Source organism: Aeromonas rivipollensis, from assembly GCF_037811135.1.
Classification (GTDB): domain Bacteria; phylum Pseudomonadota; class Gammaproteobacteria; order Enterobacterales; family Aeromonadaceae; genus Aeromonas; species Aeromonas rivipollensis.
In genome coordinates, this window is sequence record NZ_CP149130.1 from 859,487 (window position 1) to 916,733 (window position 57,247).

The 57,247-nt window shown below is 63.0% G+C and carries 49 protein-coding genes and 1 riboswitch (2 of these 50 cut by a window edge); of the genes, 29 read left to right on the top strand and 20 right to left on the bottom strand.

What is annotated here, in order from left to right; translation table 11 throughout:
• From WIR04_RS04095 to WIR04_RS04140, 10 genes are all read left to right on the top strand, one after another.
• Positions 1–867: the 3' portion of an NAD(P)H-hydrate dehydratase gene (locus WIR04_RS04095; RefSeq protein WP_338890677.1), read on the top strand. The gene continues 636 nt to the left of window position 1, outside the view; 867 of the gene's 1,503 nt are visible here — the last part of the coding sequence; the start codon falls outside the window, past its left edge; the stop codon is at positions 865–867.
• 17 nt (positions 868–884) lie between these two features.
• Entirely contained in the window at positions 885–1,358 is a 474-nt protein-coding gene (gene tsaE, locus WIR04_RS04100) for a tRNA (adenosine(37)-N6)-threonylcarbamoyltransferase complex ATPase subunit type 1 TsaE (protein ID WP_041206351.1), read from the top strand.
• Complete coding sequence (locus tag WIR04_RS04105; protein WP_338890678.1) at positions 1,349–2,884, top strand: N-acetylmuramoyl-L-alanine amidase; 1,536 nt, start codon at positions 1,349–1,351, stop codon at positions 2,882–2,884. Before tsaE ends, WIR04_RS04105 begins: the two co-directional genes overlap by 10 nt.
• A 121-nt stretch (positions 2,885–3,005) precedes the next feature.
• The gene (gene mutL / locus WIR04_RS04110) at positions 3,006–4,880 is read left to right on the top strand and encodes a DNA mismatch repair endonuclease MutL (RefSeq protein ID WP_338890681.1); all 1,875 of its coding nucleotides are present in this window, start codon (positions 3,006–3,008) and stop codon (positions 4,878–4,880) included.
• Positions 4,881–4,961: 81 nt separating this feature from the next.
• Complete coding sequence (miaA, locus tag WIR04_RS04115) at positions 4,962–5,894, top strand: tRNA (adenosine(37)-N6)-dimethylallyltransferase MiaA (protein WP_202047099.1); 933 nt, start codon at positions 4,962–4,964, stop codon at positions 5,892–5,894.
• 72 nt (positions 5,895–5,966) lie between these two features.
• Positions 5,967–6,230, top strand: a complete 264-nt coding sequence (gene hfq / locus WIR04_RS04120) for an RNA chaperone Hfq (protein WP_011704864.1) — start codon at positions 5,967–5,969, stop codon at positions 6,228–6,230.
• A 63-nt stretch (positions 6,231–6,293) separates the two neighbouring features.
• The gene (hflX, locus tag WIR04_RS04125; RefSeq protein WP_106885926.1) at positions 6,294–7,580 is read left to right on the top strand and encodes a ribosome rescue GTPase HflX; all 1,287 of its coding nucleotides are present in this window, start codon (positions 6,294–6,296) and stop codon (positions 7,578–7,580) included.
• 82 nt (positions 7,581–7,662) lie between these two features.
• On the top strand, positions 7,663–8,811 hold the full coding sequence (hflK, locus tag WIR04_RS04130; RefSeq protein WP_025328125.1) for an FtsH protease activity modulator HflK: 1,149 nt from the start codon (positions 7,663–7,665) through the stop codon (positions 8,809–8,811).
• 3 nt (positions 8,812–8,814) lie between these two features.
• Positions 8,815–9,699: a protease modulator HflC gene (hflC, locus tag WIR04_RS04135; RefSeq protein WP_025328124.1), complete on the top strand. Its 885-nt coding sequence runs from the start codon at positions 8,815–8,817 to the stop codon at positions 9,697–9,699.
• 85 nt (positions 9,700–9,784) lie between these two features.
• Positions 9,785–9,973: a DUF2065 domain-containing protein gene (locus WIR04_RS04140; RefSeq protein WP_025328123.1), complete on the top strand. Its 189-nt coding sequence runs from the start codon at positions 9,785–9,787 to the stop codon at positions 9,971–9,973.
• Positions 9,974–10,058: 85 nt separating this feature from the next.
• Here the strand turns inward: WIR04_RS04140 and ispB are convergent, their stop codons facing one another.
• Positions 10,059–11,030, bottom strand: coding sequence for an octaprenyl diphosphate synthase (ispB, locus tag WIR04_RS04145; RefSeq protein ID WP_338890688.1), 972 nt, complete (start codon positions 11,028–11,030; stop codon positions 10,059–10,061).
• A 242-nt stretch (positions 11,031–11,272) separates the two neighbouring features.
• Between ispB and rplU the strand changes: the two genes are divergently transcribed.
• The 4 genes from rplU (at position 11,273) to WIR04_RS04165 (ending at position 14,992) form a co-directional block, all read left to right on the top strand.
• Positions 11,273–11,584, top strand: a complete 312-nt coding sequence (gene rplU / locus WIR04_RS04150; RefSeq protein WP_005304210.1) for a 50S ribosomal protein L21 — start codon at positions 11,273–11,275, stop codon at positions 11,582–11,584.
• Between the two features lie 17 nt (positions 11,585–11,601).
• The gene (gene rpmA, locus WIR04_RS04155; RefSeq protein ID WP_005311678.1) at positions 11,602–11,859 is read left to right on the top strand and encodes a 50S ribosomal protein L27; all 258 of its coding nucleotides are present in this window, start codon (positions 11,602–11,604) and stop codon (positions 11,857–11,859) included.
• A gap of 188 nt (positions 11,860–12,047) precedes the next feature.
• Complete coding sequence (gene cgtA / locus WIR04_RS04160; protein ID WP_025328121.1) at positions 12,048–13,253, top strand: Obg family GTPase CgtA; 1,206 nt, start codon at positions 12,048–12,050, stop codon at positions 13,251–13,253.
• Positions 13,254–13,621: 368 nt separating this feature from the next.
• Entirely contained in the window at positions 13,622–14,992 is a 1,371-nt protein-coding gene (locus WIR04_RS04165; RefSeq protein WP_338890691.1) for a YjiH family protein, read from the top strand.
• A 71-nt stretch (positions 14,993–15,063) separates the two neighbouring features.
• Here WIR04_RS04165 and WIR04_RS04170 read toward each other — a convergent pair whose 3' ends face one another.
• Positions 15,064–17,949, bottom strand: a complete 2,886-nt coding sequence (locus WIR04_RS04170) for an HD domain-containing phosphohydrolase (RefSeq protein WP_338890693.1) — start codon at positions 17,947–17,949, stop codon at positions 15,064–15,066.
• 238 nt (positions 17,950–18,187) lie between these two features.
• On the opposite strand from WIR04_RS04170, the gene WIR04_RS04175 reads away from it, so the two are divergent.
• Together WIR04_RS04175 and WIR04_RS04180 are read left to right on the top strand one after the other, a co-directional pair.
• The gene (locus WIR04_RS04175; RefSeq protein ID WP_289983464.1) at positions 18,188–19,177 is read left to right on the top strand and encodes a luciferase-like monooxygenase; all 990 of its coding nucleotides are present in this window, start codon (positions 18,188–18,190) and stop codon (positions 19,175–19,177) included.
• Positions 19,178–19,348: 171 nt separating this feature from the next.
• On the top strand, positions 19,349–19,834 hold the full coding sequence (locus WIR04_RS04180; RefSeq protein WP_338890697.1) for a 2TM domain-containing protein: 486 nt from the start codon (positions 19,349–19,351) through the stop codon (positions 19,832–19,834).
• 102 nt (positions 19,835–19,936) lie between these two features.
• On the opposite strand, the gene WIR04_RS04185 is transcribed toward WIR04_RS04180, so the two are convergent.
• The 6 genes from WIR04_RS04185 to lptD are packed head-to-tail and all read right to left on the bottom strand — an operon-like array spanning position 19,937 to position 26,714.
• The gene (locus WIR04_RS04185; RefSeq protein ID WP_025328115.1) at positions 19,937–20,758 is read right to left on the bottom strand and encodes a symmetrical bis(5'-nucleosyl)-tetraphosphatase; all 822 of its coding nucleotides are present in this window, start codon (positions 20,756–20,758) and stop codon (positions 19,937–19,939) included.
• A gap of 6 nt (positions 20,759–20,764) precedes the next feature.
• The gene (apaG, locus tag WIR04_RS04190; RefSeq protein ID WP_025328114.1) at positions 20,765–21,127 is read right to left on the bottom strand and encodes a Co2+/Mg2+ efflux protein ApaG; all 363 of its coding nucleotides are present in this window, start codon (positions 21,125–21,127) and stop codon (positions 20,765–20,767) included.
• Between the two features lie 4 nt (positions 21,128–21,131).
• Positions 21,132–21,959 carry a 16S rRNA (adenine(1518)-N(6)/adenine(1519)-N(6))-dimethyltransferase RsmA gene (gene rsmA, locus WIR04_RS04195; protein WP_041204338.1) on the bottom strand — a complete coding sequence of 276 codons (828 nt, stop codon included), beginning with the start codon at positions 21,957–21,959 and terminating at the stop codon, positions 21,132–21,134.
• On the bottom strand, positions 21,949–22,944 hold the full coding sequence (gene pdxA / locus WIR04_RS04200) for a 4-hydroxythreonine-4-phosphate dehydrogenase PdxA (protein ID WP_139435017.1): 996 nt from the start codon (positions 22,942–22,944) through the stop codon (positions 21,949–21,951). The genes rsmA and pdxA overlap by 11 nt, the downstream gene beginning before the upstream one ends.
• A gap of 14 nt (positions 22,945–22,958) precedes the next feature.
• Positions 22,959–24,251: a peptidylprolyl isomerase SurA gene (gene surA, locus WIR04_RS04205; protein WP_025328111.1), complete on the bottom strand. Its 1,293-nt coding sequence runs from the start codon at positions 24,249–24,251 to the stop codon at positions 22,959–22,961.
• A 30-nt stretch (positions 24,252–24,281) separates the two neighbouring features.
• On the bottom strand, positions 24,282–26,714 hold the full coding sequence (lptD, locus tag WIR04_RS04210) for an LPS assembly protein LptD (RefSeq protein WP_338890703.1): 2,433 nt from the start codon (positions 26,712–26,714) through the stop codon (positions 24,282–24,284).
• A 174-nt stretch (positions 26,715–26,888) separates the two neighbouring features.
• Between lptD and WIR04_RS04215 the strand changes: the two genes are divergently transcribed.
• From WIR04_RS04215 to djlA, 3 genes are read left to right on the top strand one after another with little or no spacing between them, the layout of a single operon-like run.
• Positions 26,889–27,917 (top strand): aminoglycoside phosphotransferase family protein, encoded by a 1,029-nt coding sequence (locus WIR04_RS04215; RefSeq protein WP_338890705.1) that lies wholly within the window; start codon positions 26,889–26,891, stop codon positions 27,915–27,917.
• The gene (murU, locus tag WIR04_RS04220) at positions 27,914–28,582 is read left to right on the top strand and encodes an N-acetylmuramate alpha-1-phosphate uridylyltransferase MurU (RefSeq protein ID WP_338890707.1); all 669 of its coding nucleotides are present in this window, start codon (positions 27,914–27,916) and stop codon (positions 28,580–28,582) included. Before WIR04_RS04215 ends, murU begins: the two co-directional genes overlap by 4 nt.
• Positions 28,583–28,601: 19 nt before the next feature.
• Complete coding sequence (gene djlA, locus WIR04_RS04225; RefSeq protein WP_338890709.1) at positions 28,602–29,414, top strand: co-chaperone DjlA; 813 nt, start codon at positions 28,602–28,604, stop codon at positions 29,412–29,414.
• A gap of 68 nt (positions 29,415–29,482) precedes the next feature.
• Here the strand turns inward: djlA and WIR04_RS04230 are convergent, their stop codons facing one another.
• The 4 genes from WIR04_RS04230 to WIR04_RS04245 all read right to left on the bottom strand — a co-directional run bounded on the left by WIR04_RS04230 (position 29,483) and on the right by WIR04_RS04245 (position 34,402).
• A complete protein-coding gene (locus WIR04_RS04230) occupies positions 29,483–30,826 on the bottom strand; it encodes an NCS2 family permease (protein ID WP_289977739.1) in 1,344 nt (447 codons plus the stop codon).
• Positions 30,827–31,088: 262 nt separating this feature from the next.
• Positions 31,089–31,424 (bottom strand): hypothetical protein, encoded by a 336-nt coding sequence (locus tag WIR04_RS04235; protein WP_338890714.1) that lies wholly within the window; start codon positions 31,422–31,424, stop codon positions 31,089–31,091.
• Between the two features lie 162 nt (positions 31,425–31,586).
• Positions 31,587–33,254: an energy-dependent translational throttle protein EttA gene (ettA, locus tag WIR04_RS04240; RefSeq protein ID WP_106885939.1), complete on the bottom strand. Its 1,668-nt coding sequence runs from the start codon at positions 33,252–33,254 to the stop codon at positions 31,587–31,589.
• Between the two features lie 305 nt (positions 33,255–33,559).
• Entirely contained in the window at positions 33,560–34,402 is an 843-nt protein-coding gene (locus tag WIR04_RS04245) for a lytic transglycosylase domain-containing protein (RefSeq protein WP_338890717.1), read from the bottom strand.
• A gap of 357 nt (positions 34,403–34,759) precedes the next feature.
• Here WIR04_RS04245 and WIR04_RS04250 point away from each other — a divergent pair, with 357 nt between their 5' ends.
• From WIR04_RS04250 to WIR04_RS04260, 3 genes are all read left to right on the top strand, one after another.
• Entirely contained in the window at positions 34,760–35,500 is a 741-nt protein-coding gene (locus tag WIR04_RS04250; protein WP_307765887.1) for a glycosyltransferase family 2 protein, read from the top strand.
• A gap of 37 nt (positions 35,501–35,537) precedes the next feature.
• Positions 35,538–35,903 carry a lipid-A-disaccharide synthase N-terminal domain-containing protein gene (locus tag WIR04_RS04255; protein WP_025328101.1) on the top strand — a complete coding sequence of 122 codons (366 nt, stop codon included), beginning with the start codon at positions 35,538–35,540 and terminating at the stop codon, positions 35,901–35,903.
• Positions 35,904–35,989: 86 nt separating this feature from the next.
• Positions 35,990–37,678: a glycosyltransferase family 39 protein gene (locus tag WIR04_RS04260; RefSeq protein WP_338890720.1), complete on the top strand. Its 1,689-nt coding sequence runs from the start codon at positions 35,990–35,992 to the stop codon at positions 37,676–37,678.
• A gap of 60 nt (positions 37,679–37,738) precedes the next feature.
• Here the strand turns inward: WIR04_RS04260 and WIR04_RS04265 are convergent, their stop codons facing one another.
• Both WIR04_RS04265 and WIR04_RS04270 read right to left on the bottom strand, forming a co-directional pair.
• Positions 37,739–38,737, bottom strand: a complete 999-nt coding sequence (locus WIR04_RS04265) for an NAD-dependent epimerase (protein WP_338890722.1) — start codon at positions 38,735–38,737, stop codon at positions 37,739–37,741.
• Positions 38,734–40,095, bottom strand: a complete 1,362-nt coding sequence (locus WIR04_RS04270; protein WP_338890724.1) for a UDP-glucose/GDP-mannose dehydrogenase family protein — start codon at positions 40,093–40,095, stop codon at positions 38,734–38,736. The genes WIR04_RS04265 and WIR04_RS04270 overlap by 4 nt, the downstream gene beginning before the upstream one ends.
• A gap of 313 nt (positions 40,096–40,408) precedes the next feature.
• Here WIR04_RS04270 and WIR04_RS04275 point away from each other — a divergent pair, with 313 nt between their 5' ends.
• Positions 40,409–41,017: a YitT family protein gene (locus WIR04_RS04275; RefSeq protein ID WP_338890726.1), complete on the top strand. Its 609-nt coding sequence runs from the start codon at positions 40,409–40,411 to the stop codon at positions 41,015–41,017.
• A 69-nt stretch (positions 41,018–41,086) separates the two neighbouring features.
• Here the strand turns inward: WIR04_RS04275 and WIR04_RS04280 are convergent, their stop codons facing one another.
• Genes WIR04_RS04280 through WIR04_RS04290 form a run of 3 tightly spaced genes read right to left on the bottom strand, consistent with a single transcriptional unit; the run spans position 41,087 to position 43,776 of the window.
• Entirely contained in the window at positions 41,087–41,893 is an 807-nt protein-coding gene (locus WIR04_RS04280) for a heme ABC transporter ATP-binding protein (protein WP_338890728.1), read from the bottom strand.
• Positions 41,894–41,908: 15 nt separating this feature from the next.
• Positions 41,909–42,940 carry an iron ABC transporter permease gene (locus WIR04_RS04285; RefSeq protein ID WP_338890730.1) on the bottom strand — a complete coding sequence of 344 codons (1,032 nt, stop codon included), beginning with the start codon at positions 42,938–42,940 and terminating at the stop codon, positions 41,909–41,911.
• Positions 42,937–43,776, bottom strand: coding sequence for a heme/hemin ABC transporter substrate-binding protein (locus tag WIR04_RS04290; protein WP_025328094.1), 840 nt, complete (start codon positions 43,774–43,776; stop codon positions 42,937–42,939). The genes WIR04_RS04285 and WIR04_RS04290 overlap by 4 nt, the downstream gene beginning before the upstream one ends.
• Positions 43,777–43,944: 168 nt before the next feature.
• Between WIR04_RS04290 and hutX the strand changes: the two genes are divergently transcribed.
• Both hutX and hutZ read left to right on the top strand, forming a co-directional pair.
• A complete protein-coding gene (hutX, locus tag WIR04_RS04295) occupies positions 43,945–44,457 on the top strand; it encodes a heme utilization cystosolic carrier protein HutX (protein WP_005329147.1) in 513 nt (170 codons plus the stop codon).
• On the top strand, positions 44,454–45,011 hold the full coding sequence (gene hutZ / locus WIR04_RS04300; RefSeq protein WP_303807523.1) for a heme utilization protein HutZ: 558 nt from the start codon (positions 44,454–44,456) through the stop codon (positions 45,009–45,011). The genes hutX and hutZ overlap by 4 nt, the downstream gene beginning before the upstream one ends.
• 70 nt (positions 45,012–45,081) lie before the next feature.
• Here hutZ and WIR04_RS04305 read toward each other — a convergent pair whose 3' ends face one another.
• From WIR04_RS04305 to WIR04_RS04315, 3 genes are read right to left on the bottom strand one after another with little or no spacing between them, the layout of a single operon-like run.
• A complete protein-coding gene (locus WIR04_RS04305; RefSeq protein WP_025328092.1) occupies positions 45,082–45,486 on the bottom strand; it encodes a hypothetical protein in 405 nt (134 codons plus the stop codon).
• Positions 45,487–45,525: 39 nt separating this feature from the next.
• On the bottom strand, positions 45,526–46,080 hold the full coding sequence (locus WIR04_RS04310) for a cysteine hydrolase family protein (RefSeq protein WP_338890737.1): 555 nt from the start codon (positions 46,078–46,080) through the stop codon (positions 45,526–45,528).
• Between the two features lie 25 nt (positions 46,081–46,105).
• Positions 46,106–47,080, bottom strand: coding sequence for a ChaN family lipoprotein (locus WIR04_RS04315; RefSeq protein ID WP_338890739.1), 975 nt, complete (start codon positions 47,078–47,080; stop codon positions 46,106–46,108).
• Positions 47,081–47,281: 201 nt separating this feature from the next.
• Between WIR04_RS04315 and WIR04_RS04320 the strand changes: the two genes are divergently transcribed.
• The 4 genes from WIR04_RS04320 to WIR04_RS04335 all read left to right on the top strand — a co-directional run.
• Entirely contained in the window at positions 47,282–49,375 is a 2,094-nt protein-coding gene (locus WIR04_RS04320; protein ID WP_338890741.1) for a TonB-dependent hemoglobin/transferrin/lactoferrin family receptor, read from the top strand.
• A gap of 265 nt (positions 49,376–49,640) precedes the next feature.
• Positions 49,641–50,783, top strand: coding sequence for a 3-phenylpropionate MFS transporter (locus WIR04_RS04325; protein ID WP_338890743.1), 1,143 nt, complete (start codon positions 49,641–49,643; stop codon positions 50,781–50,783).
• A gap of 82 nt (positions 50,784–50,865) precedes the next feature.
• Positions 50,866–54,339: a PAS domain-containing hybrid sensor histidine kinase/response regulator gene (locus WIR04_RS04330; RefSeq protein WP_338890745.1), complete on the top strand. Its 3,474-nt coding sequence runs from the start codon at positions 50,866–50,868 to the stop codon at positions 54,337–54,339.
• 200 nt (positions 54,340–54,539) lie between these two features.
• Positions 54,540–54,626, top strand: a riboswitch (cyclic di-GMP riboswitch).
• A 111-nt stretch (positions 54,627–54,737) separates the two neighbouring features.
• On the top strand, positions 54,738–57,247 hold the 5' portion of the coding sequence (locus WIR04_RS04335) for a glycosyl hydrolase family 18 protein (protein WP_338890747.1). 88 nt of this gene lie beyond the right edge of the window; 2,510 of the gene's 2,598 nt are visible here — the first part of the coding sequence; its start codon is at positions 54,738–54,740; its stop codon lies off the right edge, out of view.

Genomic DNA, 57,247 nt, shown 5'->3' on the forward strand with positions numbered 1-57,247 from the left:
GTGGACGGCGTCGGCCAGCTCGACTGGGATCCCCTCGGGGTGGTGCCCGAGGCCGGCCTGGTGCCCGCCGCCGAGCGCCTGGATTATCCCCGTATAAAGAACCTGCTCACTCCCCGTCCCCGCTCGGCCCACAAGGGCAAGCACGGCAAGGTGCTGCTGGTGGGGGGCAACCTGGGGATGCAGGGGGCCATACTACTGGCGGGGCAGGCCTGCCTGCGGGCAGGGGCGGGTCTGGTGCGACTGTGCCAGCACCCGGACTCTCCCCCCGCCAGCCTGGTGCAGCCCGAGCTGATGGGATGCCCGGCCGGGGCTGACGAGGGGTGGGCCACGGTGCGGGTTCTGGGGCCCGGGCTCGGTCAGGATGAGTGGGGAAGGGCCCAGTTCGAACACTACCTCAGTGCCAGTCTGCCCCTGGTATTGGACGCCGATGGATTGAATTGGCTGGCGCAGGCACCCCGTCATCAGGATAATTGGGTGCTCACGCCCCACCCCGGGGAGGCGGCCCGCCTGCTGGGGTGCGCCGTCGCCGAGGTCGAGGCGGATCGTTTCGCCGCCGTTTCCCGGCTGCAGCAGCGATACGGCGGCGTCGTGCTGCTCAAGGGGGCGGGCTCGCTCATCTGCGATGGCCAGTGCATCAGCCTCTGCGATGAAGGCAATCCCGGCATGGCCAGTGGCGGCATGGGGGATCTGTTATCTGGTATAATCGCCGCCCTCCTGGCCCAGGGCTGGTCTGCCAGCATGGCCGCGCGACTGGGGGCCGTGATCCACGCAGAGGCCGCCGACCTGGCCGCCGCCGAGGGTGAGCGGGGTATGTTGGCATCGGATCTGCTGCCCTGGATCCGCCGTCTGGTCAATCCGACACCGTAACAAGTAACAAGAAGAACATGGCAAAAACCTTGATGATGACACTGCCGGACGAGGCAGCAACTGTGGCACTGGGTGGCCGTCTGGCGCAGGCGTGCCAGCAGGCTACTACCGTATTTCTGCACGGCGCCCTCGGGGCCGGCAAGACCACCCTGACCCGCGGCTGGGTGCAAGGGCTTGGCCATCAAGGCAAGGTCAAGAGTCCGACCTATACCCTGGTGGAGCCCTATGAACTGGCCGACTGGCAGGTCTATCACTTCGATCTCTATCGACTGGCGGATCCGGAAGAGCTGGAATTCATGGGCATTCGGGACTATTTCGGCGCCGACACCCTCTGCCTGGTGGAGTGGCCGGAGAAAGGGGAGGGCTGGCTGCCGTCCCCCGATCTGGAGATTACCCTGACGTATGTGAACGAGCAGCGCGAGGCCCTGATTGCGGCCCGCACTGCTATTGGCGAAGCCATTCTGGAACGGTTGTCATCTCAGTGCGCTTGATCCTTGTTATTGCCCTCTCCCTGATGGCCTTACCCTCCTGGGCGAATCAGCTCAAGAGTGTGCGGGTCTGGCCATCGCCGGATAACACCCGGGTGGTGCTCGACATGAGCAGCGCCCCCAATTTCAATTACTTCACCCTGAGCGGCCCGAGTCGCCTGGTGATCGATCTCAAGGGGGCGAGCAACGCCGCCAACCTGGCTCGCATCGAGAACAAGAGCGAGCTGGTGCGCAAGATCCGCGAGAGCACGCCCCTTGAAAAGGGCAGCATGCGTCTGGTGCTGGATCTCAGCTCCGCCATCAAGCCGGTGGTGTTCCCGCTGGCACCGGCCGGCCCCTATGGCCATCGCCTGGTGATCGATCTGCCCTATGAAGAGAAAGGGGGCGCCACGGCGCAGCCCGCTCCCGTCGGCGGTCAGGGCAAGGCCATCGTCATCGCCATCGATCCTGGTCACGGCGGGGAAGATCCCGGCTCCATAGGCCCGCGCCGCACCTACGAGAAGCGGGTGACTCTGTCGGTGTCCCAGAAGCTGGCGGCGCTGATCGACCGTGAGCCGGGCATGCGTGCCGTGATGACCCGTCGTGGTGACTACTTCGTCGACCTCAACAAGCGCTCCGAAATCGCCCGCAAGGCCAAGGCGGATCTGCTGGTGTCCGTGCATGCGGACAGCTTCCACAACTCCACGCCGCGCGGCGCCTCGGTCTGGGTGCTGTCGACCAATCGCGCCAACCGCGAGATGGGCAGCTGGCTGGAGAAGCAGGAGAAGCAGGGGGAGCTGCTGGGCGGTGTTGGCAAGGTATTGGCCGAATCCGACCCCAATCCCTATCTGGCGCAGACCTTCCTCGATCTCTCCATGGACAAGTCCAGGGCCGAGGGCTATGAGGTGAGCCGCCAGATCCTGCGCTCCATGGGACGGGTTGCCCGACTGCACAAGAAGGCACCGGAGCACGCCAGCCTGGCGGTGCTCAAGGCGCCGGACATTCCCTCGGTGCTGGTGGAAACCGGCTTCATCTCCAACCATGCGGAAGAGAAGCTGCTGGCCACTGCCAGCTACCAGGATCAGCTGGCCCGGGCCATCTTCGAGGGGATCCGCAGCTACTATCGCAGCCACCCGACCAAGGGGCCCATGATGACGGGCAAGGGGCAGCGAGTGGCCAGCGCCAGCCAGCCAGCGGCGAAAAAGGCGGCGGTCGCCCCCGCCCCCCGGCAGCAGGTGACCAACCGGATGCCGGCGACAGTGCCGAGCCGCAGCAGTGATGGCGGTGCCCCGGTCAGCAGTGTCGGCAGCGCCTCCGGTGCCGGGGTGATAAAACCCTACAAGGTGGCAGCCAAGGAGCCGAGCGTGCCGGTCGCAAGCGTGCAGAGCGACGACAAGTCCAGGATGATCCGCCACGTGGTCACCCGCGGCCAGAGCCTCTCCCGCCTCGCCGAGAAGCACGGGGTGAGCCAGGCACGGCTGGTGGAGATCAACAAGCTCAAGTCACGGGATATCCAGATAGGGCAGGTGCTCTACATTCCCCAAAACTAATGCGCGGGAGCTGGCGATGCCGCTCCGTATTTTGCCTCCTATTCTGGCCAACCAGATTCCTGTTGGCGGAGAGGTGGTGGAGCGGCTCTCTATCTGCAAGATTGAAATTCAGGAGTAAGTGATGCCGATCCGTATATTGCCTCCTATTCTGGCCAACCAGATTGCTGCCGGCGAGGTGGTGGAGCGGCCCTCATCAGTTGTGAAGGAGCTGGTGGAAAACAGCCTGGATGCGGGGGCCGACCGGGTCGAGATCGACATCGACAAGGGAGGCGCCAAGCTGATCCGCATCCGTGACAACGGCAGCGGTGTCGCAAAGGACGAGCTGGTGCTGGCACTGTCACGGCACGCGACCTCCAAGGTGGCGACCCTGGATGACCTGGAAGGGATCAACAGCCTCGGCTTTCGCGGCGAGGCGCTCGCCTCCATCAGCTCAGTCTCCCGTCTCACCTTCACCTCCCGCACCGCAGAGCAGTCCGAAGCCTGGCAGGCCGAGGCGCAGGGACGCGAGATGAGCGTCACCGTCAAGCCAGCGGCCCATCCGGTGGGCACCACCGTGGAGGTGGTGGATCTCTTCTTCAATACCCCGGCGCGGCGCAAGTTCATGCGCAGCGAGAAGACAGAGTTTGCCCACATTGACGAGCTGGTGCGCCGCATCGCGCTCTCCCGCTTCGACATCACCCTGATCCTGCGCCATAACGGCAAGGTGGTGCGCCAGTACAAGGCCGCCAATACGGTGCCTGAGCAGGAGCGCCGCCTCGCCGCCGTCTGCGGCACCCCCTTCATGCACCACGCGCTGGCGGTGGAGAGCGAGCACAGCGACGTGCGCCTGTGGGGCTGGCTGGCGCTGCCCGCAGGGGCCAGACCGCAAAACGATCTGCAATATACCTATGTGAACGGCCGCATGATGCGCGACAAGCTCATCAACCACGCCATCCGCCAGGCCTATGACGAGTTGCTGCCCGCCGGCAGCTTCGCCGCCTATGTACTCTACATAGAGCTGGATCCCCGTCAGGTGGATGTGAACGTCCATCCCGCCAAGCACGAGGTGCGTTTCCATCAGGCGCGGCTCATTCACGACTTTATCTTCCAGGCGCTCTTTACCGCCCTGCGTCGGGAAGGGGCGGGGGCCAGCGAGCAGGATGCGCCGCTGGCCGAGAGCCTGGTCGAGTTGCCGACCAGCCCGCAGATAGAGTATCCCGGCCAGGCGCCGCGCCCCGAGTGGTATGGCGCCGAGCACAGCTACAGAGCCCCCGCCCAGACGCGGGATGGCGGCGCCGTGCGCGAAGGTGCAGGCCGCGCGGGCAACTACCAGCCCCCCGAGCCCCCCAGCCGGGAGGCGATGCGCGGCATGGGCGCCCTGCTCACCACATTGCCGGTGGTGGGGGAGGCGTCTCAGGCTGCTCCGACAGTCGCCCCGGCTGGTCCGTTGTCCCAGGGGATTCGCGCCCTGACCCTGGTGGAGCAGGCCTATCTGCTGATCGAGCGAGAGGGACAACTGGCGCTGCTCTCCCTGGTGCGGGCCGAGCGGGTGCTGCTGCGCCACTGGCTGCTGGAGACGTGGGGCCAGGGGCTGGCGGCGCAACCCCTGCTGTTGCCGGTCTCCTTCAAGCTGCCAAAGAACCTGATTGCGCTGGCGGAGGAGCAGGAACGTTTGCTCAAACGCATGGGGCTGGAGTTGAAAAGTGGGGGGCGCGACACCATGATCCTGACTCGGGTGCCCGCCTTGCTGCGCCAGACCGATCTGGTGCGTCTCTTACCCGAATTGCTGCAATTGATCGAGAGCGGATCTGACAGTGATGTCGACCAGCAGGCTGAAGTACTATGCCAGTGGCTGGTGGAGCAGGGGATAAGCACCGAGAAAATATATGATTTTTCAACGGCCAGCCGGCTGCTGACGGAACTTGTGACCGATTACGGTGACCAACTGGCAGACATTCGCATGGTGCGCCCTCTGTCGTTGGCGGCCGTGCTGGAGGGGTTTTCACGGGGCGATTGAGTCGCCGGGGCTGACCTCTTCAATCCATTGATAGCTATTTGCATGGGGCGCCTCCCGACGGGGCGACCGTGCCAGAGGAACATGAAAGTGGCTGACTTGCCGACTGCAATTTTTCTGATGGGGCCGACGGCCTCCGGCAAGACGGATCTCGCCATCGCTCTGTGTCAGGCCCTGCCCTGCGACATCATCAGCGTGGACTCCGCGCTCATCTATCGCGGCATGGACATTGGCACCGCCAAGCCGACTGCCGCCGAGCTGGCCCAGGCCCCTCATCGCCTGATCGACATATTGGACCCGGCCATGAGTTATTCCGCGGCGGATTTCTGCCGCGATGCCCTGCGCGAGATGAAAGAGATCGCCGACCGCGGCCGCATCCCGCTGCTGGTGGGGGGCACCATGCTCTACTTCAAGGCGCTGCTGGAGGGGCTCTCTCCGCTGCCCTCCGCCGATCCGGCCATTCGCGCCGAGATTGAGGCAGAGGCCGCTCGCCTCGGCTGGCAAGCCCTGCACGATGAACTGGTGCGCATCGATCCTGTGGCCGGCGCCCGCATCCACCCCAACGACCCTCAGCGGCTCAGCCGGGCGCTCGAGGTCTATCGCATCAGCGGCAAGACCCTCACCGAGCTGACCCAGGTGCAGGGGGAAGGCTTGCCCTACCGGGTGCACCAGTTTGCCATCGCCCCCTCCGATCGCGCCGTGCTGCATCAGCGTATCGAGCTGCGTTTCGACAAGATGCTGCAGGGGGAGTTCGAACAGGAGGTCAGGGCGCTCTATGAGCGGGGTGATCTTCACCCGGATCTGCCAGCTATTCGCTGCGTTGGCTACCGCCAAATGTGGGACTACCTGGCAGGGGAAGTGGGATATGATGAGATGCGTTATCGTGGCATCGTGGCCACCCGTCAGCTGGCCAAGCGCCAGATGACCTGGTTGCGTGGCTGGCCCGACCTGACCTGGTTGGAATCTGGTGAGTCTGGCAATGTGGCCAGGGTGGTCGCCCGAGCTGGTGCGGCTTGACACTCCCTGTATAATCAGGTTGTTATATTGATATCCGGTGTTTAAAAACAACAAACTATAAGGAAAAGAAAGATGGCTAAGGGGCAATCTCTCCAAGACCCGTTTTTGAATGCGCTGCGCCGTGAGCGGATTCCTGTTTCTATCTATTTGGTGAACGGCATCAAACTGCAGGGTCAGATCGAATCGTTTGACCAGTTTGTCATTTTGCTGAAGAACACCGTGAGCCAGATGGTCTACAAGCACGCCATTTCCACCGTGGTGCCGGCCCGTGCCGTCAACCATCACCAGCACGCCCCGGGCGCCGCCGGTGAAGAGCAGGGTGAAGCCGAGGCGTGATATCCCGCGGCGAGCCCACTCGCCAACTCAGAATCATCATGATACCTGTCAAGGAGCAAGCGCTTGTTTGACCGTTACGAAGCTGGTGAACAGGCCGTTCTGGTACATGTCAACTTCAGCGATGAGGGTGAGCGGGAGGATCTGGACGAGCTCAAGATGCTGGTGAGCTCGGCCGGGGTCAATGCGCTGGGGGTGATCACCACCAGTCGCAGCGCGCCCAGTGCCAAATATTTTGTCGGCAGCGGCAAGGCGGAAGAGATCGCGTCCCAGGTTCAGATGCTGGGCGCGGACGTGGTCATCTTCAACCATGCCCTGACTCCTGCCCAGGAACGCAACCTGGAGCGCCTTTTCCAGTGCCGTGTGGTGGACAGGACAGGCCTCATCCTCGATATCTTCGCCCAGCGCGCCCGTACCCACGAAGGCAAGTTGCAGGTCGAACTGGCCCAATTGCGCCATCTTTCTACTCGCCTGGTGCGAGGCTGGACCCACCTTGAGCGTCAGAAGGGCGGCATCGGTCTGCGCGGCCCGGGTGAAACCCAGCTTGAAACCGACCGACGCCTGCTGCGAGAGCGCATCAAGGCGATTTTGCGCCGGCTCGACAAGGTGGCGAAGCAGCGGGAGCAGGGCCGTCGCGCCCGTAACCGCAACGAGGTGCCGACAGTGTCGCTGGTGGGCTACACCAACGCCGGAAAGTCCACTTTGTTCAACCAACTTACAGATGCCAGCGTGTATGCTGCCGACCAATTGTTCGCAACCCTGGATCCCACCCTGCGTAAATTGGTGATCCAGGATGTGGGTGATGTGATCCTGGCGGATACAGTTGGATTTATTCGGCACTTGCCCCATGATCTGGTCGCGGCCTTCAAGGCGACGCTGCAGGAGACCCGCGAAGCGGACCTGCTGCTGCACGTCGTGGACTGTGCCGATGAGCAGATGCAGGAGAATGTCGATTCGGTGCAGACCGTTTTGGCCGAGATCGAGGCGGACGACCGCCCCCAGCTGATGATCTGCAACAAGATCGACAAGCTGGCGGATCGTCCGGCCGGTCTGGAGCGGGACGACGAAGGGCGCCCGCAGCGGGTCTGGCTGTCGGCCCAGACAGGTGAAGGCAGTGAATACCTGTTCCAGGCCCTGACCGAACTGCTGGCCGGATCCATGGTCCATCACACCCTGCAGTTGCCGCCCTCGGCCGCGAGATTGCGCAGTGCGCTCTATCGGCTGAAAGGCATCGAGCAGGAAGGTTTCAGCGAGGAGGGGGATTTTGTCCTGGAGGTACGCTTGCAGCTTGCCGACTGGAACCGCCTCATGAAACAAGAAGGTGAGAGTTTACAACGCTTTATCAGGCATTGAACCGGCGATGAAGACAGGCTTCGTCAAGGGTTGATGGTCCGATAGAGATGATATCCATCCGCATGTATTAATGGAGACGCTGATGGCTTGGAATGAGCCTGGTAACAACGGCAAAGACCGTGACCCTTGGGGGAACAACGGCAAGAATCAGGGACCCCCTGATCTGGATGAGATGCTGCGCAAGGTGAGCCGTCGTTTCGGTGGCCTGTTCGGTGGTGGCAAATCGGGTGGGGATGTGGGCAAGTTTGGCCTCTCCATCGCCCTGGTGGTGGCCGTGGTGGTGTGGGTCGTCAGCGGCTTCTACACCATTCGCGAAGCCGAGCGGGGCGTGGTGCTGCGTTTTGGGGAGTACTCCCATAACGTGGATCCGGGTCTGCGCTGGAAGCCGACCTTCATCGATCGGGTGATCCCGGTGGATGTGGAATCGGTGCGCTCCCTGCCTGCCTCCGGCTTCATGCTGACCCAGGACGAGAACGTGGTCCGGGTCGAGATGGACGTGCAGTACCGCGTGGTCGATCCCGAGCAGTATCTGTTCAGCGTCACCAATGCCGACGAGAGTCTGAGCCAGGCCACCGACAGCGCCCTGCGCTACGTGGTGGGTCACACCAAGATGGATGATGTCCTGACCACGGGTCGGGAAAAAGTCCGTCAGGAGACCTGGCAGGTGATCGATGGCATCATCGAGCCCTACCAGATGGGTCTGCAGATCGTCGACGTCAACTTCCTGCCGGCGCGTCCGCCGGAAGAGGTGAAAGACGCCTTCGATGACGCCATCTCCGCCCAGGAAGATGAACAGCGCTTCATCCGTGAAGCGGAAGCCTATGCCCGTGAAGTCGAGCCCAAGGCCCGTGGTCAGGTCAAGCGTCTGGAACAGGAAGCAGAAGGCTACAAGTCCCAGATCGTGCTGAAGGCCAAGGGTGAAGTCGCGCGCTTCAACGAGCTGCTGCCCCAGTACCAGTCCGCCCCCGAGTTGACTCGTGAGCGTATTTACCTGGAAACCATGGAAGAGCTCTATCAGCAAGCCAACAAGGTGCTGGTCGACATGCCTGCTGGCAACAACAGCATGATCTACCTGCCGCTCGACAAGCTCTCCGGCAAGGCGAATGCCGTGCAACCGGCGCGTCCGGCAGGCACACCTGCGGTGGAGCCGGCCCAGCCGTCCAACGAAGGGGCCAATTCCACTCCGACCCCGCTGCGTGGCGGTGATCGTTTCAGCACAGGGAGAAACTAATAGATGAAGAAAATAGCTATTGGTGTCATCGCTGTGGCCGCCATGGTCTGCTTCTCTTCCGTCTTCATCGTCGATGAAGGTCAGAAGGGCATAGTGGTGCAGTTTGGCAAGGTGAAGCGGGTTGACTCCGGCGAGCCGCGCCTCTACGAGCCGGGCCTGCACTTCAAGGTGCCGCTCATCGATCAGGTGCGCAAGATGGATGCCCGCATCCAGACCCTGGAAGGCCAGGCGGATCGCTTCGTCACCTCCGAGAAGAAAGATCTCATCATCGACTCCTACGTGAAGTGGAAGATCGAGGACTTCTCCAAGTACTACCTGGCAACAGGTGGTGGCAACAAGATCCAGGCCGAAGACCTGCTCAAGCGCAAGATCAACAACGGTCTGCGTTCCGAGATCGGTAACCGCACCATCAAGGACATCGTCTCCGGTGAGCGCAGTACCGTGATGGAAGATGCCCTGATGAAGATGGCGCGCTCCTCCGAGCTCGGCATCAAGGTGGTGGATGTGCGCATCAAGCAGATCAACCTGCCGGTGGAAGTCTCCAGCTCCATCTATCAGCGGATGCGTGCCGAGCGGACTGCCGTGGCTCGTGAGCACCGTTCCCAGGGCCGCGAGCAGGCCGAGATCCTGCGTGCCGACATCGACCGCAAGGTCACCGTCATGATCGCAGACGCCGAGAGTAATGCGCGTCAGCTGCGTGGTGAAGGGGATGCCGAAGCCGCCAGGATCTATGCCGACAGCTACAAGAAGGACCCCGAGTTCTTCAGCTTCGTGCGTAGCATGGAGGCCTATCGCAAGAGCTTCGCCGGCGGCAACGACCTCATGGTCCTGAAGCCTGACAGCGAGTTCTTCCGCTACCTCAAGTCTCCTCACGGTGACAAGCAGTAAGCAGGCATAGCGCCGTAACCCAAAGGGCCTGATGATTCAGGCCCTTTTGCTTGATGAGACAAGGGCCCAGAGGGCAGGAGGAGTCATGCTGACAGCCATCTTGATGGGAGTGGGGCTGTTGCTGCTGTTCGAGGGGCTTGGCCCCTTGCTGGCGCCGAGGGCCTGGCAACAGATGCTGAGACTGATGAGCGATCAGCCGCCGGAGCAGTTGCGTCGCATCGGCGGCTGTCTGGTGGTGGCGGGTGCCGTCATCCTCTGGGCGCTGGCCCACTGAGCAGTCAAGGCTGCGCCTGAGCACAAAGTGCAGACTATAAAAAAGAGGCCATAGGCCTCTTTTTCTTGGATGCTGACACAGTGGTTCAGGCGCTGCGCTGTACCGCCATCTGTGCCAGGGTCTCCAGCGCCTGCCTGTGCTGGGATTCCGGCAGGATGGCGAGGGCGGCAATGGCCTTGTCGGCCTCTTCCCGGGCTCGCTCGCGGGAGTACTCCAGGGCCCCTGTGCGATCCAGGATGGCCAGGATGCGCTCGAGATGCTCCATGCCGTTGCGGTGCTCGATGGCGTCGCGGATGAGCTGACGCTCTTCCGGGGTGCCCACGGCCATGGCGCGCAGCAGCGGCAGGGTGGGCTTGCCTTCGGCCAGATCGTCACCGACGTTCTTGCCCATCTCATCGCTCTGGGAGCAGTAATCCATGACGTCATCGATGATCTGGAAGGCGGTGCCCAGGTACTTGCCGTAGTCGGTCATGGCCTGTTCGACGGGCTCGGGCTGATGGGTCAGCACGGCGGCGAGGCGGGTGGCGGCTTCAAACAGCTTGGCGGTCTTGCAGTAGATGACCGTCATGTAGCTCTCTTCCGTGGTGTCCGGATCGTTGCAGTTCATCAACTGCAGCACTTCCCCCTCGGCGATGGTGTTGGTGGCATCCGACAGTATCTCCATCACCCGCAAGTTGGAGAGTTCGCTCATCATCTGGAAGGAACGGCTGTAGAGGTAGTCGCCGACCAGGACGCTGGCGGCATTGCCGAACAGCGCATTGGCGGTCTCCCGGCCGCGGCGCAGGTCGGATTCATCGACCACGTCGTCATGCAGCAGGGTGGAGGTATGAATGAATTCGATGATGGCGGCGAGCTTGAGATGGTCCTGACCTTGGTACCCCAGTGCGCGGGCGGCCATTACCGTCAGCATGGGGCGCATCCGTTTTCCGCCTGCACTGACAATGTAGAAACCCAGCTGGTTGATCAGGCTGACATCGGACTGGAGTCTGGCCAGGATCAGTTCATTGACCGCCGTCATGTCGGCGGCACAGAGCGCACGGATAGTCTGTTGGTCCATAAGTCTCGTAACGTGACGGCAGCAATTACTGCGTTTTTAGCAATGGCGGGGATTCTACACGATTTCACAATGGGTTACAGTTAAGCGTTTATTCACGGCGGCAGATATGCGCACAAAATAAACTTTTTGCTAAATTGGCCTTGCCTAGGCAAATCGTTCTGCGTAGAATGCCCGCCCATTGTTATAGGTTTTTGCGCGTGTCTGGCCTTGAGCAAAAGACACGCCTTTACGGAGTTAATCAAATGTACGCGGTATTCCAAAGCGGCGGAAAACAACACCGTGTGGCCGAAGGTCAAATCGTTCGTCTGGAAAAGCTGAACGTTGAGACTGGCGCTACCATCGACTTCAACGAAGTTCTGATGGTTGCTGCAGGCGACACTTTTAAAGTAGGTGCTCCTTTCGTTGAAGGTGGCAAGGTTGTAGCTGAAGTTGTGGCTCACGGCCGTGGCGAGAAAGTGACTATCGTCAAGTTCCGTCGTCGTAAGCACCATCGTAAGCAAGCGGGCCACCGTCAGTGGTTCACTGAAGTCAAAATCACTGGCATCAGCGCTTAATTAGAGGAGTCCGATAAATGGCACATAAAAAAGCTGGCGGTTCATCCCGCAACGGTCGCGATTCTGAAGCTAAACGCCTTGGCGTTAAGCGTTTCGGCGGCGAAACAGTTCTGGCAGGCAGCATCATCGTTCGTCAACGTGGTACCAAGTTCCACGCTGGCACCAACGTTGGTCTGGGCACCGATCACACCCTGTACGCGAAAGCGACTGGCAAGATCCTGTTCGAAGTTAAAGGTCCGCTGAATCGTAAGTACGTCAGCATCGTTGCTGAGTAATTACGGACCGCAAGGATCCGAAGCCCCGCCAACAGGCGGGGCTTTTGTTTTTCTGATGAGTTTGACGAAAAAACGGCACGCGGATGAGCCGGCGCAGACGGGCCTCATCGGCCAGTTGCGTCTCGCCCCAAGGGGCCTGTACCACTATAATTGCGTATCGGTTTTTCGAATTAAGGTGACGGTTACCTATGAAGTTTGTTGATGAAGTCCAGATTCGAGTCGATGCCGGTGACGGTGGTAACGGTTGTGTGAGCTTTCGCCGTGAAAAGTACATCCCGAACGGTGGTCCGGACGGCGGTGACGGTGGTGACGGCGGCGATGTCTATCTGATCGCCGACGAGAACCTGAACACCCTGATCGACTACCGTTTCGAGCGTTTCCATGCCGCCGAGCGTGGCGAGAACGGCCAGAGCGCCAACTGTACCGGTCGTCGCGGCAAGGATCGCACCCTGCGCGTCCCGGTCGGTACCCGCGCCAGCGATGAAGATACCGGTGAACTGCTGGGAGATCTGACCACCCACGGCCAGAAGCTGCTGGTCGCCAAGGGCGGTTTCCATGGCCTTGGCAACACCCGTTTCAAGAGCTCGGTCAACCGCGCACCCTATCAGAAGAGCAACGGCACTCCGGGTGAAGTACGCACCCTGAAGCTGGAACTGCTGCTGCTGGCGGATGTCGGCATGCTGGGTCTGCCCAACGCGGGCAAGTCCACCTTCATTCGCGCCGTCTCTGCCGCCCGCCCGAAAGTGGCCGACTATCCCTTCACTACCCTGGTGCCGAACCTGGGTGTGGTGCGTGGGGAGAACTCCCGCTCCTTCGTCATCGCCGATATCCCGGGTCTGATCGAGGGTGCCGCCGAAGGCGCTGGCCTCGGTATCCGCTTCCTCAAGCACCTGGAACGTTGCCGCGTGCTGATCCACCTGGTGGATATCTGCCCGGTTGACGGTTCAGATCCCGCCGAGAATGCCGTGACCATTGTCCGGGAGCTGGAGAAGTACAGCCCCGAGCTGGCAGGCAAACCGCGCTGGCTGGTGTTCAACAAGATGGATCTGATCCTGGAAGAAGAAGCCCAGGAAGTGATGGACAGAGTCAAGGCAGCCCTGAACCACGAAGGTCCTGTCTATGCCATCACTGCCATCAGCAAGGAAGGCACCAAGAAGGTCTGCTACGACATCCTGGATCTGCTGGACACCATGCCCCGTCAGCTGGAAGCCGATGCCAAGGCCGCCATCGAGAAGGTCGAGTTCAAGTGGGACGACTACCACAAGAACCAGCTGGCCCAGGCCGAGGCGGAAGCCCTGGCGGCCTCCAAGGCCTTCGATGAGGCACTGGACGATGACGACGACTGGGATGACGAAGATGACGACGGCGTCGAAGTGATCTACGTACGCGACTGAGACACTCTCTCGTGACAATACCGGAGCCCCGACAGGCTCCGGTTTTTTTATGGGAGGATCGACGGGATCACCATATAGATATATTTCTCATGCCACTTATTGCCTGCCAACCGCAACTGATTATACTTCGCCCCTGAACGTAACCAATTTGAAACATTATGCTAACCTGTCAAACTGAATTGATATGCATGACTGTTTTGGTTTGTTCTTATGGATGGTTTGCCTGATAAAATATTTATGCTTGAAATAATCCATTAAAAGCTTGTTTGTGCAGTTTTTTGGGTTATTCTTGCGCCCGTTTGCCGGGCGAGGGCATGAATATGCAGGCTGCCTGGCTGAAGGAAAAGTCATATTTAAGGCTGTCTATCATGTTGGAAAAGACCCTGGAAGCACCGGCGACCCATACTCGCCGCAACGTGCTGATGTTTTTGATCCCGTCGCTCATCGGGATCCTGCTGTTCATGACCCCCGTCATCTATGACGGCAATGTCACCATCCCCGTCGCCGTGCTGGCGAAGCTGGTACAGACGGTGTTCGCCGATTATCTGGTGGCCATGGTCAGCGCCATCATTACTACCACCATGCTGATGACGTTGATCGCCTGGTTGTTCAAGCCGGCGATCCTGGTGAGACGCCCCTTCCTCAACAGCCTGTTCAACGTCTCCCCCTTCTGGGCCTGCGTGCGGGTGCTGGGGGGCCTCTTCGTGCTGCTGACCTTCTTCGAGGCCGGTCCCGAGGTGCTGCGTTCCGGGGCAACCGGTGGCCTGGTGCTGCACGATCTGCTGCCGGTGCTGTTCTCCGTCTTCATCTTCGCCGGCTTGCTGCTGCCGCTGCTGCTGGACTTCGGTCTGCTGGAGTTTGTCGGCACCATGATGACCCGCATCATGCGCCCTGTGTTCCGCCTGCCGGGTCGCTCCGCCGTGGATTGCTTCGCCTCCTGGCTGGGGGATGGCAGTGTCGGCATCCTGCTCACCAGCAAGCAGTACGAGGGCAAGTTCTACACCCAGCGTGAAGCCGCCGTTATCGGTACCACCTTTTCGGCCGTCTCCATCACCTTCTGTCTGGTGGTGATCTCCCAGGTGAAGCTGGAGCACATGTTTGTCCCCTTCTACCTGACCGTCTGCCTGGCCGGCGTGGTGGCCGCCATAGTGGTGCCGCGCCTGCCCCCGCTCTCCTGGAAGAAGGATGTCTACAGCGACGGTACCCCCCTGTGCCGCAAGCAGGAGGCCATTCCCCATCAGCACAGCGTGCTGAGCTATGGCTATCAGCGGGCCCTGGCCAAGGCCGACAGCATGACGGATCTCGGCGCCGTGGCGCGGGAAGGGGTGAAGAACGCCCTGGACATGGTGTTTGGCGTGTTGCCGGTGGTCATGGCGATCGGGACCTGTGCCCTGATGCTGGCTGAGCACACCCCCATCTTCAACTGGCTGGGTGCCCCCTTCGTGCCCTTGCTGGAGCTGCTGCAACTGCCGGAGGCCGAGGCGGCGTCCAAGACCATCATGGTGGGCTTCGCCGACATGTTCATCCCGGCTGTGCTGGCCTCGACCATAGAGAGCGACATCACCCGCTTCGTGATCGCCGCCATGTCGGTGACCCAGCTCATCTATATGTCGGAAGTGGGCGCCCTGCTGCTGGGCAGCAAGATCCCGGTCAAGCTGTGGGAGCTTTTCGTCATCTTCCTGCTGCGCACCCTGGTCACCCTGCCGGTCATCGCCGGCGTGGCGCACCTGCTGTTCTAAGGGGCTGCCTGGAGATGAAAAACGGTCAACCTGGGTTGACCGTTTTTTTATGGGCGCTCGGGGGATAGCGGCTAGCGCGGCTCCGCCAGCAGGGCCTGGCAGGCAGCCTCGTCCAGCTGCTCTGGGGCGAGGAAGCGCAGGGCATAGTCCCGCCAGACACCGCTGTCGACGAAGAGATCGAAGAGCGCCCCGTCTATGTGCCGCTCCTGCACCATGCGCAGCATGATGGTCAGCGACTGGGAGACCGTCTTGCCCGACTTGTAGGGACGGTCGCTCGCGGTCAGGGCCTCGAAGATGTCGGCGATGGCCATGATGCGGGCGGGGATGCTCATCTGTTCACCCAGCAGCTGGCGCGGGTAGCCGGTGCCGTCCATCCGCTCGTGATGGCCTCCTGCGATCTCCGGCACCTTGCGCAGGTGACGGGGAAAGGGGAGCCGCTCCAGCATGCGGATGGTCTGGATGATGTGATCGTTGATCTTGTAGCGCTCCTCCTCGGTGAGGGTGCCACGGCCGATGGCGAGGTTGTAATGCTCCCCCCGGTTGTAGAGATGGGTGGGGACCCTGACCTTGAAGCCCCAGGGATTGTGTCTGGCCAGGTTGTCGTGGGCGGGGCGGGGAATGAGGTGGACCGGCTTGTCCGCCAACAGCGGCTCGCGGCAGGGCAGCGGAGCCGCCTCGCCGGAATGGCGCTTGCGCTCCTCCGGGCTGACGCCGAGGCGATCATCCAGGGTGCGCAGCCAGGTGCGTCTGGCGATGGCATCGAGCCGTGCCAGTTTCTCCGGTGCCATCCACTCGCCCCCCAGGTTGCACTCGGCGACGAAGGCGAACTCCTGATCCAGTATCTGCCAGAGCGGGGCCACGGCCTCGAGGGCCGCCTGTTGTTCGGGGGCGGGCAGCCGGGCCGCGAGCGCCTCTATATGGGCGTCGCGCTTGAGCACCTCGAAGCGGGTGCGGATCTCGTGGATCCTGTCGTAGATGGTCTCCAGCTTGGTGGCCTTGTCCACCACGAACTCCGGCGTGGTGACCTTTCCGCAGTCGTGCAGCCAGCTCGCGATATGGATGGCCTCCCACTCCTCGTCGCTGAGGGTGAAGTCGCCAAAGGGGCCCTGCTGCTGGGCGCAGGCCGCCTCCGTCAGCATGCGGGTCAATTCGGGTACGCGTTGGCAGTGGCCTCCGGTGTAGGGACTCTTGGCGTCGATGGCGCCGGCGATGAGCTCGATGAAAGCTTCCAGCAACTGCTTTTGTTCTTCCAGAAGGCGTTGATTCTCGATGGCGGAGGCGGACATGCCCGCCAGCGCCTCTATGAGGCTGATGCGCGACGCCAGCTCCCGCGGCGCGCAGTCCGGCAGGATCAGCAACAGGCAGCCGATCAACTCCTGGCGGTGGTTGTAGAGGGGTTCGGCCAGCAGTTGGCGGGGACCGGGGAAGGGGCCCCAGTCGGCGAGGTAGTGCGACCACTGCTCGGCGTTGAGCGTCAGGCTGAGCCGCTCGGTATGATAGAGGCCGCCGAGCAGGGACTCCTGCCAGTGTACCCGCTCACAATCCAGGGGCTGCCGCTGCCAGATGGCCTGAACCGCCGTCATCTGCTTGTCCTGGGCCAGATAGAGGCAGCCGCCCTCCGCCTGGGCCGCCGCCACCGTTTCGTTCAGTATGCGGCTGAGCAGGGAATCGAAGCGGTGCTCGGCCGCCAGCGCCAGACCCATGCTCATGAAGTTGCCGAGGGTCAGTCGCATGCTGGACATGGCGCGGGCGAGATCGTCTATCTCGCGGATCGCCGAGTCTGGCCGCTCGCTCTCGCCGAAATCGAAGTGCTGGATCCGCTCGGCCTCCTGTGTCAGTGCCAGCAAGGGGGCGGCGGTGCGCCTCGCCACCAGCCAGATGACGGGCAGCAGCAGCAGCAGGCCGGCCAGGGCCCAGGCCAGGTTGCGCAGAGCGTCTTGGCGGGCCGGTGCTGTGAGCTCGTCCGCCGGTACCAGCAGGGCCAGATAGAAGGGGGAGTCCTCGTCGAGGGAGGAGAGGTTGACCAGCCAGTCTCGCCCATCCTCGGCGGCCAGTGTCAGCTCGGTCGGTTCGTGCAGCAGGGCAGGCCTGGAGGCCATCTCCTGTTGCAGCTTGGCCAGTATGGGATGCTTGAGCGCCGACAGCATGGGCAGGCGACTCAGTTGTTCGAAGCTGGGTAGTCGCTCGGGATCCGTTGCCAGCAGGGTACCGAACTCGTCGAACAGCACCAGCTGGCAGTGGCTGGGCAGGGGCAGCTCGCCGATGAGGGAGGAGAGCCCCTCCACACCGGCATCCAGCCCGATCACCGCCCGGCGATCATCGCTCTCCACCGCCAGCGTCATGCCCGGCTCCTTGGTGGTGAAGAAGAGATAGGGGTGGGTCACTATGATGCCCGTGCCCCAGCGGGCCTCCTTGTACCAGCCGCGGTCGCGGGGATCGAACTGGTAGTCCGGCATGGGCCGCCGCTCCAGCAGCCGCAGGCGCTGGTTGAAATAGAGAAACTCTCCCCGGCCCTCAGTCAGGCTCTGCACCAGCAGGTGGCTTCCGGGAGGGGGACTGTCCAGCAACCCCCTGGCCCGCTCGGTCAGCTTGCGCACCAGAAAGAAGTCGCCGTTCTCGTAACCGGCGTAGATGGCGCCATAGCTGGCGCTGTTGGCCAGCACCTCGGCCAGCTGGGGCAGGTAGCCTAGGCGGGACTCCAGGCTGGTCATGGCGGCCAGCTGGCCACTGCGCAGCAGGCTCAGGGACATGCGGGCCGGGCGCTGGTTCAGCTTGATGGCGAGCGCCAGCTGTTCCCTGTACTGCTGGAAGTTTTGCCGTTCGTGCTCCAGCCCCTGCTGCATGCCCTGCTGGAACTGCAGCATGATGAGGGCCCCCCCCAGCACGGAGAACAGCAGTATGAAAAGGGTGGCAATGTGCACGTAAAAGGGCTTGCTGCCGAGGCTTGCTTTTGTCATGGACCTGTCCTTGTCCTACGGGCGCTCCCCGCGATGATCTGCTAACAGTGTGCTCGCAAGATGACAAAAAGCATAGGAGCTGGCTGACAAGAGGAACCGCTATCTTCCGGCGCTCCCTGGTCGCCCTTTGCATGGTACGGGGGGCTGTTACCCCGGCAGCCTGGTCAGGTGATTCATTCAGATATCTCGTGCTACATTGCTCCACTGGTGAATCGCCTGTGAATCAATGGAGTGTCCCATGTCTGCCATCCCCTATTCAGTCCTGGATCTGGTGCCCGTCCCCGAAGGAAGCCAGCCAGCCGAGTCGTTCCGTCATTCGCAGGATCTGGCCCGGCATGCCGAGCGTTGGGGTTATCACCGCTATTGGCTGGCGGAGCACCACAACATGCCGGGGATCGCCAGTGCCGCCACCTCTGTGCTCATCGGGCATCTGGCCGGAGCCACCAGCACACTGCGGCTGGGGGCCGGCGGCATCATGCTGCCGAACCACTCCCCTCTGGTTATCGCCGAGCAGTTCGGCACCCTCGCCTCTCTCTACCCGGATCGCATCGATCTCGGCCTTGGCCGTGCGCCCGGCACGGATCAGCGCACCATGCAGGCGCTGCGCCGCCAGCGCAGCGGCGAGGTGGATGACTTCCCTGCGGACGTGCGCGAGCTGATGGGCTACTTCGGCGACGAGGTGGGCGCCGTGCAGGCGGTGCCCGGTCAGGGGCTGCACGTGCCGATCTGGCTGTTGGGTTCCAGTCTCTACAGCGCTCAGCTGGCGGCCGCCATGGGGTTGCCATTCGGCTTTGCCTCTCACTTTGCTCCCGGCCTGCTGTTGCAGGCACTCGAGATCTACCGTACCCAGTTCCGCCCTTCCGCGCGCTGGCCCAAGCCTTATGCGGTGGTCTGCATCAATGTGATCGCCGCCGACACAACCCGGGAGGCCCGCTTCCTTTTCACCACGCTCCAGCAGCAGTTCCTTCGCCTCTATCGGGGCGATGCTGGCAAGCTGCCGCTGCCGGTGCAGAGCCTGGGAGAGGAGTGGTCGCCCCGGGAGCTGATGGCGATGGAGCAGACCCTGGCTCGCTCCCTGGTGGGGGATCCGGATCAGGTGCGTCACGGCCTCAAGGCCCTGCTGGCCGAAACCGGGGCTGACGAGCTGATGTTCAACGGTCCCATCGTCGATCATCAGGCCAGGTTGCGCTCCTTCGAGATCGCCGCCGAGCTGATGCGGAGCCTGTGAAGGTCTGCCCGGGCGCGCTGGTCTGTGCGCCCGGGCATAGGTACCAATCCAACAGCTAGTTACAACTGATTGATTTTAAAGAATAGTCAGGTAGATGTCGGCCCTCTGTCGTATCACCACTGGCCTCACCGGCCCTATGCTGGCCCTGTCAGTCACCACAAGGAGTTCGAGATGATCGTCAGGAAGTTGAGATTGCAACGGGGTTGGTCCCAGGATCAGTTGGCGACCCTGACTGGCCTGAGTGTCCGCACCATACAGCGGATCGAGCAGGGCCAACAACCTGGACTGGAATCCCTCAAGGCCCTGGCCTCCGTCTTTGAGCTCGATGTGACTCAACTGCAGGAGAGCGAGATGAAAGGGAACGAGATAGATAGTCAGGGGACAGTGCATGTGGCCAGGGATGAGCGAGAGGCGATGAAGTTCGTCGAAGGGCTCAAAGGCTTCTACGGCCACCTGATCAGCTATGTGCTGGTGATAGGGGGGCTGTTTGTCATCAACTACCTGAGCAACCCGGATTACATCTGGGCCTGGTGGCCCATGCTGGGCTGGGGGCTGGGCCTGATGTCTCACGCCATCAACCTGTTCCAGCCATTCAAGCTGTTCGGGCCCGACTGGGAGCGGCGCCAGGTCGAGAAACGGCTGGGGCGCAAGCTGTAGGCCAGAGGTTCACCCATGAGAAACGGGCCCGACATTGCCGGGCCCGTTTTATTGTCCGTTTATCGCCTAACTCGGTGCTGGCTGGGCGGCTGCACCGACGGCTTATTTGGCGTAAGCGGGGCAGGGGGTCGCTATCAGGGCATCGTCTTCATAGCGCCAGAGGGTGAGGCTGTTGCCCCAGACGCAGCCGGTGTCCAGCCCCTTGATGTCGTCCTTGCCGGTGGCCCCCATCAGGGCCGCCCAGTGGCCGAACACCAGTATGGGGTCATCCACGTGGTGCTCCCGCTGCTCGAACCAGGGGCGCAGGCCAGGGGTGGACTCGGTGGGCCCCTTCTTGCACTTGAAGTCGAGTCGGCCATCGAAGTAGCAGAAGCGCATCCGGGTGAAGGTGTTGATGATGTAGCGGTAGCGCTCTATCCCCAGCAGATTTTCGTCCCAGCTATCGGGCTGATCGCCATACATGTTGTGCAGCAGCCAGCTGTACTGATCGCCGCGCAGCAGCGTCTCCACCTCGCGGGCGCAGTTGCGTGCCGTGTGGGCATCCCAGGCCGGAGAGAGACCGGCATGGATCATCATGATGGGCAGATCCGGGTGCTCCGCCAGCAGGGGACGGTGGCGCAGCCACTCCAGCAGCTCGTCCCGATCCGGGGCCTCCATCAGGGCCTGCAGCTTGTCTTTCTTCTTGAGGGGGGCGACTCCATGAGCCACCGCCAGTAGGTGCAGGTCGTGGTTGCCGAGCACGGTCACGGCGCGGCTTCCCAGTGACTTGACGAAACGCAGGGTGTTGAGAGAGTCCGGTCCGCGGGCGACCAGGTCGCCGCACAGCCAGAGGGTGTCGTTGTCGGGGTCGAATTCGGCAAGATCCAGCAGACGGCGCAGATCGTCGTAGCAGCCCTGGATATCACCGACGAAACAATTCGCCATGAAACCTCAGTTGATAATGTTGGGAACGGCCAGTGTGAAAGGGGCTATGGGGGCCTCAAACTGCTGCCCCGATTCGTCTTGCAGGGTGTAACTGCCTTCCATCACGCCGAAGGGGGTGGGGAGGGGAACGCCACTCTGATAGGTGAAGGTCTCGCCGGGGGCGATGAAGGGCTGCTCGCCCACGACCCCCGGACCTTCCACTTCCAGCATCTTGCCATCGGCATCCGTGATGAGCCAGCGCCGATGCAGCAGCTGCACCTTGCCCGGCCCCAGATTCTCTATCTCGATGAGATAGAGAAAATGGTAAGGATCCTCGGTGCCCGCCACATAGCTGGGGTGCGGGCGAACCACTATCCGGGGGGATGCCATGGGATCAGGCCTGCTGCTGATCGGCCAGCCAGTTGGCGATCATGACGAACTGCTCGAGGGAGAGGTTCTCCGGGCGCAGGTTGCCATCTATGCCAAGCTCGGTCAGCTGAGCGTCTGTGATGAAGTTGGAGAAGCTGTTGCGGATGGTCTTGCGACGTTGGCCGAAGCCCTCGGTGCAGACCCGGCTCAGGCAGCGGATGTCTTTCGCGACTATGGTCGGGTTCTTGTGCGGGATGAGGCGCACCACGGCCGAGTCGACCTTGGGGGCCGGCTTGAAGGCGCCCGGGCCCACTTCCAGCACAGGTACCACCTGGCAGTAATACTGGGTCATCACGCTCAGGCGGCCATAGGCCTTGCTGCCGGGACCGGCGGCCAGACGCAGTACCACTTCCTTTTGCAGCATGAAGTGCATGTCCTCCACCCGGTCGGCGAACTCGCACAGGTGGAAGATGAGCGGGGTGGAGATGTTGTAGGGCAGGTTGCCGAAGATGCGCAGGGGCGGTTTGCCTTCCCCCATCAGGGTGCCGAAGTCGAAGCGCATGGCGTCGGCCTCGATCACCGTCAGCTTGTCCTTGAGGGTCGGGTGCTCGCGCAGGCGAGCCGCCAGATCCCGGTCAAGCTCGACCACCGTCATCTTGTCCATCTGGGAGGCGACCGGTTCGGTCAGTGCCGCCAGACCCGGGCCTATCTCCACCAGGTTCTGACCCGGCTGCGGGTTGATGGCGGCGACTATCTGGTCGATCACATAGCGGTCGTGCAAGAAGTTCTGACCGAAACGCTTACGGGCCGTGTGGCCCATGTGCACCTTGTTGCTCTGCACCTTACTGCTCATATCTTTTTTTCTCTACCATCTGGATGGCGTGGTTAATCGCGGTAACCAGGCTGCCCGAGTCTGCCAGGCCCTTGCCTGCCAGATCCAGTGCTGTGCCGTGATCCACCGAAGTACGGATGAAAGGAAGTCCGAGAGTGATGTTGACCGAGTTGCCAAAGCCCTTGTATTTGAGCACTGGCAGCCCCTGGTCGTGGTACATGGCGAGTACCGCATCCGCATCCTTGAGGTATTTCTCCTGGAACAGGGTGTCGGCCGGCAAGGGGCCGACCAGATCGATCCCTTCCTGGCGCAGGCTGGCCAGGGCGGGCTCGATCACGTCGATCTCTTCACGGCCGAGATGGCCCCCTTCCCCGGCATGGGGGTTGAGGCCGCAGACGTAAATTCTGGGGTGTGCTATGCCGAACTTGCCCTTGAGATCCGCATCCAGGATGCGGATCACCTTGGCAAGGCGCTCCTGCGTGATGGCCATGGCCACGTAGGCGAGGGGAATGTGGGTGGTCGCCAGCGCCACCCGCAGCCCTTCGGTGGCCAGCAGCATCACCACGTCGGCGGTGTCTGACTGCTGGGCGAAGAATTCGGTGTGGCCGCTGAACGAGACGCCCGCCTGGTTGATGATCCCCTTGTGCACCGGCCCTGTCACCACGGCGGCGAATTCGCCGCTCAGGTTGCCGTCGCAGGCGCGCTGCAGGGTGGCCAGCACATAGGCGCCATTGCCCTCGTCGAGCTCGCCCGGCACCACGGGGGCGCCGAGGGGAACGGGACAGACCGTCAGGGTTCCCGCCCGCTGACCCCTCACGGGGGCTGCGGCATCATAGGGCTCCAGTTCGATGGGCAGCCCCAGCAGGGCGGCGCGCTCGCGCAGCAGCGCCGGGTCGGCGATCACCACCAGCTGGTGCGGCCAGTCCCGCTGGGCTATCTGCAGCACCAGATCCGGACCTATGCCGGCGGGCTCACCCGGAGTGATGGCAAGACGATGGCTGTTCATCTGCTCATCGCCCATTAATTAGGCTCGATCTGGATGTAGGCTTCGTCGCGCAGCTCATCCAGCCAGGCCTGGGACTCTTCGGTGAAGCGGCGGTTGAAGATGAGCTGATAGGCGCGCTGCTCCTGGGCCTTGCCGGTGGCATCCTGGCTGCGGCGATCTTCCAGCTGCACTATGTGCCAGCCGTGGCTGGTGCGGAAGGGTTCGCTGATCTGGCCCGGTTGCAGGCGGTTGACCATGTCGCGGAACTCCGGCACATAGACGTTGGGATCGGACCAGCCCAGCTCGCCACCCTGCACCGCAGAGCCCGGGTCTTCGGAGTACTTCTCCGCCATGCTGGCGAAGCTCGCCTTGCCGCTCTTGATGTCGTGCAAGATGCCGTCCAGAGTCCCCTTGGCCTTCTCCTCGCTCAGTATGATGGAGGGCTTGATCAGGATGTGGCGGGCCTTCACCTCGGTCTGCATCACCTGCTGCTGACCCTTGGTGTCGAAGATCTTGATGATGTGCAGACCGGCGCCCGAGCGCAGCGGTCCGACGATGTCACCCTTGCCGGCGCCCTGTACCGCCTCGGACATGAGGGTGGGCATCTCCTGCGGGCTCATCCAGCCCCAATCACCCCCTTCCAGGGCCTTGGGACCGTTACTCTCGGCGATGGCCAGCTTGCGGAAGTCTGCCCCTTCCTTCAGGGCGGCAAGGATGCGCTCTATCTTGGCCTTGGCAGCGTTGAGCTGCTCGGCGCTCGGGTTGTCAGGCAGGGCGACCTGGATGTGGCCGACGTGGTACTCGGTCTGTTGCTGACCCTGCTTGCTCAGGGCTTCGACCACCTGCTTCACCTCCTGCTCGGAGATGTTGATGCGGCGGCGTACCTGGCTGCGGCGTACCTCGTTCATCAGGATCTCGCGGCGGACCTCTTCCCGGTACTGGGCATAGGTCAGCCCTTCCCGTTCGAGCTGGGCACGGAGCTGCTCCAGGTTCATCTTGTTGTCGGCGGCGATGCTCTGGATGGCCTGCTCCAGCTGGGTATCGCTGATCTTGAGCCCCTGACGATCCGCCAGTTGCAGCTGCAGGCTCTCCTGGATCAGACGATCCAGCGCCTGCTTGCGCAGGGTGACGTCATCGGGCAGGGATTGGCCGCTCTCCTGGGCGGAGGCCTTCACCTTCTGCACCAGGGCTTCCTGCTGACTGGCCAGCACCACGTCTTTGTTGACCACGGCAAGCACCTTGTCCACCAGCTCGGGGGCGGCGAAGGCACCCTGGCTCATGACTCCAAACAGGCCTGCGGTCAGCAGGGAAATCAACGTCTTCTTCATATCCATCTCTCAAGGCGTTTGCCAGACCCGTTATTGGTCTCGCAGGTTAAACGGACGAATGTAAGGCAGTGCTTCGGTGTCCAGGGAGGTGCCCTTGGAGCCGGTACCCACGCTACCCAATCCTTTCATTTCAAATTGAATGCCGAGGCTGCGCTCGGACGTCGGGGCCAGGTTTACGTTGTCCGGCGTGTTGACCCACTCCAGGTTGAAGTTGATGCTCCAGCAGCAGGAGTCATATTTCAGCCCCACCTTGCGGTCAACTTTGACGTTCTGGTTGAGCTCCTGATAGTAGCCACCATAGAGGTGCCACTGGTCGTTGAGCGGCGTGGTCAACAGCAGGCCGATCTGGTTGAGGTCCGTCACCTGACCCTTGTGGTCCAGGTCGTAGTTGGCGTCCCGCACGAAGCGGTGGTTCACCTGGCTGATCAGCTTCTCGTGGCGGTACTCCAGAGCGCTGTTGGCCGAGCTTATCTGGCGCTGCTCCAGGTCATACTGCGCCCCGGCATGGGCATACCACTGTTCGTTGATCTTGGCATCCCCCTCGAACGAGAGCGGGGAGCGGGTATTGGTGCTCAGCGCGTCGCTGGAGTAGAGCTTGACCCTGGGCGCCACGAAGTCGAAGGCTTGGGCAACGGCCAGCCGAATTCGTTCATCGCCGGCCGGATCATAGATGCGGGTAGTGACACCGACCGAGAGTCGGTTGGAGTCGCTGATACGGTCCAGGCCGGCGAAACGGCGATCGCTGAACAGGCTGTAGTAGTCCTGGCGCATGGTGGTGGAGTCGTAGACGCCTATGTTGTCCTGATCCTTGTAGGGCACATAGAGGTACTGGAACTCCGGCTCCAGGGTCTGGCTGGCCCCTTCACCGAACCACTGCTGATCGCGCTCGAAGGTCATGCCGCCCTTGAGGCGGAACGAGGGCAGCACCCGGGTGATGATGCCTTCGTCCAGGGTGACGTCCCCCCCGCCCTGCGGAGTGAATCTGTTGGTGAAGGTGCTGCTCATGTCATCCGGCACCGTCTGATCGTAACGGGTGTACATCAGCTTGTACTGGCTGTCGAGGAAGTAACCGGCTTCGTCCACCAGGGGGATGGTCAGGGTCGGGGCCGTGTAGAAGCGGGTGCCGGTGTAGGCGGTGCCCTTGTTCTGTTCGACGGCCTGATCGTTGTTGTAGCCGAAGTTGGTCAGCTCGGTATTCCAGGCCAGATCGTACCAGTTGCCCTGCTGGTAATAGTTGTGGTTGATGCGCGGCATCAGCTCGTGGGGCTGCTGGGCACTGGCCAGCAGGATCTGGTAGGTACGCACCTCGGCGTTGAGGTTCCAGTTCTGCTGGAAGTAGCCGGCCTTCAGGGACTGCTGCAACTGGTTGTCGACCTGGGTCCCCACCTTGGGGGAGAAGTCGTTGAAGTAGTTGTAATCCTGATCCCGCACCTTGGTGTAGTCCACCGACACCTGCAGGGCGTTGTCCATGAACCTGGAGGTGTGGCGGGCGTTCAGCAGGTAGCGATGCCCATCGGACAGGTAGTCGTTGAGGCTGTCCGTCTCGTCGTACTGCTTGTCATTCGCCAGGTTCTCGAAGTAGAGGCTGCCGGTGTGGGCCGGATCCGGCATGTAGCGGAACTCAACCTGCTCCATCAGGCCCCGTCTGTCCATGAAGCGGGAGGTGATGGTGGCATCGTAGTTCGGCGCTATGTTCCAGTAGAACGGCTGGGTAATGTCCATGCCGTTCTTGGAGCTTTGGGTATAGCCGGGGTAGAGCAGGCCGGTCTTGCGCTCGTCCTTGATGGGGAAGTTGATATAGGGGAAATAGAAGACCGGGTAGTCATAGAGCCAGAGGCTGGCGTTCCAGGCTTCCCCGAACACCTCCGACTGGTCGATGTCGATGCTGCCGGCCTTCAGGGTCCAGGCCTCCTGACCCGGGGGGCAGGTGGTGTACTGGGCCCCCTCCAGGGTGATGTTCTGGTTGTTGTTGGTCATGGTGACTTTCTCGGCAAAGCCGCGCACCGGTGAGCCATGAACCTGATACTTGCCCCCTTCCAGCTCGGAGTTCTTGGTGTCCAGGTTGGATTTCAGGGTCTTGTCGCTGGTGACAGTAATCTGGCCATCGTTGTAATAGATGTTGCCGATGGCGATGACATCCCGGCTCTTTTGATCCAGCTGGGCATAGTCGGAGTCAAATTTGCGCACGCCCTGACGAACCTTGACGTCCCCCTCATAGACGGCTGTGCCGCCCTGCTTGGCTTCCAGTCGATCGGCATCCACCTCGACAGGTTGGGCATTGGCGTCCTGATCCGCGCTGGGCTTCTCGACCTTGGGGACATAGTCATAGCAGAGGCTGTCGAGGATCCCGGTGGCCGGTGGCGCGTTGAGGGGCACCGCCTGTACCGTGAGCGGACTCAGGGCAGGAACAAGGCTGATGGTCAGGGCGATGGGATAAGAACACCCCAGTGTCCATTTTGTCATGTGAAGGGCTCGCGCAATCCGTAGTAAAAACGGTTGATTCAGGGCATGCATTTTATGTCAGGATCCATCGAGTTGACATTGCATGTCATTGCTTTATGTTAGCCGGCAATGATAAAGCATTATTGCGGCCAGGGCTAACAGCCAAGTGCTGCTTTCCAATTTGGTTCCCGACTCATGCACGATCGCGCTTCCCTGCTTTTGCAATGGGCTCGCCGGATTACCGGTGATGCCAACCTCCAGTTGACCCTGATCTCCGGTGACGCCAGTTTCCGCCGCTACTTCCGTGGTGGTGACCTGGTGTGGGTGGATGCTAATCCGAAAACCGAAAAAAATCATGAATTCGTTCGCAATGCGGCCGCCCTGCACGCCGTGGGGCTGCTGGCTCCCGAGGTCAGGGCGGTGGACTACGAGCAGGGCCTGCTGGCGGTGACGGATCTCGGGGACACCCAGCTTATCGGCTGCCTGAACGAGGGCAACGTGCTGGCCTGGTATGGCAAGGCCATAGGGCTGCTGCCACGGCTGGGAGCGGTCGGGTTGGCGCTCGAGCCCTTCGACGAGGCCTTCATGGCGCGCGAGAATGCCATCTTCCCCGAGTGGCTGCTGGGTCATCACCTGAATCTGAGTCTCGACGAGACCGAACAGCAACTGCTGGACGAGATGTTCGCCTGCCTCACCGAGAACAACCTGGCCCAGCCCCAGGGGGTGATGCATCGGGACTTCCACAGCCGCAACCTGATGGTGTGTGGTGGTGACAGGCCCGAGACCAGTACCCTGGCCATCATCGACTTCCAGGACATGGTCATGGGTCCCTTGAGCTACGACCTGGTCTCCCTGCTGAAAGACTGCTACGTGCGTTGGCCCGATGAGGTGATCGAACAGGGCATGGGCCAGGGCTTCGATACTCTGAGTCGGGCGGGCCTGCTCGGCGGGCTCGATTATGCCAGCTTCCGTCGCCACGCCGACCTGACCGGCATGCAGCGCCACCTGAAGGCGGCCGGCATCTTCACCCGCCTTTACCATCGCGACGGCAAGTCCGGCTACCTCAAGGACATTCCCCGTACCCTGGGCTATGTGGTGGATGTCTGTCACCAGCATGGTGCCGAGCATCCGGTGCTGGCCCGCTTCGGCGACTGGTTGCAGCGGATCGTGATGCCAGACTTGGCCCGGGTAGCAGAGGCTCGGCGTGCCGGGGAGCCGACATGAAGGCGATGATCCTGGCCGCGGGCCGTGGCGAGCGAATGCGCCCGCTCACCGACCTGCTGCCCAAGCCGCTGCTGGCGGTGGGGGGCAAGCCCCTCATCGTCCACCACATCGAGAAGCTCAAGGCGGCCGGGGTGACCCAGCTTGTGATCAACCACGCCTGGCTCGGCCACAAGCTGGTGGAGGCGCTCGGCGATGGCCGCCAGTTCGGGGTCGAGATCCTGTGGTCGGCGGAGGATAACGCCCTCGAGACCGCGGGCGGCATAGTGCAGGCATTGCCACTGCTGGGCGCGGAGCCCTTTCTGGTGATCAATGGCGATACCTGGATTGACGGGGATTATGGCACTCTGGTGAATCAGCCGTTGGCGGATGACCTGGCCCATCTCTGGCTGGTGCCCAATCCGCCCCAGCATCCTCAGGGGGATTTCTCCCTGCAAGCTGGCCGGGTGCTGGATGCGCCGGCCCTGACCTTCAGCGGCGTCGGCCTCTATCACCCGGCGGCCTTTGCCTCCCTGCCTTGCGGTGCTCGCAAGCTGGCCCCCCTGCTGCGCGACTGGATGGCGCAAGGCCGGATCGGTGGCAGCCTGCTGGCCGGCGAGTGGCGGGACATAGGCACCGTCGATCGGCTGCGCGAGCTGGATGACCAGCTGCTTGCCGACACTCATTAACATCACGAGGTCTTGAACCATGCGTATTTGGGGTAAGGTGCTTGGCGCCTTCTTCGGTTTTCTGCTCGGCAACATCTTCGGCGCCCTGCTCGGCCTCTGGATCGGCCATCGCTTCGATCGGGGCATGGGGATGAGTTTCCGCCGTGCCCCCAGCCAGCAGCAGCAGGCGGTCTTCTTCCACGCCACCTTCGCCGTCATGGGCCACATCGCCAAGGCGAGCGGTCAGGTCACCGAGCACGAGATCAGGGTCGCCTCCAGCCTGATGGACAGGATGCATCTCTCCGGCGAGCAGCGGGTGCGAGCCCAGGAGTCGTTCCGCCAGGGCAAGGAGAGCGATTTCCCGCTGCGCGAAACCCTGGCGGAGTTCCGCCAGGCCAGCCTGGGGCAGCGCGACATCTTGCGTTTCTTCCTGGAGGTGCAGCTGCAGGCCGCCTTTGCCGATGGCAAGGTGGAGGCCAACGAGCGTGCCATCCTGCAGACCATAGCGGACGAGCTCGGCTTCAGCCGTATCGAGCTGGCGCGGATCCTGGCGATGGCGGAGGCGCAGATGAACTTCTTCCACCGTCAGCAGCAGGGAGGACAAGGGCAGCAATACCGGCAGGAGGCCCCTTCCCAGGATCGCCTCAAGGATGCCTACCAGCTGCTGGGGGTGAGCGAGAGCGACAGCGATCAGGAGATCAAGCGCGCCTATCGCAAGGAGATGAGCAAGCATCACCCGGACAAGCTGGCCGCCAAAGGGCTGCCGCCGGAGATGATGGAGATGGCCAAGGAGAAGACCCAGGAGATCCAGCAGGCCTGGGAGTGGATCCGCGAGGCCCGCGGCATCCGTTGAACCTGGCCCTTTGCCAGCCATAAAAAATGCCCGTCGATGACGGGCATTTTTGTATGCGAAAGACGGGGTTAGTGGCTGTCGACCCAGACGAACTTGAGCACGAACAGCAGGGCTACCACCAGCACGCAGGGGTTGATCTCGCGCCAGCGGCCGGTGCCTGCCTTCATCACGCAGTAGGAGATGAAGCCCACTGCTATCCCCTCGGTGATGGAGAAGCTGAACGGCATCATCACCGCTGTCATGAAGGCCGGAACCGCTTCGGTCAGGTCTTCCCACTTGACCCGGGTCAGCTCGGAGCACATCAGCACGCCCACGTAGATAAGGGCGCCCGCAGCGGCGTACGCCGGCACCATGGCGGCGACCGGGGAGAAGAAGATCGCCAGCAGGAACAGAACGCCGACCACTATGGCGGTCAGGCCGGTACGGCCGCCGACGGCCACCCCCGAGCTGCTCTCGATATACGCCGTGACCGAGGAGGTGCCCATGAAGGCGCCGCCCACCGAGCTCACGCTGTCCACCAGCAGCGCCTGCTTCATGCGCGGGAAGTGGCCCTTGTCATCCGCCAGCTTGGCGCGGTTGGTGACGCCGATCAGGGTGCCGGAAGAGTCGAACAGGTTGACCAGCATAAAGGAGAAGATGATCCCCGCGAGACTGATGTCCAGCGACCCCATCAGGTCCAGCTGACCGAAGACGGGGGTGATGCTCGGCGGCACAGAGACGAAGCCCTTGAAGGTCACGTCGCCGAACAGCCAGCCCAGGGTGGTGGTGACCACTATGGCGATCAGCACGGCGGAGTGCACGCCGCGGGCGGAGAAGATGCAGATCAGGAAGAAGCCGAGCAGCCCCAGCAGGCAGGGCAGGGAGGTGAGGTCGCCCACTGTTACCATGGTGGCGGGGCTCGCTACCACTATGCCGGCGTTGTGCAGGCCGAGCAGGGCGATGAGCAGACCTATGCCGGCTGTGATGCCGACCCGCAGGGTGAGCGGGATGTTGGCAATCAGCCAGTAGCGCACCCGCAGCAGGGTGAGGATCAGCAATCCTAAGGCACCCCAGAAGATGGTGCCCATGCCGACCTGCCAGGAGTAGCCCATGCCAGCCACCACCACGAAGGCGAAGAAGGCATTCAGCCCCATGGCGGGGGCCAGGGCGATGGGCAGGTTCGCCAGCAGCCCCATCAGTATGCTGCCGATGCCGGCGATGAGGCAGGTGGTGACGAACACGGCCTGGGTGTCCATGCCCGCCGCAGAGAGGATCTGCGGGTTGACGAACACTATGTAGACCATGGTCAGGAAGGTGGTGATGCCGGCGATGACCTCGGTGCGGGCCGTGGTGCCATGGCCTTTCAGGGCAAACAGGCGCTCGAGCAATCCTTGCCCGGCGGCCTGGCTGGCAGCTTGGTGTTGTTGATTCATGTTGGATTCCAATGGGTGACGTGAAATAAGCAGCAGGCGAACGGCCAATCCCATCCATGCGGGGTAAATGGCCCTGTTTCTGGCGACTGAGTGACCAGACTCGTCCTGATACCGTGACAGCGCGCACATTTTTACACAGGCCGCGACGTTTACAAACCCCGGATCTGCGAGGGGGATCAATGAATAGAGTAAAAATTCAAACGTTTGCCCATCGAGAGGTAAAAACAAGGTTCGATAGAGGCTTGTGCCGCGATGGCGACCCTCAGAGGCTCTTGAGGTAGCGCTCCACCAGCTGGGCCAGCACGGCGTCGCTGTGCTCCTGCAAGGTGGCGAGCGTCAGCCCCATGCGCTGCAGCAGCAGGCTGGCCTGCGCCTCGCTCAGGGTGCGCCCGTCGATGAAGTAGGCCTGTTCGGGCAACTGCTTGTCATGACGGGGGAGCAGCACCCAGCTCACCCGATCGGGTTCGATGGCGGCAAAGATACGGCCGGCCGCAGCGCAGAAGGTATCGATGTGGCGCTTGCCATCCGGGCCCAGGCAGCCGGGTTCGATCCGGATCTGGATGGTGAGTCTCTTCGGGGGGGCGCTGGTCTGGGTCATCGGTGAGTGCCGGTAGGGGGAAGCGGGAAGATTGTAAGCGAAAAGGCAAGAGAAAGGGGAGCACGGGCTCCCCTTGAGACGTTGCAATCACCCCGATGGGGCGATGCGCTTGTCTATCTGGAGCGGTGCGGTTGGTCCGCCTCACTCCATCGCCAGACGCAATTATTTGGTAATGCGTTTGTACTTGGCGCGGTGTGGCTGAACCGCATCGGCGCCGTAGGTCTTCTTCTTCCACTCTTCGTATTCGGTGAAGTTGCCCTCGAAGAAGGCAATCTTGCCCTCGTCCTGGTAGTCCAGGATGTGGGTGGCGATACGGTCGAGGAACCAGCGATCGTGGGAGATGACCATGGCACAGCCCGGGAACTCCAGCAGGGCGTTCTCGAGGGCGCGCAGGGTTTCGATGTCCAGATCGTTGGTCGGTTCATCCAGCAGCAGCACGTTGCCGCCGGTCTGCAGCAGCTTGGCCAGGTGAAGACGGCCGCGCTCACCACCGGAGAGCTCGCCGACCCGCTTCTGCTGATCGGCGCCCTTGAAGTTGAAGCGACCTATGTAGGCACGGCTCGGGAACTCGTAGTTGCCGATGCGCAGTATGTCCTGACCGTCGGCGACCTCTTCGAACACCGTCTTCTTGTCGTTCATGCTGTCGCGGAACTGATCCACAGACGCCAGCACCACTGTGTCGCCCAGGGTGATGGTGCCGGAGTCCGGCTGCTCCTGGCCCGACATCATGCGGAACAGGGTGGATTTACCAGCGCCGTTCGGACCTATGATGCCGACGATGGCCCCCTTCGGAATGGCGAAGGAGAGATCGTCGATCAGCTGCCTGTCACCATAGGACTTGCAGAGGTTCGCCACCTCGACCACCTTGTCGCCGAGACGGGGTCCGGGCGGAATGAACAGCTCGTTGGTCTCGTTGCGTTTCTGGTAGTCGTTGGTGTTGAGCTCCTCGAAGCGAGCCATACGAGCCTTTGACTTGGCCTGACGGCCTTTCGGGTTCTGACGCACCCACTCCAGCTCCTTCTCGATGGACTTGCGACGGGCAGCTTCCGAGCTGGCTTCCTGAGCCAGACGGGCGTCCTTCTGCTCCAGCCAAGAGGAGTAGTTGCCTTCCCAGGGGATACCCTCGCCGCGGTCCAGCTCCAGGATCCAGCCCGCCACGTTGTCGAGGAAGTAACGGTCGTGGGTGATGGCGACGACTGTGCCCTCGTAGTCGTGCAGGAAGCGCTCCAGCCAGGCCACGGATTCCGCATCCAGGTGGTTGGTCGGTTCGTCCAGCAGCAGCATGTCCGGCTTTTCCAGCAGCAGGCGGCACAGGGCTACCCGGCGGCGCTCACCACCTGAGAGGTGTTTGATCTGGGCATCCCAGGCCGGCAGGCGCAGGGCGTCAGCCGCGCGCTCCAGCTGGTTCTCCATGTTGTGACCACCCTGGGCGGCTATGATGGCTTCCAGCTCACCCTGTTCGCGGGCCAGCTTGTCAAAATCCGCATCCGGGTCGGCATAGGCCGCATAGACCTCATCCAGGCGAGCCATGGCGCGTTTCACCTCGCCGACCGCCTCTTCCACCGCCTCGCGGACTGTCTGCTCCGGATCCAGCTTGGGCTCCTGGGGCAGGTAGCCGATCTTGATGCCGGGTTGCGGACGGGCTTCCCCTTCGATCTCGGTGTCGATCCCCGCCATGATGCGCAGCAGGGTGGATTTACCGGCACCGTTCAGACCCAGCACGCCTATCTTGGCGCCCGGGAAGAAGGAGAGGGAGATGTTCTTGAGGATATGACGCTTGGGCGGCACTACCTTGCCGACCCTGTTCATGGTGTAAATAAATTGAGCCATTGGCTAATTCTCTTCCTTTTCAGTAGTTTAATGTCTTTGCATTAACAAACTGACGTCGTGGTGGGGCCTGGTCGGCAGTGGCCGACCCGGTTCCAAAAAACCCGTCGATTGTAAACCAATGGGAAGAGGGCGGCAAAGTGGACAACCGGGGGGCATGTGGTGCAGGGAGCCCCTCCGGCAGAGGGATGAATAGAGGAGAGGGATATCTGACACATGGGTGGCCAAGGTCCCGGGTCGGGCTGGCTTAAGACTTCCTTAAGTCTGGCTCGATAGGATTCATCAAGTGCCCTTGAGAAGCAGTGGGGTCAGCGGGGCTGCCTGGTGCTCTTGGCCGGGTCCTGTCCCGAGTAGTAGAGCACCCGCTGCACATACTCTTGGGTCTCCTGGTAGGGCGGTACGCCGCCATGGCGGATCACGGCCTGTTCACCGGCGTTGTAGGCGGCGCTGATCCTGACCCAGTCGGGACCAAACTGCTTCTCCAGCCACTTCAGGTAGATCATGGCGCCTCGGATGTTCTGCTGGGCATCGAAGGGGCGGGTCACGCCGAAGCGCACCTGGGTCTCGGGAATGAGCTGCATGACCCCTTGCGCCTGCTTGGGGGAAACGGCTGTGCTGTTGAGATTGGACTCGGCGATGGCGATGGCGAGCGCCAACTGGGGGTTGACCTTGTGACGGTGGGCTGCCTGGCGGATCATGACGGCCAGCTTCTGTTTGGTGAGGGATTGCCGGGCCAGATAACTATCCTGATCGAAGGGTGTGCTGGGGCGTACCCAGGGTGCGCCACCTCCGCCTCCGCCGATACCGCAGGTGCCCAGGGGGGCGTTGCCCACCCGCTCGTTGTAGTAACGAGCGGCTTGCTGATTGCCAAGGCGCATGGCCATGGCGAGGTAGGCGTTGGCGTGGCGAGGGCTGCGGATCCCCTGGGGTCCTCTGGCCAGCAGGCGGCCGATGCGATAGTAGGCCTCCGGGTTGCCCAGGCTGGCCGCGGTGCAGTAGTGGGCTATGGCTCGCCGCGGGTTGCTCTGTTCCATGGCGGCGCCCTGGCGCAAGGCGCTCATGGCCTTGGGGGCCTGGCGAAAGGTGTCGGCATGGGAGGAGGTGGCAAGCAGTAGCAGGACTCCCCAGCCCCAGGTGCAGAGTCTCTGCATGATGGATACCTCGAATTTTGTATCCGCAAGATATAGGCCCGATATGGGGGAGGCGCCAGCCAGGGGATGGAACATCTGGTTATGTGTCAGGCCATCAGAGATGAAAACGGTCTGGAACTTTTGGCAGGGAAAAAAGCGCTCTTGGTGAGTGTGAAGGGGGGGCTGGGGTTTGCGCGGCCAGGCACTCTGCTCGCGCCATCACCCAAATTGATAGATTTATTATTTTTGGGGCAATAAACTGCCGTGCTTGCTGTCTAACGCCTTGTATTTGCATGATGTTAGTCAGCTTGTCGAGAGAATGTTAATGAGGAAAGCGGTCGGGTCGATTGCGTTCCTCGTCATGGTCGGGAACTTCATATGCTTGATTCAATCGATGTCTCTGTCGTGGTGCCCGCCAAGGATGAGCGGGACAATTTGGCCCCCCTCATCGGCGAGATAGATGCCGCGCTGGCGGGGAAATACAGCTACGAGCTGATCTATGTGGACGATGGCAGCGAGGATGACAGCTATGCCGTCCTGTGCGATCTGAAGAGACGTTATGCCGGGCTGCGCCTGATCCGCCATGCCAGGGCCGTCGGCCAGAGCATGGCGGTGCTCAGTGGCGTGCGCCAGGGCCGCGGCGACTGGCTGGTGGTGCTCGACGGGGATGGCCAGAACGATCCGGCCGACATTCCCGCCATGCTGGAGGAGGCCAAGCGCCGCTTCGCGCAAGATCCCACGCAAGTGGGACTTATCGGTCACCGCGTCAACCGCCGGGATGATTGGGTCAAGCGGCTCTCCTCCAGACTGGCCAACGGTTTTCGCGATCTGCTGCTGCGCGACGGCATCCCGGATACCGGCTGCGGTCTCAAGGTGGTGCGGCGCGACTGGTATCTGCGCTTGCCCGGCTTCAACCACATGCACCGCTACATTCCGGCCCTGATCCAGGCCCAGGGCGGGCGCATGTCCCCCTGGCCGGTCAACCACAGACCACGGCAGGCGGGTGTCTCCAAATACGGGGTCTGGAATCGGCTCTGGGTCGGGCTGGTGGACGTGGTCGGCGTCTGGTGGCTGCAACGCCGCTCCAAGGTGGTCGAAGTCAGGGAGATGCTGGAGTGATGGACACCCTGCTTTCGTTGCCGTTGGGGTGGCTGATATGATCGATTCCCTGCTCTCCATGGAGCTGACCTGGTTCGACTGGACCGGCCTGCATGTCACCGGCTGGAAGCTCATCGGTTACACCGGGGCGCTGATGTTCGGTGGCCGCTGGCTGGTGCAGTTCCTGGCCTCCAAGCGTGCCGGTCGGCCCGTCATTCCGCGCCTGTTCTGGTACATGAGCGTGCTCGGCAGCCTGATGACCCTGAGCTATTTTGTTTTCTCCCCCAAGCAGGACTCCGTCGGCGTGCTGCAGAATCTCTTCCCCACCTTCACCGCCCTCTACAGCCTCTATCTGGATATCCAGCACCGGGGCTGGAAGCGGGACAAGCTCGTCAACGACAACGAGATCCACCATGGTAAATGAGCATGTCCGGTTCAGCCGCTTTTCTCTGGTCATCCTGCGCAAAGGCTGGAGACGTGGCAAGCTCGTCGATATCAATGAGGTGCGCCATGGTAAATGACCGCTCACTGCTCAATCAGAGCTCTCTCGGTTGGCTGCTGCTGATCGCCCTGATAGTGCTGGGTGCCGGCCTCGGGCTGCGGGACCCCTGGCCCGCCGACGAGCCGCGCTTCGCCCTGGTCGCCAAGGAGATGGTGGAGAGCGGGCAATGGCTCTTCCCCATGCGCGGCGGCGAGATCTACCCTGACAAGCCCCCCCTGTTTATGTGGGGCATCGCCATCGGCTATCTGCTGACCGGCTCCATCAAGGTGGCCTTTCTGCTGCCCTCCCTGCTGGCGGGTCTGCTGACCATCCTGCTGGTGTGGGATCTGGGTCGCCGCCTGTGGAACCCGGCGACGGGCTTCATGGCCGGGCTGCTGCTGCTGTTCACCGTCCAGTTCACCCTGCAGGCCAAGACGGCCCAGATCGATGCGCTGGTCACCTTCTTCATCACCCTGGGAGTTTACGGTTTCGTCCGCTTCCTGCTCTGCGGGGGAGGCTGGCGCTGGTACTGGCTCGGCTGGTTTGCCGCCGGGCTCGGCATCATTACCAAGGGGGTGGGGTTGCTGGCCCTGCTGATCCTGATCCCGGCAGTCTGGACCCACAGAGACAGGATCCGTGCCGCCTCCCGTGCCGACTGGTTGAAGGCGCTGGCGGGGCCGCTCTTCATGCTGCTGGCCATCGGCCTGTGGCTGGTGCCCATGCTGACCGCCGTGGCCCAGAGCGGGGACCCAGTGCTGCAGGCCTATAGAGACAACATACTGCTGCGCCAGACAGTGACCCGCTATGCGAATGCCTGGCATCACGTCAAACCCTTCTGGTACTACCTCAGCTCGGTGATCCCGCCGTTCTGGCTGCCCCTCTCCCTGCTGCTGCCCTGGCTGGTGGTGGCGTGGCGCAAGGCCATCCAGGAGCAGGACAAGCGCATCATGCTGCTGCTCGGTTATCTGGTGCTGGTGGTGCTCTTCTTCTCCCTGTCGCCGGGCAAACGCGGCGTCTATGTCACGCCGGGCACGCCGGCCCTGGCGCTGCTGACAGCTCCCTACATGGGGGCGCTGCTGGCGCGGGTCTGGCCCGGGCGTCTGCTGGGCGGGCTCGGCTGGCTGCTGGGGATCCTCTGCGTGGGTGGCGCCGGGGCCCTGGCCGTCAGCGACAAGCTGGCGAACCGGCTGGGGGATTTGGGATCGGCCCCCTGGCTGCCCCTGCTGGTGCTGGGCGTTGCGCTGCTGCTGGTCAATGCGCTGCTGCGCCGGGCGCCGCTCAGCGCCATCCTCTGTTCGCTGGCTGTGGGCTGGCTGCTCTACTCCTGCTGGATCTGCGTACGCCTCAACGACATGCGCACGCCGCAGGGGGTGATGGCGTTGACGGCGCAGAAGGTGCCAGCGGGGGACGAGCTGCTGCTTGCCGGTTTCAAGGAGCAGCACCTGCTGTTCGCTCGGCAACCCGTGCAACATTACCCCTACCTGCTGGGGGATGGGGAGCAGGCTCGCGAGGCGGCGGCCTGGGTGGCGGCCGCGCCCAGGCGCCATGTGCTGGGCAGCGCGGATCTGATGGTGCTGTGTTTCGAGCCCGAGAAGATGGAAAACCTCGGCAACCGCCATCGCACCGACTGGCTGCTGGCGGGGGCTGAGGCCCTCAAGCCCGCATGCCAGGGGTTGACCCCAAGGCTCGAACCCTTCCGCTATACCCCGGGCCCCTGAGGCCGGGACCCAGCAAGAGGGGCTGCCAGTGGCAGCCCCTTTTCATCTCGGGCGATGGGGTCAGACCCCGTAGTAGGCCCTGTACCAGTCGACGAAGCTGGCGACCCCCTCCTCAAGCCCGACTCCGGGTCTGTAGCCGGTGGCATCGAACAGCGCCTGGGTATCGGCCCAGGTCGCCAGCACGTCCCCGGCCTGCATCGGCAGCAGGTTGCGGATGGCCCGCTTGCCGAGCGCCACCTCTATGGCCTCCACGAAATCCAGCAACCGCACCGGGCTGCCATGCCCGATGTTGAAGAGGCGGTAGGGGGCCGGGCTGGCGTCGGCGGCTCCCTGCCAGGCCGGGTCTCCTTGCGGGGGCCTGTCCGCGACCCGGATCACCCCCTCCACTATGTCGTCGATATGGGTGAAGTCCCGGCTGAGCTGGCCCTGGTTGTAGATGTCGATGGGCTCGCCGTTCAGGATGGCGCGCACGAACTTGAACAGCGCCATGTCGGGGCGCCCCCAGGGGCCGTAGACGGTGAAGAAACGCAGGCCCGTGGTGGGCAGCCCATAGAGATGGGAGTAGGAGTGGGCCATCAGCTCGTTGGCCTTCTTGCTCGCGGCATAGAGGGAGACGGGATGATCCACCCCGTCCGAGGTCTTGAACGGCATCTGCTCGTTGAGGCCATACACCGAGCTGGAGGAGGCGTAGACCAGGTGCTGCACCCCGTGATGGCGGCATCCCTCCAGCACGGTGAGGGTGCCGTTGAGGTTGCTGTCGGCGTAGGCGAAGGGGTTGTCCAGCGAATAGCGCACCCCGGCCTGTGCCCCCAGGTGGATCACCCGATCGAACCGCTCGCGGGCAAAGAGCGCCGCCATGGTTGTGCGATCGGCGAGATCACATCGCTCGAAGCGAAAACCGGGCAGTGGCAGCAGCAGTGCCAGCCGCGCCTCCTTCAGGCTCACCTCGTAGTAGTCGTTGAGGTTGTCCAGGCCAACCACCTGATGGCCGTCGCGGCAGAGCCTATGCGCCACATGGAAGCCGATGAAGCCGGCGGCGCCGGTGACCAGATATTTCATTGCCGTTGCTCCTCGCGCAGCCCGGTGGCCAGGCTGTCGCCCCGGCCTATGGCGTAGTAGGTGAAGCCGCGCTGGCGAAGGCGGGCCGGGTCATAGAGGTTGCGCCCATCGATGATGACGGCCTGCTTCAGGGTCTGCCGCACCAGCTCGAAGTCCGGGGCGCGGAACTGCTGCCATTCGGTGCAGATGAGCAGGGCGTCGGCCCCCCTGAGGGCGGCCTCCTGGGTACCGCACAGGGTCAGATCGTCCCGCAGGCCATAGAGGCGCTGGGCCTCGCTCATGGCCTCGGGATCGAACGCCTGCACCTTGCCACCGGCGGCCCAGATCGCCTCCATCAGCACCCGGCTCGGGGCTTCGCGCATGTCGTCGGTATTGGGCTTGAAGGCCAGGCCCCAGAGGGCGAAGGTCCGCCCCCTCAGATCGCTGCCGAAGTGCTGCTGCAGGCGGGCCATGAGCTTGTGCTTCTGGCCGTCGTTGACCCGCTCCACCGCATGGAGCAAAGGGGCGTCGCAGCCAATCTGGCTGGCGGTGTGGATCAGCGCCTTGACGTCCTTGGGGAAGCAGGAGCCGCCATAGCCGCAGCCGGGATAGATGAAGTGATGGCCGATGCGCGGGTCGGCGCCTATGCCCTTGCGCACGGCTTCGATGTCGGCCCCGAGCTTCTCCGCCAGGGTGGCCATCTCGTTCATGAAGGAGATCTTGGTGGCCAGCATGGCGTTGGCGGCGTACTTGGTCAGCTCGGCGCTGCGGGTGTCCATCTGGATGATGCGATCCCGATTGCGGTTGAAGGGAGCATAGAGCTCTTCGAGCAGGGATATGGCGTGGGCCGAGTCGGTGCCTATGATGATGCGATCCGGCCGCAGGCAGTCGGCCACCGCGGCCCCCTCCTTGAGAAACTCCGGGTTGGAGACCACCTCGAGGGGCAAGTTGACCCCGCGATCGCGCAGGATGGCGGCGATATGCTGGTGCACCCGGTGGGCGGTGCCGACCGGCACTGTGCTCTTGTTGACCACCACCTTGCCGTCCTGCATCAGCCGCCCTATGGTGCCGGCCACTGCCAGCACGTGCTGCAGATCGGCCGAGCCGTCTTCATCGGGCGGGGTGCCAACCGCGATGAAGATGAGCTCGGCGAACGCCACCCCCTCGGCCATCTCAGTGGTGAATTGCAGACGACCGGCCTGATGGTTGGCCTGCACCAGGGGGGCGAGGCCGGGCTCGAAGATGGGGATCATCCCCTCTTTGAGGCGCTCGACCTTGACGGCATCCACGTCCACGCAGGTTACCCTGTGGCCCATCTCGGCGAGCACCGCGGCCTGAACCAGCCCCACATAACCTATCCCGAATACGCTGACTCTCATCTGCTGTCGCTCCGCAGCCTGTGGCAAGTGGGTCATTTTAGAACGATTCCTGCCTGTTGGCAGCGAGATAGCCCGGGTTTTTCAGGCGCTCTTCAGGCTGGCTTCAGCTTGAGAGGGGGAGGGCGTGACATATTTTGGTGCAAGGGTTGTAACGCGGCGCTGACGCGCACCATTTCGGCGCATTCGATCCCGTACTTGTGATCCTGGTCACTCAAAATGGACACTGTGACCATAACGAAGTCCCGACTCACGGGGCTCGCGCCCGTCACCGGGCCTCAGACACTCTTTTCACTTCGCTACTGGACATAAGGTTATGGACAACACCCCCCGTTCGGCCCATCCGTTCTATGAGGATGTGCTCGCCCTGCTGACCGCGGCAGGCTTCGTTTCCCTCGGCATCTTCCTGTTTCATCAGGTCGGTCTGCTCACCGGCGGCACTGCCGGCCTGGCGCTGCTGCTGCAGCAGGTCACTGGCCTGAGCTTCGGTCTGCTGTTCTTCTGCATGAATCTGCCCTTCTATGCCCTGGCCTGGCTCAGGATGGGGCCACGCTTCACCCTCAATACCTTCGCCGCCGTGGCGACCGTCTCCTTCATGACGGATCACCTCAACGCCGTGCTGCAGATAGGCAAGATAGAGCCCGTCTATGCTGCCCTGATCGGCGGCACCCTGATCGGCATGGGGTTGCTCATCATGTTCCGCCACAAGGCCAGCCTGGGTGGCTTCAATATCCTGGCGCTGTTTATTCAGGATCGTTTCGGCATCCGTGCTGGTAAGCTGCAAATGGGGCTGGATTGCGCCATCGTCATCGCCTCCTTCTTCGTGGTCTCCCCCTGGCTGCTGGCACTCTCAGTGGTGGCGGCCATCATCTGTAACCTGGTGTTGACACTCAATCACAAGCCGGGCCGCTACCAGATCGCCTGAGCCCCTTCACTTTGCAGACAAACAGAGCGCCCTTGGGCGCTCTGTTTGTTTCTTCTTCTTATTAGCTAATTACACCACCATGGGTTGTCCCGTCTCGGGGTGGTGGATCACCTGGGCGGGATAATCGTAGAGGCGGGCGATAAGTTCGGGGGTGAGCACCTCTGCCGGTGAGCCGTCCGCTATCAGCCTGCCCTGCTCCAGCATCACCAGCCGATCGGCGTAGCGCGCCGCCAGATTGAGATCGTGCAGCACCACCAGCACGGCGGTGTTGCGGGCGGCCAGGGCGCGGGCCATGGTGAGCAGCTGATGCTGGTACTTGAGATCGAGGGCCGAGGTGGGCTCGTCCAGCAGCAGCAGCCGTGGCTGCAAGGGATCCGACGGCCGTCCCGGTGACGGCTCCTGCCAGATCTGGGTCAGCACCCGGGCGAACTGCACCCGCTGGCGCTCCCCTCCGGAGAGGCCGGGGTAGAGGCGGCCGGCCAGGTGCTCGACCCCGGCATGGGCCATGGCGGCCTTCACTATCTGATCGCGGCGGCTGGCGGGCTCGCTGTGAGGCAGCCGCCCCATGGACACTACCTCCTCGCACAGAAAGGGGAAGCTCAGGGACGAGCTCTGGGGCAGCACTCCGACTCGGTGGGCCAGGGCATCGCCGGCCCACTCTTGCCGCTTGCGACCGAACAGGGAGATGGTGCCGTCATAGGCCAGCTCGCCGGTCAGACACTTGAGCAGCGAGCTCTTGCCCGCCCCGTTCGGGCCGAGCAGGGCGGTCAGACTGCCCCCATGCAGGTCGAGATCCAGGCTGTCCAGGATGAGGCGATTGCCCCGTGTGAGGCTGACACCGCGGCAAGCGAGCAGGGGGGAGGGGGATCCGGGCAAGATGGCGTTCTCCTGTTACAGCGTCCGGCGACTCTTGACCAAGAGCCAGATGAAGAAGGGGGCACCCAGCAGGGCGGTGATGATGCCCACCGGCAGCTCGGCCGGCGCCAGCAGGGTGCGGGCCAGCATGTCGGCCCCCAGCAGCAGGGCGGCGCCGAGCAGGGCGCTGAGCGGCAGCAGCCTGACGTGATTGGGCCCGGCCAGCAGCCGCACCAGGTGGGGTACCACCAGACCGACGAAGCCGATCATGCCGGCCACCGCCACCGCGACGCCGACACCGGCGGCGGTGAGCAGGATGAGGCGTCGCTTCAGAGCCTGCACGTTCACTCCCAGGTGGCGCGCCTCACCCTCGCCCAGCAGCAGGGCGTTGAGGGGGTTGGCATCGCGCATGAAGAGCCACAGCAGGGCGACCAGGGTCAGCAGCGCCAGCCCCACGTCCACCGACTTGCCGGCGGCCAGGGAGCCCATTTGCCACAGGCTCAGGTTGCGCAGCATCTGATCGTCCGCCAGGTAGGTGAGCAGCCCTATCACGGCCCCTGACAGCGCCGTGATGGCGACGCCCGCCAGCAGCATGACGGTGACCGAGGTGCCTCCCTCACGGGTGCCGAGCAAATAGACAAGGGTGGTGGTGAGCGCCCCGCCTAGGAAGGCGAGCAGGGGCAGCAGACCGAGGCCGAGCAGGCTCTGCAACTGTTGGCCGAGGGGGGCAAGCAGCACTATGGCCAGGGCGGCGCCCAGCGCCGCGCCGCCGGAGACCCCTATGATGCCGGGGTCGGCCAGGGGGTTGCGAAACAGCCCCTGCATCACGGCGCCGCAGAGGCCGAGAATGCCTCCCACGGCGATGCACAGCAGGGTACGTGGCAGGCGGATCTCCTGCACTATCAGCAGCTTGTGTGCCTCTATCCCGCTCTCTTTGCCGGCAAACAGGGCCCGCAGGCTCTCGGCCAAGGAGAGTGACATGGGGCCGGTGGCAAGGGAGCCGAGCAGCAGCAGGGCGAGCGTGCAGCCGGTGAGCACCAGCAGCCAGGGCAGCGGCAGACGCATCATGAACCCTGCTTGATCCACTGGGCTATCTGGTTGGCCTGCTGCAAGGATCTCAGGCTGAGACCTCCTTGCAGGGCGTGACCGTCGATGGCGTGGATGGCCCTGTTCTTGCCTGCCGGGGTAGCGGCCAGGGCCGGCACCTGGGCCAGCACGCTGTCGACGCTCTGGTATTGTTGCCAGTCACGGCCGCTCACCAGCACCAGATCCGGCTGCAGTTCGATCAGGGATTCGGTGGAGACGGGCTTGTAGTCGTGCAAGCGGGCGACCGGGTTGACGCCGCCGGCCAGGGTCACCAGGGCGCTGGCGGTGGTATTGCCACCGGCGATGCTGGTGGGCTGGCCCTTGTGCAGCAGCAGGAAGGCGACCTTCAGGGGTTTGTTCTGTTTCGCCTGGGCCGCCAGTTTGTCGTTCTGGACGGCGATATCGGCCTTCAGCCTGGTGCCGGCGGCCTGATTGCCCAGCAAGCCGGCCAGGGCGTCGATCCGCTCGTTGAGATTGGCCAGGGTGGGCGCCGTCGGCAGCACTGTCACCTCGACGCCGGCCCGGCGCAGCTGTTCCAGGGCCGGTGGCGGCCCCATCTCGTCGCTGCCGACCAGGCGGGTCGGGGCCAGACTCAGTATTCCTTCGGCAGCCAGGGCGCGGTGGTAGCCGACTCTCGGCAGCCCCTTGGGTTCCGGGCTGCTGACGTCGGTGGCAATCAGGCTCTGCTCGCCCCCCAGGGCCATAATGAGCTCTGTGGTGGCCGGGCCTATGCTGACGATACGTTCCTGCGCCACGGCAGGCAGGGAAAGGGCTGAACAGCCGAGCAGGCTGAGTGCGAGGGCAAAACGACGGCCCATGCGAACCTCCGAAGGGTGTATGAGAGTGGGATTGCCGCCGAGAATATCAAGCCGGTGAAAAAAATGCACTGATAATGAAAGCGATTATCAATTGCGTTAAGAGGGCCGCTTTATTACAGTATCCGCCGCGAGACCGAGTACCATCGCCAGATCATCCAGGGAGAACCGATGAGCATTGCACAACGCATTCATGCGCTGCTGGAACAAGATCCCAGCGCCCATCCTTCCAGCATCGCCACCGAGCTGGCCGTCAGTGAATGGGAGGTGGTGCGCCACCTGCCCGCCGAGCTGATGACGCTGGTGCCGAGCGATCAGGCCGAAGCCCTGCTGGCGGATCTGGCCAGCTGGGGTCAGGTGACCACCATTGTGGAGTCCGACGGCTCCATCTTCGAGGTGAAGGCCCCCTTCCCCAAGGGCAAGACGGCCCGCGGCTACTATAACCTGATGGGGCGGGACGGCGAGATGCACGGTCACCTCAAGCTCGACAACGTGGTCGGCATTGCCCTGGTCAGCAAACTGTTCATGGGCAAGGAGGGGCACTCCTTCCAGTTCTTCGGCCACAGCGGCCGCTGCATTTTCAAGATCTACCTGGGGCGTGACGAGCAGCGTCAGCTGCTGCCTGACCAGGTGGAGCGTTTCAAGGCCCTGCGCCACCAGTATCAAGAGGAAGTGAAAGCATGAGTGAACGTCAGGAGCGTCTGCAGAACCGCCTGCAACCGGAGATCCGCGAATTTCGTGACGGCTGCCGTACCCTGCAGCTCGCGACCGTGGATGGCGAAGGCAACCCCAATGCCAGCTACGCCCCCTTCGTGCTGCAGGAAGATGGCTACTATGTGCTGATCTCCGAGATAGCCCGCCATGCCCGCAACCTGCAACAGGTGCCCAAGGTTTCCCTGATGCTGATCGAGGACGAGACCGGCGCCCGCGAACTGTTCGCCCGCAAGCGGCTCACCTTTGACGCCGTGGCCGAGGTGGTGGCGCGGGATGACGAGCGCTGGGGCAAGGCGATAGCGGCGCTGGAAGGGCGTTTTGGCGACATCGTCAAAGGGCTCTCCAACCTCAAGGACTTCGTGCTGTTTCGCCTCAAGCCCGAGCAGGGGCTGTTCGTCAAGGGCTTCGGCCAGGCGTTCCGGGTCTCCGGTGACGAGCTGGTGGACTTCGTCCATCTGGTGGAGGGGCACAAGCGCGTCGACAACGGCGCCGAGTTGCGCAGCGAGACGGACGCACCTGTCTGAGGATCGAGGTCATGAGATGAAAAACGGGCAGCCTGGGCTGCCCGTTTTGTTACCTGTCCCCAGATCGGGATCACTCCTGCCAGGAGGCCTTGTTGGGGAAGGCGTCGCGATCGGCCTGGGTGGCTGTCTCGTTGCACTCCCCCCGGATCTTCCAGGAGGTCTGGCTGAGGACTATGTAGCCGGTGCGGCAATAGTTGCGTGCCGCCAGCGTCTCGGTCAGTTGCTCGTCCTGCAGGGCCTCGCGGCGCTCCAGCAGGCTCTTGCTGTTGCGGCTCAGCCGACTGTCATCCTCCTGCAACCGACTCGGCAGGACGTCGAGGGGAGCGGCTTCGAAGGTGAAGCGCTTGCTCCCCTCTTCGTTGATGTTGGTATGAAACAGGGGGGCCGGGCCGTCGGGCGTGGTGCCCGGCATGCCGGAGCAGGCCGTGATCGCCGGTAACAACAGCACAAGGGCAACGGCAGAGAATAGACGCACGCAAGACTCCAATCGGGTGATCACTTCAGGGCGGGCAGATTAGCACGCCAGCTCGGGTTGAGCCGCCTCGAGCAGCTCATCCGTGGTGAGCAGGGTCACGCTTCTGCCCTCTGGCAGGCTCAGGTGCTGCCACATCCAGTTGTGGTGCTCGATGATCTTCTCGGCGCTCAGGTGGGGACGATCGGCTGTGGTGTGACCATCCTTCAACACCAGCACCTCAAAGCCATGAGCCGCGGCACTGCGTACCGTGGTATCGACGCAAAAATCGGTGTTGCTGCCACAGAGGATCAGCCTGTCGACGGACTGCTCGGCCAGCAGGAAGGCCAACTCGGTCTCGAGGAAGCTGTCGCACGCCGTCTTGCGCACCCGGCTGTCCCCCTTGGCGGGTTGCAGCGCTGGGTGAAGTTGCCAGCCCGGGGTACCGGGCTCCAGCTCGTCCCCTGGCAGCTCGTCATGCTGGATGTAGATGACCCGGCCATGATGCTGTCTGACATGGGCCGCGGCCCGGTTGATGTTGGCCAGAACTTGTGGCTGTTGGTGATGGGTCGCTTTCATGACCCCTTGCTGCACATCGATGATCAGTAACACGTCCATATTTTACCCGCCGTATCCTGGAAGATTAGGGTTGCAGCCACTGGCTGCAGTCACGGCTGCGGGATTGATGCAGCGCGCCCATATCTTGCTTCATTTCCTCTGCATTTAGCCAGCGTTCCGGCAGGGGGGCTATGTGCACCCGCACGTCGGCGCTCCGTCCGGGGGCTGCCTTGCCATCCTGGGAGCCAGTTTCAGGCACCACAAGGGCGACTTTCAGCGCCGGATTGCGGCTGGCGATGCGGCTCGCGATACCCAGCCCCCCCTCCACATGGAAGTTGCCGGCGATGTGCATGATGCGCCGGCCGGGATGCTGCTCGAGATAATCGACCATGCTCTCGGCCATGGTGTCGTCCCAGCTGGTCTGGGCAGCGAAGCGGCGGGCATTGCCGTCCGCATCCCCATGATGCATGGAGGCCATGAACTTCTGGCGATAGGGATCCTCCCCCAGGGTGAGCTCGCGGGCGAGCTGGCTGCGGAGGCTGGCGGGCAGTTTGTCGAGCCACTCGGGGCCTTCCTGACCGACACAGCTCACCAGCGGCTTGGGGGCATTGGCGGCGATCACCGTCAGCTGCTGCGCCTTGGCAAATTCCACCAGGGGGCGGTAGTCGCTCGGGTAGTTGGGCCAGGCATGGCCCTCGCGGATCAGCGTGGATTCGCCGATGCGCCCGGCCAGGTAGGCATCCAGCATGGGCTGATCGGCACGGCTGAACTGCTCCATGGAGAGCACCAGCCCCCGGCCATCGACGCGCGACATCCCGGCAAGCTCTGCCAGCAGGTTTGCCTGCAACAGGTGCACGGCCGGGTGGCTGTGGAGCTCGCCCACCAGCACTATGTCGGCATCCCTGACCTTGTCCACCGCCTGGGCGAGGCTGAGGGGCCTGTCGTCCGTCCCATCGCCAAGCTGGTAGTGATAGAGGGTCTGGGGAGGCTGGCTCTGCGGTGGGGTGGCGCAGGCGGCCAGCAACAGGGGCAGGGCGAGCAGGGGGAGTCGTCGAGTCATGGCATCTCACTCACAGAGGCAGAGATTGGCAAAGGCACTGCACCATACGATGGCAGCATGGCGAGCAGGAAAAAAGAGGCGATAGTGTAAAACCGTTTAGAAGCAAAAGAAAATGAGAATGATTCACTTTATTATTGATCTTTGTCGCGGGCTGAGTAAGATGCCGTTCGGTTGATAATGATTCTCAATAAGGACTTTGCAGTGGCGCACAACAACACCCCCTCTCTGATTGCCCTCGCCGTGGCGGCCGGGCTGGTATCCCCTGCTTTCGCCGCAGACAAGAAAACGGATGAAGTCATGGTCGTCAGTGGCTCCCGCATGGAGCAGAAGCTGGAAGACGTCTCCGGCCCCATCGCCGTCATCACCTCGGAGCAGATCGAGGAGCAGGTCGTCAGCAATGTCGCCGATCTGTTCCGTTATGAGCCGGGCGTGAGCGTGCAGGGCGGTGCGGGGGATGCCCAGACCTTTACCATCCGCGGCATGAGCGAGAACCGGGTCAAGGTGGTGCAGGACGGGGTGCGCCAGAACGATGCCTACAAGAACGGCGGTGTGGGCCAGACCTACTTCGACACCGACATGATCAAGCAGGTGGAAGTGGCCAAGGGGCCGGCGTCCGCCGCCTACGGCTCCGATGCCCTGGGGGGCGTCATCGCCATCACCACCAAGGATGCCGGCGACTTCCTCAAGGGGAAGGACAGTTACCTGGATGCCACCACTGGCTATGCCTCCAGCAGCCACCAGAACATGGCCGGCATCACCGGGGCGCTGCGCACCGGCGAGTTCGAAAACCTGTTGCGCTACACCTGGCGTGACGGCGGTGTGACCCAGAACTACGACAGCGACAAGGACGAGTTCGACATCGTCAGCCAGGCGGTGCTGTTCAAGAGCAAGTGGAACTTCTCCTATGATCAGTTCCTGAAGCTGACGGTCGACTACTTCACCGAGGGCCAGGATCCGGATGCCATTGATCTGACCAAGGCGGGCTCCGTCTTTAATCAGCCGATCACCGACAAGGAGACCGACAACCTCTCCCTGGTGCTGGATCACGGCCTCGCCCTGAACGCTCCCTGGGCGGATCGGGTGGACAGCAAGATTTACTACAGCCGCACCAAGCAGACCCTGGATCAGTACGCCTCCTCCAAGTACCCGGTGCGACCGACAAACCCCTATGTGACCAAGAACTCCCTGGATCATAACGGCTTCGAGCAGGAGAGCCTGGGAGCCCAGGTGAAGTTCAGCAAGGCGATCGCCAACCAGCGTCTGGCCTGGGGTGTCGAGTATGAGCACACCGACAACGAGCGTACCCGCTTCAAGGGGCCGACCACTCCGGGTGACTTCGTCGGTTACAGCGAGCTGAGCTTCCCCTCCACCACCAGCGAGCGCAGCGCGCTCTGGGCCTTCGACGAGATCAAGTTTGGCGAGCGCTGGGTGCTGACCCCGGGTGCCCGTTACGACTACTACAAGATGACCCCGGACGAGGATCCCGCCTACACCGGCGAGAACATGCAGAAGATCTCCGAAGGGGAGTTCTCGCCCAAGCTGGGGCTGGTGTTCAAGGCACACGAGGCGGCCAACCTGTTTGCCCAGTACAGCCACGGCTTCAAGGCGCCCATGTATGACAACGCCTTCTCCACCCTGAACCACCAGGCCTATGGCTATCGCATCGAGCCGAACCCTAACCTCAAGCCCGAGAGCAGCGACGGCATCGATCTGGGGGTGCGCGGCAGCAGCGGCGGCTTCAGCTATGAAGTAGCGACCTTCTACAACCAGTTCGACGACTTCATCGAGCTGACGGCCGTGGGGACCGAAGGGCGCACCGCCATCTATCAGTACCAGAACCTGGACAAGGCGACCACCAAGGGGGCCGAGGTCAAGGCGGACTACTGGCTGAACGAGCTGGTGAACGTCTGGGGCAACCTGGCCTACATAGAGGGCAAGGATGGCGACGGCAACTACATCAACAGCCTGAGCCCGTTCAACGGCAGCCTGGGCGTGCGTCTGGAGCAGCCGAACTGGAACATCAACACCGCCCTGCGCTTCGCCGACGACATGGACAAGGTGGGCAAGGATGCCAGAGGCAACGACAACATCAAGAGCGCCGGCTGGGGCGTGGTGGATATCTATGCCCAGTTCAAGCCGATGCAGGATTTGCAGCTCAACGTCGGTGTCTTCAACCTGTTTGACAAGGAGTACGTCAGCTACGAGAGCGTCACGGGCCTCGCCGCCACCACGGACACCAGCAACCAGACCGAGCCGGGCCGCAACCTGAGCGCAAGGGTCAAGTACGTGTTCTGATGTTTGCCAACGACGATGATGATGAAGGGGCCCCAGGGCCCCTTCTCTGTTTCTGGCGGCCCAAACCGGCCCCAAAAAGAAACCCGCCAGGGGCGGGTGTAAGGATTGCAACACTCATCAGGAAGCGGTGTTAACCAATAGACAGGGGGATGTGACAAAGGTTCAACTTTATTGATATTTATCGTTTTTATCCCCTCTTGCCCCTGGGGATCCCCGCGCCAAAATCGGTTATCATTTGTGCCCCTTGTCCCGCTGCCGAGCCCCTATGCCCGCCTTCTCCTGGTTAGCCCTGTTCTTTGGCGCCTTCTACTTCGTCTACGGCGCCTATCTGCCATTCTGGTCCCTGTGGCTCGAGGGCATAGGGGTGAGTGCCGAACAGATAGGCCTGCTGCTGGGGGTCGGCATGGCCATCCGCTTCGCCGGCAACCTGATGGTGATGGGGCGGGTCAAGGGGGCCGGTCAGTTGCTGCCCGTCACCCGGCTGCTCTGCCTGCTGAGCCTGCTGGCCTTTTTGGGCTTCTACCTCAGCCACAGCCTCTGGTGGCTGGTGCTGCTGACCCTGGTGGCGAACTTCATCTACCCGACCCTGATGCCCATGGGGGAGGCGCTCGCCACTCGCATGGTGGTGCAGACGCACCTCGACTATGGCAAGGTGAGGCTGTGCGGCTCCTTCGCCTTTATCGTCGCCTCCACCCTGGTCGGCGCCCTGGTGAGCAACTTCGGCAGCGACTGGGTGCTGCACACCATGGTGGCGGGACTGCTGGCCATGCTGGCGCTGAGCGTGCTGCCGCTGCGACCGGTGCCCCAGGAGCTCAAGGGGGAGCGGGCCCGAGCCTTCCTGCTCGCCACCCTCAAGTCGGCGCCGGTGCGCCGCTTCCTGCTCATCACCGCCCTGCTGCAGGGCAGCCATGCCGCCTACTACGGCTTCAGCGCCATGTACTGGAAGGGAGCAGGCTACAGCGGCACCCTGATCGGCTACCTGTGGGCCCTGGGGGTGGTGGCGGAGATCGCCGTGTTTGCCGCGGACAAGCGCTTCTTCCACCGCTTCGGGGCCCAGACCCTGTTTCTGGTGGGGGCCGTCGGCTGCGTGGTGCGCTGGGTGTTGCTCGGCGCCTCCACCGAGCTGGCGGTGCTGGTGCTGGGCCAGCTGTTGCACGGGGTTACCTTCTGCATCAGCCACCTCGGCGCCGTGCGCTTCATGACCCGCCAACTGCCCGCCGAGCAGCAGATCCCCACCCAGGCGCTCTATGCGGCGCTCGGCCTCGGCATGACGGTGGCGGCCCTGATGGCGATCTGCGGTGTGCTGTTCGAGCAGCTCGGTGGGGGCATCTTCTTCATCATGGTGCTGGTGGTGCTGCCGGTCTTCGTGCTGCGGCTGCGCGGGGAGCATGAGGGCGCCGCCGCCTGAGCGGGCGCACCCAATGACGGTTGCCCGTCGGCACGCTGAGCCGGCGCGGCGCTCAACACATCTGGACAAGGGAAGAATGTAGATGCACCAAGGATGGCTGCTGATCGGGTTGTCGCTCGCCTATCTGGGCTTGCTGTTCCTCATCGCCTACGTGGCGGACAAGAGCAAGCGCCGTCGGCTCAAGGGCCAACCCCTGCTCTACAGCCTGTCGCTCGCCGTCTATTGCACCTCCTGGACCTTCTTCGGCACAGTGGGCCAGGCCAGCGAATCCCCCTGGTCGCCGGTGCCCATCTATCTAGGGCCCATGCTGGTGTTCCTGTTCGGCTGGCGCCTGCTGGCCCGCCTCATCCTGGTGGCCAAGCGCGAACACATCACCTCCATTGCCGACTTCATCGCCGCCCGCTATGGCAAGTCCCAGCGACTGGCCATGGTGATCAGCCTGATCGCCGTCATGGGGATACTTCCCTACCTGGTGCTGCAGCTCAAGGCCATCGTCACAGGGCTGGATCTGCTGATGGCCAACTCGGTGCCGGCGGGGCCCACGGGCAACACGGCCGAGCTGGCCCTCGGCGTCGCCCTGTTGCTGGCGTTGTTCAGCATACTGTTCGGCACCCGCAACCTGGATGCCACCGAGCACCATCGCGGCATGGTGGTGGCCATAGCCTTCGAGTCCGTGGTCAAGCTGCTCGCCTTCATGGCGGTGGGGGGCTTCGCGCTCTGGCTCATCATCGCCAGGCCGAGCGAGGCCCGCACCCTGGTAGCCACCGACTTTCTCGATGCGGTGGTGGCGGTCACGCCGGGCAGCCTGCTGGAGCTCGCCATCTATACCCTGGTGGCCATGTGCGCCGTCATCTGCCTGCCGCGCCAGTTCCACGTGACTGTGGTGGAGAACAACCAGGGCCAGGATCTGCACTGGGCGCGCTGGCTGTTCCCGCTCTACCTGTTCCTGATGGGGCTCTTCATCTGGCCGCTGGCGCTGGCGGGCAAGCAGTGGGTGGGGGCCGACATGGCCTCGGATACCTATGTGATCAGCCTGCCCATGTCGCTGGGCTTCGACGGCATGGCGATGCTGGCGTTTCTCGGCGGTACCTCGGCGGCCACCGGCATGGTGATCGTCTGCACCATCGCCCTGGCCATCATGGTCAGCAACGATCTGGTGCTGCCCGTGCTGCTGCGCCGCTTCTGGCAGCAGGGGCGGGATGAGCGCCTGATGCGGCTGCTGCTGCAGGTGCGCCGGGGCGCCATTTTGCTGATCCTGCTGGCGGCCTGGGTGCTCTATCTCTGGCTCGGGGACCTCACCAGCCTGTCGCGCATCGGCTATCTGTCGTTCGGCGCCGTGGCCCAGTTCGCACCAGCCCTGCTGCTCGGTCTCTACTGGCGGCACGGCAATCGCAAGGGGGTCTACCTCGGGCTGGCGCTGGGGGTCAGCCTCTGGTTCCTCACCCTGCTGGCCGAAAGCGGCCTGCTGGCGGGTTCGCCCCTGGAGGCGCTGCTGGCCCCTCCCGACTGGCCCGCCTTCCGCGAGCTGAGCCTGGGGGCCTGGTGCATCTTCCTGAGCCTGTTGCTCAACCTGCTCGGCTACGTGGCGGGCTCCCTGCTGTCGCGGGCGGCGGTGAGCGAGCGGTTGCAGGCCGCCAACTTCGTCGGCAAGCCGAGCCGGGATACCACGGCGCTCTACCAGGCACGGGTCTCGGTCAAGGAGCTGGAGATGCTGGCGGCCCGCTTCGTCGGCTCGAGCCGGGTCAAGCGTGCCTTCGGCCGCTTCGCCGGCGAGCACGGCGGCACCCTGGCGCCCCAGATGCAGGCGTCGGCCGATCTGATTGCCCACACCGAGCGGTTGCTGGCCGGGGTGTTTGGCACCTCGTCCGCCCGCCTGGTGCTGGCCTCTGCCCTGCAGGGGCGCAACATGCAGCTGGAGGAGATAGTCACCATAGTGGACGAGGCCTCGGACGTGTTCCGCTTCAACCGCGGCCTGCTGCAGGGGGCCATAGAGCACATGGGGCAGGGGATCTCGGTGGTGGACAGGGAGCTCAAGCTGGTGGCCTGGAACCGGCGCTACATAGAGCTGTTCCACTATCCGCACGGGCTCATCCAGGTGGGGCGCTCCATCGAGGAGATCATCCGCTACAACGCCGAGCAGGGGCTCTGCGGCCCGGGCGATATCGAGGCCCAGGTGGCGCGCCGGGTCGCCTTCATGAAGCGGGGCAGCCCCCATGTCTCGGCGCGGGAGCGACCGGACGGCCGGGTGATCGAGATGCAGGGCAATCCCATGCCGGCGGGGGGCTTCGTGATGACTTTCACCGACATCACCCCCTTCCGGGCGGCGGAGCGGGTACTGCGGGAAGCCAACGAGCACCTGGAGGCGCGAGTGGCCGAGCGTACCCACGAACTCTCCGAGCTCAACCGCCAACTGCTGCTGGTGAACCAGCAGGTGGAGCGGGCGAACCACTCCAAGAGCCGCTTCCTGGCGGCGGTGAGCCACGATCTGACCCAGCCGCTGAACGCGGCCAAGCTGTTTACCTCCTCCCTGCTGGAGATGCTGTCCCAGGGAGGGGAGCAGACGGCGGAGCAGACCCGCATCGCCCGCCACATCGACGATGCCCTGGGGGCGACCGAGGATCTCATCACGGATCTGCTGGACATTTCGCGCCTCGAGGCGGGCAAGTTCAAGGCCAGGAAGCTCGACTTCGCCCTGAGCGACGTGCTGGGCAACCTCAAGGCGGAATTCGGGGTGCTGGCCCAGGCGGGGGAGATCCAGTTCTCAGTGGTGGAGAGCCGCCTCGCCGTTTACAGCGACGTGCGCCTGCTGCGCCGGGTGTTGCAGAACTTCCTCACCAATGCGTTCCGCTACAACCCGGGCGGCCGGGTGCTGCTCGGCTGCCGCCGACTGGGGGACAAGGTGCGCATCGAGGTGTGGGACAATGGCCCTGGCATTCCGCTGGACAAGCAGGAGGCGATCTTTGACGAGTTCTCCCGCCTCGATCACTCCCGCACCGCCAGGGAGCAGGGGCTTGGCCTCGGGCTCGCCATCGCCCGCGGCATCTCCCAGGTGCTGGGTCACCAGCTCTCCCTGCGCAGTTGGCCCGGGGCGGGCTCGGTGTTTGCCATCACCTTGAACCTCGCGACCCGGCCCGTGATGCCGAGTCCGGTGGCGGCGCCCGCCGTGCGGGACAGCCAGCTGGAAGGGGTCAGGATCCTCTGCATCGACAACGAGGAGGAGATCCTCATCGCCATGGCCTCCCTGCTGGGACGCTGGGGCTGCGAGGTGCGCTGCGCCCAGAGCCTGGAGCAGGCAGAGGAGATCATTGGGGCTGGCTTCCTGCCCCGGCTGGTGCTCTCCGACTACCACCTAGATGACGGCAAGACGGGGCTGCAGGCGCTGCACATGATCCGGCTGGCCCATGGCAACGGCATAGGCGGCATCATCATCAGCGCGGATCGCAAGAGCGAGCTGCAGACCCAGATCCGCGAGCACGGCTTCGGCTACGTCAGCAAGCCGGTCAAACCCCTAAAACTGCGGGCATTGATGAACAGCCTGCTGCTGCCAATAGAGTGAGGCAGTTCACAGAACAAGCACGTGGGATGAAAATTGTAAATCTGTCGTTTTGGTGGCATATCGCCACCAATGTCGCCATGTTTGTGCAATATGCCGGCTATTTGTATGAATCGCCGCCCATCGATGTCATTTCTGCCAGGTGGTGGTGCTCGCGCACTCATCTATAGTCATCCGGCGATTATTTTTGTCGCAAATCAAGTTGTGCAAAAAGGCAAACCGGACGAAAGTCCGGGACGCAAAGCCTCCGGTCTAAGGGTCAAAGTACCTAGGATAGCGGGGTCACCACAGGTTGTATCGTCCATGGGCCAAGCCATGGTGGCGATGATGTCTGCGTTACCTGGCAGGTTGCGTTGCCTTTTTCGTTGTTAATTCCAATAACGAAATAAGGAAGTTCAAATATGTTAAGTCCAAAACTTTCCCTGCTGGCGCTCCTGGTCGGGGGTCTCTGTGCTACCTCCGCCTTCGCCGCTGCCCCGGGCAAACCCACCATAGGCTCGGGCCCCACCAAGTTCGCCATCGTCGAAGTCAATCAGGCCGCCTCTGCCTACAACCAGCTGGTGACAGTCCACAAGGATGGTGCCCCCGTCAGCGTGACCTGGAACCTCTGGACCGGTGACGTGGGTCAGACCGCCAAGGTGCTGCTCGATGGCAAGGAGGTGTGGTCAGGCCCGGCTTCCGCCGCTGGTACCGCCAACTTCAAGGTGACCAAGGGGGGCCGCTACCAGATGCAGGTCGCCCTGTGCAACGCCGACGGCTGCACCCTCTCCGACAAGAAGGAGCTGATGGTCGCCGATACCGACGGCAGCCACCTGGCACCGCTCAATGCGCCCCTCAAGGAGAACAACAAGCCCTACGCCAACAAGTCCGGCAAGGTGGTGGGGGCCTATTACGTGGAGTGGGGCGTCTATGGCCGCAAGTTCACCGTGGACAAGATCCCGGCCCAGAACCTGACCCACATCCTCTACGGCTTCACCCCCATCTGCGGCGGTAACGGCATCAATGACAGCCTGAAAGAGATCTCCGGCAGCTTCGAGGCCCTCCAGCGCTCCTGTGCCGGTCGTGAAGACTTCAAGGTCTCCATCCACGATCCCTGGGCCGCCGTCCAGATGTCCCAGGGCAACCTCAGCGCCTGGGATGAACCCTACAAGGGCAACTTCGGCAACCTGATGGCGCTCAAGCAAGCCCGTCCGGACCTCAAGATCCTGCCGTCGGTCGGGGGGTGGACCCTCTCCGATCCCTTCTACTTCCTGGGGGACAAGACCAAGCGCGACACCTTCGTCGCCTCGGTCAAGGAGTTCCTGCAGACCTGGAAATTCTTCGACGGGGTGGACATCGACTGGGAATTCCCGGGCGGCCAGGGGGCCAACCCCAGCCTGGGCGGCCCGAGCGATGGCGCCACCTATGTGGTGCTGATGAAGGAGCTGCGGGCCATGCTCGACGAACTGGAAGCCGAGACCGGCCGCCAGTATGAGCTGACCTCGGCGATCAGCGCCGGCGGTGACAAGATTGCCAAGGTCGATTATCAGGCGGCCCAGCAGTACATGGACCACATCTTCCTGATGAGCTACGACTTCAGCGGCGCCTTCGACCTGACGAATCTGGCCCACCAGACCAACCTCTTTGCCTCCAGTTGGGATCCGGCCACCAAGTACACCACCGACAAGGGCGTCAAGGCGCTGCTGGGTCAGGGGGTGACACCGGGCAAGATAGTGGTGGGTGCGGCCATGTATGGCCGTGGCTGGACCGGAGTGAAGAACTACCAGGCCGGCAATCCCTTCACTGGTACCGCCACCGGACCTGTGACCGGCACCTGGGAAAATGGCGTGGTGGATTACCGCGACATCGTCAACAACCGCATGGGCGCAGGCTGGGAGCAGGGCTATGACGAGTCGGCCGAGGCCCCTTATGTGTTCAAGGCCAGCACTGGGGATCTCATCAGCTTCGACAACGATCGCTCGGTCAAGGCCAAGGGGCAGTACGTGCTGGCGAACCAGCTCGGTGGCCTGTTCGCCTGGGAGATAGACGCGGACAACGGCGACATCCTCAACGCCATGCACGAGGGGCTGGGCCACGGCGAGGGTACACTGCCGCCGGTCAACAAGCCGCCTGTGGCCAATGCCGGCAGCGACCTGAGCGTCACGGGCCCGGCCGAGGTAACCCTCAACGGCTCCGCCTCCCACGATCCGGAAAGCGGCGTGCTGACCTACAGCTGGAAGCAGGTCTCCGGACCCCAGGCCAGCCTGCTGGACGCTACCCAGGCCAGGGCCCGCGTGGTGCTGGATGCCGCCACTACCGACATCAATCTGGTGTTCGAGCTGACAGTGACCGACGATCAGGGACTCTCGGCCAAGGATCAGGTGGTGGTGACCAACAAGGCACCACAGCCGAACCTGCCCCCCGTGGTCAGCGTACCGGCCAGTGCGACCGTAGAGTCCGGCAAGCAGGTGACCATCAAGGCCACTGCGTCCGATCCGAACGGTGATGCCCTGAGCTATCAGTGGAGCCTGCCAGCGGGTCTCACCGCCACCGGTCAGGACAGTGCGACCCTGGTGGTCACAGGCCCGAGCGTCACCAGCGACACCGCCTATGACCTGACCCTGATGGTGACTGACGGGGCACTGGACGCCAGCGCCGGCACCCGCCTGACCGTCAAGCCGGCCAGCACGGGGGGCGGCTGCGAGACAACCGATCCCGATGCGGCCAACCATCCGGCCTGGAACGCCAGCACCGTCTACAACACCAATGACAAGGTGAGCCACAAGCAACTGGTGTGGCAGGCCAAGTACTGGACCCAGGGCAACGAGCCAAGCCAGAGCGCCGATCAGTGGAAGCTGGTGAGCCAGGTGCAGCTCGGCTGGAATGCCGCTGTGGCCTACAACGCCGGGGATCTCACCAACCACAACGGTCG

Coding starts and splice junctions, on each gene's coding strand:
- tsaE (WP_041206351.1), top strand. CDS start 885: ATGGCAAAAACCTTGATGATGACACTGCCGGACGAGGCAGCAACTGTG.
- mutL (WP_338890681.1), top strand. CDS start 3,006: ATGCCGATCCGTATATTGCCTCCTATTCTGGCCAACCAGATTGCTGCC.
- miaA (WP_202047099.1), top strand. CDS start 4,962: ATGAAAGTGGCTGACTTGCCGACTGCAATTTTTCTGATGGGGCCGACG.
- hfq (WP_011704864.1), top strand. CDS start 5,967: ATGGCTAAGGGGCAATCTCTCCAAGACCCGTTTTTGAATGCGCTGCGC.
- hflK (WP_025328125.1), top strand. CDS start 7,663: ATGGCTTGGAATGAGCCTGGTAACAACGGCAAAGACCGTGACCCTTGG.
- hflC (WP_025328124.1), top strand. CDS start 8,815: ATGAAGAAAATAGCTATTGGTGTCATCGCTGTGGCCGCCATGGTCTGC.
- WIR04_RS04140 (WP_025328123.1), top strand. CDS start 9,785: ATGCTGACAGCCATCTTGATGGGAGTGGGGCTGTTGCTGCTGTTCGAG.
- ispB (WP_338890688.1), bottom strand. CDS start 11,030: ATGGACCAACAGACTATCCGTGCGCTCTGTGCCGCCGACATGACGGCG.
- rplU (WP_005304210.1), top strand. CDS start 11,273: ATGTACGCGGTATTCCAAAGCGGCGGAAAACAACACCGTGTGGCCGAA.
- rpmA (WP_005311678.1), top strand. CDS start 11,602: ATGGCACATAAAAAAGCTGGCGGTTCATCCCGCAACGGTCGCGATTCT.
- cgtA (WP_025328121.1), top strand. CDS start 12,048: ATGAAGTTTGTTGATGAAGTCCAGATTCGAGTCGATGCCGGTGACGGT.
- WIR04_RS04165 (WP_338890691.1), top strand. CDS start 13,622: ATGTTGGAAAAGACCCTGGAAGCACCGGCGACCCATACTCGCCGCAAC.
- WIR04_RS04170 (WP_338890693.1), bottom strand. CDS start 17,949: ATGACAAAAGCAAGCCTCGGCAGCAAGCCCTTTTACGTGCACATTGCC.
- WIR04_RS04175 (WP_289983464.1), top strand. CDS start 18,188: ATGTCTGCCATCCCCTATTCAGTCCTGGATCTGGTGCCCGTCCCCGAA.
- WIR04_RS04180 (WP_338890697.1), top strand. CDS start 19,349: ATGATCGTCAGGAAGTTGAGATTGCAACGGGGTTGGTCCCAGGATCAG.
- WIR04_RS04185 (WP_025328115.1), bottom strand. CDS start 20,758: ATGGCGAATTGTTTCGTCGGTGATATCCAGGGCTGCTACGACGATCTG.
- apaG (WP_025328114.1), bottom strand. CDS start 21,127: ATGGCATCCCCCCGGATAGTGGTTCGCCCGCACCCCAGCTATGTGGCG.
- rsmA (WP_041204338.1), bottom strand. CDS start 21,959: ATGAGCAGTAAGGTGCAGAGCAACAAGGTGCACATGGGCCACACGGCC.
- pdxA (WP_139435017.1), bottom strand. CDS start 22,944: ATGAACAGCCATCGTCTTGCCATCACTCCGGGTGAGCCCGCCGGCATA.
- surA (WP_025328111.1), bottom strand. CDS start 24,251: ATGAAGAAGACGTTGATTTCCCTGCTGACCGCAGGCCTGTTTGGAGTC.
- lptD (WP_338890703.1), bottom strand. CDS start 26,714: ATGACAAAATGGACACTGGGGTGTTCTTATCCCATCGCCCTGACCATC.
- WIR04_RS04215 (WP_338890705.1), top strand. CDS start 26,889: ATGCACGATCGCGCTTCCCTGCTTTTGCAATGGGCTCGCCGGATTACC.
- murU (WP_338890707.1), top strand. CDS start 27,914: ATGAAGGCGATGATCCTGGCCGCGGGCCGTGGCGAGCGAATGCGCCCG.
- djlA (WP_338890709.1), top strand. CDS start 28,602: ATGCGTATTTGGGGTAAGGTGCTTGGCGCCTTCTTCGGTTTTCTGCTC.
- WIR04_RS04230 (WP_289977739.1), bottom strand. CDS start 30,826: ATGAATCAACAACACCAAGCTGCCAGCCAGGCCGCCGGGCAAGGATTG.
- WIR04_RS04235 (WP_338890714.1), bottom strand. CDS start 31,424: ATGACCCAGACCAGCGCCCCCCCGAAGAGACTCACCATCCAGATCCGG.
- ettA (WP_106885939.1), bottom strand. CDS start 33,254: ATGGCTCAATTTATTTACACCATGAACAGGGTCGGCAAGGTAGTGCCG.
- WIR04_RS04245 (WP_338890717.1), bottom strand. CDS start 34,402: ATGCAGAGACTCTGCACCTGGGGCTGGGGAGTCCTGCTACTGCTTGCC.
- WIR04_RS04250 (WP_307765887.1), top strand. CDS start 34,760: ATGCTTGATTCAATCGATGTCTCTGTCGTGGTGCCCGCCAAGGATGAG.
- WIR04_RS04255 (WP_025328101.1), top strand. CDS start 35,538: ATGATCGATTCCCTGCTCTCCATGGAGCTGACCTGGTTCGACTGGACC.
- WIR04_RS04260 (WP_338890720.1), top strand. CDS start 35,990: ATGGTAAATGACCGCTCACTGCTCAATCAGAGCTCTCTCGGTTGGCTG.
- WIR04_RS04265 (WP_338890722.1), bottom strand. CDS start 38,737: ATGAAATATCTGGTCACCGGCGCCGCCGGCTTCATCGGCTTCCATGTG.
- WIR04_RS04270 (WP_338890724.1), bottom strand. CDS start 40,095: ATGAGAGTCAGCGTATTCGGGATAGGTTATGTGGGGCTGGTTCAGGCC.
- WIR04_RS04275 (WP_338890726.1), top strand. CDS start 40,409: ATGGACAACACCCCCCGTTCGGCCCATCCGTTCTATGAGGATGTGCTC.
- WIR04_RS04285 (WP_338890730.1), bottom strand. CDS start 42,940: ATGATGCGTCTGCCGCTGCCCTGGCTGCTGGTGCTCACCGGCTGCACG.
- WIR04_RS04290 (WP_025328094.1), bottom strand. CDS start 43,776: ATGGGCCGTCGTTTTGCCCTCGCACTCAGCCTGCTCGGCTGTTCAGCC.
- hutX (WP_005329147.1), top strand. CDS start 43,945: ATGAGCATTGCACAACGCATTCATGCGCTGCTGGAACAAGATCCCAGC.
- hutZ (WP_303807523.1), top strand. CDS start 44,454: ATGAGTGAACGTCAGGAGCGTCTGCAGAACCGCCTGCAACCGGAGATC.
- WIR04_RS04310 (WP_338890737.1), bottom strand. CDS start 46,080: ATGGACGTGTTACTGATCATCGATGTGCAGCAAGGGGTCATGAAAGCG.
- WIR04_RS04315 (WP_338890739.1), bottom strand. CDS start 47,080: ATGACTCGACGACTCCCCCTGCTCGCCCTGCCCCTGTTGCTGGCCGCC.
- WIR04_RS04325 (WP_338890743.1), top strand. CDS start 49,641: ATGCCCGCCTTCTCCTGGTTAGCCCTGTTCTTTGGCGCCTTCTACTTC.
- WIR04_RS04330 (WP_338890745.1), top strand. CDS start 50,866: ATGCACCAAGGATGGCTGCTGATCGGGTTGTCGCTCGCCTATCTGGGC.